Consider the following 54,456-nt stretch of genomic DNA (forward strand, 5'->3'; position numbering starts at 1 on the left):
GGAATGTCTTTTACGTCCGGAAGATAGGCGACGTCGCCAAAGCGGAAGCCGAGCGCGTCGATATCGCCGTGGTTGACCTCGATCGGCAGGAAGGGGATAGCCCCCCCCGCCCCGTCGACCGTCCCGGCATTTCCGTCACGGATACGCAGTTCCTTGAGGATCGGCGGGTAGCTGGAGCCCGGCGGCGTGCGGAACCCGTAGTCGAACAGCTCGTGCGCGCGCTTCGACGTCGGCACATCCATGAACACGGGGATCAGCCGGCGATGGGTAATCGCAAGCGGCCTGACGTCGTCGATCCCATGCAGGTGGTCGGCATGGGGATGGGTCAGCAGCAGCGCGTCGATATCGGTCACGCCGGCGGACAGGAGCTGCTCGCGCAGGTCAGGTCCGGCGTCGACCAGAACGGTCGTGGTGCCGCCGGGCCCGTGACGACGCACCAGCATGGCGCAGCGCCGCCGGCGGTTCCTCGGCTCGGCCGGATCGCAATCGCCCCAGAGGCCGCCGACGCGAGGCACGCCCGCCGACGATCCGCAGCCCAGGATGGTGAACTCAAGCTCGCCCGTCTCCGTCATGCAGTGGCCTGCCGCGGCACCTTGGAGAACAGGCGGAAGAAATTCTCCGTCGTCTGGCGCGCCATCTCGTCTTCGCTGACGCCGCGCGCCTCCGCCAACACCTTGTTGGTGTGCGCAACATAGGCCGGCTCGTTGCGCTTGCCGCGCCACGGCTGCGGCGCGAGATAAGGCGCGTCGGTCTCCACCAGCAGCCGGTCGGCGGGAAGCTCGGCGGCGATGGCCCTGAGCTCGTCCGAACGCTTGAAGGTCACGATGCCCGAGAAGGACACGTAAAGCCCGAGTTCGATGCCCGTCAGCGCCAGCTCCCGACCGGAGGAAAAGCAGTGCAGCAGGGCCGGAAACGCCCCCTTCCCTGTCTCCTCGGTCAGGATCCGGGCCATGTCCTCGTCAGCATCGCGCGAATGGATCACGAGGGGGAGACCGGTCTCGCGCGCAGCCGCGATGTGCCGGCGAAGCCCCTCGGCCTGCGCTTCGCGCGGGGCCTTGTCATAGAAATAGTCGAGCCCGGCCTCGCCGATGGCAACGACCTTTTCATGTTGTGCCAGCCGGACGAGCTCCTGCGTGGTCACGTCCGTTTCCTCGCCCGCGTTGTGCGGATGGGTGCCGACGGAACAGAACACGTTGTCGTAGCGTTCGGCGATGGCGCGGATCTGGTCGAAGCGGCGGACCCGCGTCGAAATGGTCACCATCAGCCCGACGCCGGCGGCCCCGGCGCGCGCGACGATCTCGTCGCGCTCCGCGTCGAAATCCGGAAAATCAAGATGACAATGGCTGTCGACGAGCATTACGCCTCTCCCGTCTCGGCCTTCTCCGCCTCGACATAGCGCGGGAAGACGCCCTCCGGCTTCGGCAGGATGGTGCCGGGCGAGAGCCGCGCATCCGCGCCGAGGCTGTCGAAGCCACGCGCGGCGGCGTCAAGCGCCAGAAGATCGAGCAGGCGCGCCGCGCTGGTGGGGATCACCGGCTGGGCGAGGATCGCCACCTGGCGGATCACCTCGGCCGTCACATAGAGCACCGTGCCCATGCGCTGCGGGTCCGTCTTCTTCAGTGCCCATGGCTCCTGGGCGGCGAAGTAGCGGTTGGCCTCGGCAACGCAGGCCCACACGGTTGCCAGCATCTGGTGGATGGCCTGGCGCGACATGGCCTGGCGGGCAGCCTCCAGCATCGCATCCGCCTGGGCAAGCATCGCCTCGTCCTCGGCCGAGAAGGCGCCGGGCTCGGGCAGCCTGCCCTCGCAGTTCTTGCCGATCATCGACAGCGAGCGCTGCGCCAGGTTTCCAAGATCATTGGCGAGGTCGGCATTGATACGGTTGACGATGGCGTCGTGGCTGTAGTTTCCATCCTGGCCGAAGGGAACCTCGCGCAGGAAGAAATACCGCACGGAATCAAGGCCGTAATGATCAACGAGGGCGAAGGGGTCGATGACGTTGCCAACCGACTTCGACATCTTCTCGCCGCGGTTGAACAGGAAGCCATGGGCATAGACGCGCCCCGGCACCGGCAGTCCGGCCGACATCAGGAAAGCGGGCCAGTAGACCGCGTGGAAGCGCACGATGTCCTTGCCGATCACATGCAGGTTTGCCGGCCAGTAATGCGCCCGCTCGGCGCTCGCGTCCGGAAAGCCGGTTGCCGTCAGATAGTTTGTGAGCGCGTCGACCCACACATACATGACGTGCCGGTCGTCGCCGGGAACGCGCACGCCCCAATCGAACGTGGTGCGCGAAACCGACAGGTCCTTGAGCCCGCCCCTGACGAAGCTGGCCACCTCGTTGCGGCGCTCGTCCGGGCCGATGAAGTCCGGGTTCGCCTCGTAATGGGCAAGCAGCTTGTCCTGATACTGCGACAGGCGGAAGAAATAGCTCTCCTCCTCGACCCACTCGACCGGCGATCCCTGAGGTCCGTAGCGCACGCCATCGGCGCGCAGCTCCGTCTCACCTTCCTGGTAGTAGGCCTCGTCGCGCACCGAGTACCAGCCGGAATAGCTGTCCTTGTAGATGTCGCCATTGGCTTCCATCCGACGCCAGATCTCCTGGCACGCGGCATGGTGGCGCGGCTCGCTGGTGCGGATGAAATCGTCATTGGAGCAGCCGAGCATCTCGACCATGGCGCGGAACCGGGCGGCGTTGCGCTCGGCCAGATCGGCGACGGGAATGCCTTCCTTGCGCGCGGTCTGCAGCATCTTCTGGCCGTGCTCGTCCGTGCCCGTGAGGAAGAACACGTCGCGACCGTCCAGCCTCTGGAAGCGGGCGATGGCATCGGTCGCGATTGCCTCATAGGCGTGGCCGATGTGGGGCACGCCATTGGGGTAGGAAATCGCGGTCGAGACGAAGAAGGAAGGGCGTTCGGTCATGGCCTGCAAGCGGTTCCGCTCATAAGGGGTGGGATCGGAGACGGGTTCGGACGCGTCGGGCTTCAGTCCCGTGCCGCCTCCGCAAGATCACGAAGGGCGTTCAGCACAACCTGCTTCCGGTCGAGATTGAAGGCTTCTGCCTCGCGCGCGGCGCGGCTCGTCTTTTCCCATACCTCGCTCAGCCTGACAAGGCGCTGAAGGGGCACGCCCTCCCCGCCGCGCAGCCCCGTATGGAGATGATCGGCGACGAGGTCCTGGAAAAGCTGCCAGCCGTCCTCCGCGCCCGGTCGCGCGACCGTTTCGGCGAACGTGTGAGCGGCGTCCACCTCGAGACGCGGCAGGCGCGCGACCAACGCGGAAAATCCGTCGGCGATGTCGATCGCCTCGCCCTCGGCAAGCTTGATCGCCTTGCGCAGGCTGCCCTGTGCCAGCTCCGCCGCACGCAGCGAAAGCCGCGATCCCGGCTCGGCGACGCCAAGCGCGCCAAGCCCCTCGACAACCTCGGCCTCGCTCATCTCGTGAACCGGCAGCGTGCGGCAGCGCGAACGGATCGTCGGCAGCAGGCGGCCCGGGGAATGGGCGATGACGAAGAAAAGCGAGTTGCGCGGCGGCTCCTCGAGGATCTTCAAAAGAGCGTTGGCGGCATTGGCGTTCATGTCGTCGGCGGCGTCGACGATACAGATGCGCCACGAGCCTTCGCTGCCGGTCGATCCGAAGAAGGGCACCGTGCGGCGGATCTCGTCGACGGTCAGGTCCTGCTTGATCTTGTCCTTCGACTTGCGTTTGGGATCATAGGGGCGCTTGAGGTGCAAGAGGCCGGGGTGAGCACCGGATGCGATCTTGCGAAACTCAGGGCTTGTCTCAGGCACCTCAAGGTTCGTGGCCTCCCTCACGGCCGGCGCCGAAGCGTCGGGATGAACGAGCGCGAACCGCGCGAAGCGGAAGGCGAGCGTCGCCTTGCCGATGCCCTTGGGCCCGGCAAGGATCCAGGCGTGGTGCATCCGCCCGGAGCGGTAGGCCTCAAGCAGTTCGCGCTCGGCGCGGGCATGGCCGATCAGCCGCCCCTGCGCGCGTGGCAGCGGCACGCCCTCGATGGCGTCTGCCTCGGTGACGAGCGGATCGTAGGCATCGCTCATCGCGCGTCACCGCCGCTTGCCGCGACCACCGCCGCGGCGGCGACGCGTAGGTCGTCCCCAAGCAAGCGGGCGCAGACCGCCTGCCAGACGGCGGCTTCCACCGCATCGGGCGGCAACGCGCCGTCGACGACGACAAAGCGGTCGGGGTTGGCCTCGGCGAGTTCCAGGAACAGCGCCCGGCGGCGCTCGTGGGTCGTCACCGCCTCGGTTTCGAAACGGTCCGGCGTCTGCGCGCCCGCGCCCTCGCTGCGCGACGACACCCGCGCGAGGCCGATCTCGGCCGGCACGTCGACGAGCACGGTCAGATCGGGCCGGTGGCCGGCGACGGCGATGCGCTCCAGCCGGTCGAGAAAGGCGGGATCGACGCCGGCCTCGCCCTGGTAGACGCGGGTGGAGTCTGAAAACCTGTCGCACAGCACCCAGTCGCCGCGTTGCAGCGCCGGGTGAATGGTCGTGTCGACATGGTCGGCCCGGGCAGCGGCAAACATCACCGCCTCCATCTGTGCTCCCAGCGGCTTGACCTTGCCTGACAGCAGCAGGCGGCGAATGAGCTCCGCCGATGGCGAGCCGCCGGGCTCGCGGGTGACGACCGCCTCGATGCCGAGCACCTGGAGGCGCGCCTTCAGGCGGGTGATCTGCGTCGTCTTGCCAGCCCCCTCGCCGCCTTCGAAGGTGACAAAGCGGCCGCGCGCGGGCAAGCCTTGCGTCTCGTGGGCGCTGGTCGGCCCGAGCGGGTCACCCTGCTGCCTTGCGTTTCTATCCGCCATCGAGCCACCATCCGAACAGGGTTTCGCGAAGCACGTCGGTCGCGCGGCTGGTCACCGTACCGGCCGGCACCGCATCGCGCGCGTGCAGGCCGGCGCGGTAGACGATCGTGCCATCGCGCAGGACCCGCAGTTCACCGACCTCCTGGCCCTTGGCCACGGGGGCCTGCAACGGGCCGGAATAGACCACGCGCAGCCGGTAGTCGCGCTTGTCGCCGCGCGGCAGCAGGAGCTGGACCGGCTCGCGGCTTTCAAGCGCGGTCGAGGACAGCGTGCCGCCAAAGACGCGGGCCTCGGCGATGACCTCGTCCGCGCCGTAGAGAACCACTTCCTCATAGTCCCGCTCGAGACTGTCGAAGAGATCGGCCAGCGCCTTTTCCAGTGCATCCGGCTCGCGCTGGCCCGCGACGATGCCGACCAGCCGTCGGCCCTTGCGCTCCATGGTGCCGACGGCATTGTATCCGGCGCGCGCGCTCTGGCCGGCGATGAAGCCGTCGAGATCGGCGATGGCGCCGATCAGCGGGTTCTTGTTGCGCTGGAAAATTCCGTTCCACGTGAAGTCGGGCAGGGAAAAGAGCGGCAGGCGGTCCGGGTGGCGCTCGAGAAGATAGGACGCAAGACGCGCCATGTCGCGGGCCGTCGTGTGCGCCGAAGCGTCGACATGGCCGGTCGGCCCGCTGAAGTGGCTTTGGGTCATGCCGATACGCTCGGCAAAGGCGTTCATGCGCGCGGCGAAAGCCTCCTCGCTGCCGGCCAGCCCTTCCGCCAGCACGATGGCGGCGTCATTGGCGCTTTGCACGATCAGCCCCTTGAGCAGATCCTCGACCGACACCTCACTGTTGAGTGCGGCGAACATCGTCGTGACACGGGCCGGCGCGCCACCCGTGCGCCAGGCGTGCTCGCTCACCTTGAATTTGGTCGCAAGATCGATGTCGCCGTCCTTCAACGCATCGAAGGCGACGGCGGCGGTGACGAGCTTCGCCGTGGAGCCAGGCGCATAGCTCACCGTCGCATTGGTGCTGGAAAGGAGCGTGCCCGTGCTCAGGTCGAGGAGCAGCGATGCCGTCGCATCATCGTCCGCGCCCTTGCCTTGCGTGCCCTGGGCGAACGCCGGAGCGCCGAGAAGCGCGAGGCATGCGGCTGCCGCGAACAGCATCCGCCTCGCTCGGGGGCGCGCGCATCTCGCGTCAAACCATCGCGATCGCATGAAAAGTCCCATCGCAAAAAAAGACGTCCCGGACCATCGGGCCGGGACGTCGAACATAACGGCTTCGTCTGGTCGCGCCTACCGCGTTTTGGCCATGTCGCCGAGCGGACGGCCGCCGCCGATGTTCTCGAAGGCGGCATAGGCCCCGGCGATGCGCGAGGCGGCCATGTAGGAGGAGACCGCCGAACCGGGCCGGAAAGCACCCGCGGGATTGCCGACCGGAGCCAAACGTCCCGTCGGCTGATAACGAACCGCCGGCTCGGACTTGTAGCCAAGCGCGGGAACCTCGTCCGCCGTCTGCTCGACCGGTGCCGAGAAGCCGCCGTTGAGCGAGGCAACCTGAACCGCGGCCGGACCGGCGTCGAAGGCATCGGCCGGATCGAAGGCGGCGGTGACCGTGCGGCCGAAATCCTGGCTGGAGGCAAGCAGCGCCTGATAGGGGCGCGTGCGCGGAACCGGTGCGGGGCCGGCGGAGACCGGTGCGGGAGGCGTTGCCTGCGCCAGCTGGGTGCCCGGCATGGTCGCGCCCGGCGAGACGGCACCCGGTCCGCTGTAGGAGGCCATCAGGAAATCCTGATCCTTGCCGTCGAGACGCGCCCGGCCGACATACTCGACCTTGACCTTGGCGACGCCCTTGCCCTTGAAATCGAGCATGGTTGCCACGCGCTCGGACAGGTCGATGGTGCGATTGCCGTGGAAGGGGCCGCGATCGTTGACACGCACGATCATCGAGCGGCCGTTCTTCACGTTGGTGACACGCGCATAGGAAGGAAGCGGCATCGTCGTGTGCGCCGCCGTCAGCGCATTGCGGTCGAAGATCTCGCCATTGGCTGTCTTTCGGCCGTGGAAGGTCGGCCCGTACCAGGACGCATAACCGACCGACGTGTAATTGGGGTCTTCCTTCGGCTTGTACCACTTGCCGGCAACCTTGTAGGGCTTGCCGACCATGTAGCGGCCGCCGCCCTTGGGCACGGGCTTGCCGTCCTTGACCATGCGCGGGCTCGCCGCGACGCCGTATTTCTCTTCCGAGAACTTCACCTTCTTGCCCGGCGCGCTGCCGCACGCCGCGAGCGCGATGCACAACGTGGAAAGCGCGGCAGCCGTCATCAGGCGCCGGGCGGAACTTCCACGCGTCTCCGGGGATGAAGAATGAGAGAGCGATCCGAGGCCGGAAAACTCCGGGGCCCGATCGGTCGTGGGGTCGTTCGTCAAGTTCCGGCGCTGGGTCGCCGGGGCCTTGCAGATCGTCATGATGCCGCCCTACTCGATACTTGAACCGGCAAACTGCCTGGGGACCCCGAAAACCGGCGCGAGTGCACCTGCTTCTTCGGATCGCCTGCCACATCCATTCGGACGGGAAAGCGCGACCACGGAAAACCTGGCGAGACCCTCGCCCATTGATTCTTCCGCCTCGCGCCGCAGCGTACCGGTCGGACTCATGTTTCCTGCGATGCCGCCCCCCAATGGCGCATCGCAACACAAGTAACACGGCGTCTCTTACCTCAAGGTGAACGAAGGGTCGACGGCAAACGGTTTAAATATGGCAACTTGTCCCCACTCCATGCCCGATTTTTCGCAGGTGTCGCAAGGAGGTCGCACTTTTCATGCAGCCCGCCGGGTCTGCGGGCCGCGATGCCCTCATCGACCGATGCGCGCGCGCCCCTCGAGACCATCGTCTCGCATCCAGTAGAGCGAAGCCCCCTCGCCTTTCGACAGCGTGAAGCAGAATCGCTTGCCGTCGTACCAGGTCTGCCACTTCTGGCAGAGACGGTTGCCCTTCACCCACCAGCGCCCCTCGTCCTTGGGCTGCATGAAGCGGCCGAGCCCGACCGCATCGCCGGAGCCGTCGACGCGTCCGTCGGCCCGGTAATAGAGCGGGAACTCGCCGCCGAGCGGGGTCTTCAGATAGATGCGCTTGCCGGCGACCGTTTTCAGGATCTCGCGTTCCGAAAGCTGCGCGCGCGCCTGGGCCGGCGCGATGCCGCCCCCTGCCCCGGCCAGCAGCGCAGCGGCCAGCACGGCAATCGCTGCAGCCGTGCGCGCACGCCCGTCACGGACTGTCTTTCCAGCATATGGCGTCATCTTCACCTCCTACGGACTGCGGCCGGGACCTTCACGCCGAACGACGCGAAGCAACGGCGCTTGCCCCCTCAAGTCCTTCCTACGGGCCGGCGGTGCGCGCGGATCAGCCAACCTTCGGCGCGGTCGTCAGGGCGCGGGGCGGATCGTTGAGCGAATTGAGATTTTTCCGTCATCGGCGGTTGTGTGATGCGTGTCACATCGCCGGGCCGGTGCACGGCCTAGTTTCAAACCCGTGGCGCGTGCCCCCGCGCCCAACGCCGCCAGACGGCGCAACCGCCGATCCGGTCCCTGCCTCGACCTTCCGGATCGGCGGTTTTTCTTTTCCCCCTCCCCGCACCGCCCGCAACGACGTGCCCGATGCGAAGGCTCCGGTCTTGACATTCATCCGCAGCGGCGCGAAACGAAGCCCAACGGAGGGGTGGCCGAGTGGTTTAAGGCAGCGGTCTTGAAAACTTGTGCCGCTGCTGCTGGCTGAACGTAAACAGTGAATAAACCCAATCGCTTGCGTTGGGTCTTGGTCTCGCGGGGTGTTGTGGTATAGCGCAATACTAGCCGTTGGGCGAAATGGATGGGTGGCCGAGAGGTTTAAGGCTCTAGTCTTGAAAACTAGCGTGCGGGGAACCGTACCGTGGGTTCGAATCCCACCCCATCCGCCACTAACTGCTTATAGTATTTGGAAAAATAGATATGGGTGGTTGGCTGGAAAATCTACCTGACGCAACAATTCCTGCGTGGCTGGGCTTCATCCTTTCGATGTCGCTTGCAATTATCAAAGTTTGGGAGCTTTGGCAGGGACGCTTCAAGGTTGATGTCTCAGGCAGCTTTACGAGCGCCTACGACATCGGAAACACTATCTATATTCGAAACCTGTCCCCCTACGCCGTCATCCTCACCCACTGGGAAATCTATTACGCGCGGCGCTTCTGGCCTTTCTCGCAAAGGGAAGTAGCTGCTGACAGGGATTTCGATGCTGGCGACACGACAATTGAAAAGGCATCGTCGTATTCGTTGACCTTCGCAAACGAGGAATACTTCTCAACCTCGCACAAGCGGCTTAACGGACGATCATTGTACGTCAAACTGCACTTTGCTGGTCGCAAACCCGTACGAAGGCGAATCTATCCGTTTTAGGATGTCCTCTCCTAACCGCGAGCAGCGAGGTCATCGCGAGCGCTCCCAGACCCGGTTGCGCTCCCAAATGCTGAACAGGGCTTGCTCGTGCCATGCACGAAGCGCGCGGATAACCCCGCCTTCGCCCGTTTCGCCGAGCATATCGGTACGGTCGAGCGCCCCGGCTTCGACTTGCGCCCGTGTTTCGTCCTCGAAGCTGCCAAACGAGCCGTACCATTGCTCAATGGGGGACATGACCGGGGCGCGTGCTTCTTCCAGCTTGCGGACTCGTGCGAAAAGTGAGCGCGGCACCGACAATGTCGTCAGTCCTTCCGCCCGGACATGGCATGCCCGAGAGCAAGGGCGCGGCGCAGATTCGCGTCACGATAGGCTTGCTCGAATTCCAGCCGCTCAAGTCTGCGCTTCTCAACGGCTTTGATGTCGGCAGGCGTTGGCGGGGTTTGCTCAGGGCCATTGTGGTTATCAAGGTCATCGTTCTTCACTGCAAAATCCCCATGCCAGCATACATTTTGCGCTCTCGGCGCAGTTCAAACTCGGCCTCGGTCATGGTCACGATCTCAATCGGACCTTCCATGAAGTCGGCCATCTCAACGGCCCAGCGGATCGCATCTTGATATTTGTCGATGGTCTGCGTGAGCAGCAGATGGCGAACGGGCTTGCCGTTCATGTCCTTGCCTACGAGCGTCACATCGGCCCGCGTGTCTTCGGGCAAGGGGTCGTAGGCGTAGACGGTGTTGCGTCTGGTCGGAATGATGGTCATCAGGCCTGCTTCGCCTCCAGAATGATGATGCGTTGTTCAAGGTCTTCGGTCGCTTTGATGCCCGAAACGGCCTGCAAGCAGGCAATCAGCGTTTTCCCTGTCTCCGGGTCCACCTTACCTTCGGCGACTGCTTGAAGGATTTGGGTCGCCTGCTCGGACAAGGGACGCTCGGGGTCCAGCTCAAACTGAACCCTCTCGGCGGCGGCGCGAAGCGGTGGAGCAATGCGCGCCAGCGCGATGTTCGCTGCCTGCATGTCACCTTCTAGAGCCTTGTCGATGACCACGCGGGCAATGTCAGCCGCTTCGTCGGCAAAGGCGGCTTGTAGCTTCTGCCGTTTGTCCACAATGCCCTTCGGACGCCCCTTCGGGTTCGGGCTTTTCATGCCGGGGGTCCACTTCGCAGGCTTGGCCTCGAACCCCTGCATCCAATCCGGTTGCGATACATCCGCCATGCAGTGCTGCTCCATGAACTAATCAGAGTGCGATCAGCCGTCCTTGAGGATGAAGGCTTGCTCGGCAGCGTTCTTCGCTTCACGCAATGCCTTGACCTTGTAGGGCTGGGTGCCGACCGCCTTTTCCATCGCCTTGAACACCAGCCCGCCGCGATCCTCGATCATCACCTTTGCAGCCTGCATTGCCTTGAGCCGCTTGGCGACCTGCGGATTGTGGCGCTCGTGATAGATTCGGGTGAACGTCTTCTGCATGTCAGCGCCGATGCCGGACAAAAATGGCGGAGCTCCGAGGATCGCCGTAGACGTCACGTGATCACCCTCAGCGATAGCCTGCTGGATGACCTTCATTCGCTCTGCGGTGGGCAAGCCCTTCATATGGGCGCGAACCTCCGCTGCGATGCTTCCCGCTGCTTTGCTCTCGACCGGCTTCGTCAATTCGCCTTCGAGATGCGCGATGCCCTTTTCCAAGTTGGTGCGGGTCGCGTCGAAGGTGCGGGTAATGCGCGCCATCACCTTGTCAGCCAACTCCTGGGTGTGGATGACCTGCATGGCTTCATTCCAAGTCGGGTTGGTCTTCGCCTTCTCCCGCGCGGTGTGGACCTGCCGCAGCCCTTCATAGGCTTCGGAAAAAGCCGTCATGGTCGGCGCGAGGATTGGCGCAGTGTCGGAGTCGTATCCCTCGATCTGCATCACGTTGTCGGGATGCAGGGCAGGCGTAATCTGGGTTGAGATTTCAGTGCTCATTTTGGCCTCTTGAACGCTGATGTGGCGTGTTATGTGCTGCAAATTACCTGTTCTGGCTTTGTTCATGCAAGGGAAATGTTATTGATATCAATGTGTTAGGTCTACTTGGTGAGCCAACCCGCACCAAACTGCATATTTGGCGAAGGTCGTTTCATTCGCAAAAGTCGTTGCCGGGGTCGGATGACCTGTCGTGTAACAGCAGCGTCAACTTGGACAAAACATGAACTGAGGCTGCGAAATGGACGAGATGACCACATACACCCGCCGAGAGAATGCCCGTCGCGCCGGGGTAGCTGCTGGGGTGCCTTCGGAACGCATCAAGATCACGGTGCATAAAGAGAATGGCGAAGTTCGCTTTGGCTGGAAGGAGAAGGAAACCAGCAGCGGCGATATGGGGCCGCTACAGCCGCAACACGGTGCCCCAGCTACCCCATTGCGGCGAGTACCCCCGAAACGCGCCCCACGCGGCGGCGCAGCGAGAGCAGTACCCCGAAGCGCCCCAAGGCTGGCGGCAAGTGCGCAGCCATATGGGACTACCTCGATGAACACCCGACAACCACGGCAAAGGAAGTGCGGGAGGCTGCGGCTGGACATGGATGGAACGTCAACAACGCAGTTTGCGAACTGTATGCGTGGCGGAGGTTCACCGGCCAGAGCGAGCGGGCGAAGCGTCCCGCATAACTTCCCTTGCGCTGGCTGCACCCGACTGACGTGAACGACGTGGAAGGCGTGGAAGGCGTTAAGAAACAAATGAGCCCCCGTCCATAACCAAAACCGAACTACAGCAAGGGGGTGCATTAATGTCTTAATTTTATTTATGCTGTGTAGCACACCCTTGCTTTTGCTGAGTTTTTCAGGTCTCGGTGCGTAAAGAGAGCGCTCTTACTTTACCGGGTGCCTGTCAATCACTTCAGCCCGGCATCCGCACGATACGGAACGCCTTCCCGTGGAATCTGTAGTCCTCGACCAGCTTATGCCCTTTCACTTCCACGATGTACCCGCTGTCGAGCAGACTTCGAAGTGCGTCGTCCACTGCCTTGACCTTTCCGAACCTGTGGTTAGCAAAGGCCGGAAGGCTCGACGCCCGGACCTGTAGGTAGGCGCGAGTGACGATGCCGATCTCTCGCATTCCACTCGGCACCTTGTAGCTGGGCGGCACGGGGTTGAGCAGATATTCTTTCATGAAGGCGATGAGCTTGCGCTCCCGCGCGTCGTCGTCAGTCCCGATGTCCCCACTGCGCTTGCGTGACTGGAACAGAGCAATGTCCTGCCGCACGAGATTGAGCGCCCATGCGACGTGCTCGATCCGCACGACTGGGTTGAAGCAATGGTCGGCGACCGCGAGCAGGGATGCCACCTTCAACGCCTTCAGGTGGGCGCGGCTCCAGACCTGCCGCTCCGACTCGTCGTCTGTCGCGTTAAGGTCGTCGATGCAGTCCAACTCGAACGACTCGAGTTTGTACTGAGCATCTTCGTTCGGAACTGCTGTGCAAGTGGCGGGGATGTTGATCGGGGACTGAAAGCTGACCATGTGACTGACGAGCGTTCGCCATGCCGCCAAGTCTTCCGGATCCAGTTCCGCGTCACGGTCCCGGTTCGGCGGCGGGCGGTCACCTTCGTAGGTGACGCAAAGGAACCGCGACAGGAAGCCGTCAGCCATCATGTCAGGCGTGAGGCACTCAAGAAAAGTGCTGGGCGTCGTCTCCCCAAGAAAAGACAGCGCAGGCCAATCTACGCCGCTCAATCTGTTGTCGGCGTTGCTATAGCTCTTTCCCTCAAAGTACTGTTTCCCGTAGGCGTTCGTCATTACCGTCCGCAGGTTCTGCATCGGCGTGTCAATCGGGTTGGACATGCGCTTGAGCTTGCGCCCAAACTCACCTTGCAGCGCGAGGAACCCCGGCTCCCTCAGCAACTCCTTGTGCAGCGCCTCGCCGCTCACGAAGTCCTGTGCACGCACGAAGCGGTCGGCCAGCGGGACGGAAGCGAGCTTGAGCATGAGCGGAATGGAATCGTGGGTGCTGTCCTTTCCGATGCCGCTGCGCGCGACAAGGATGAGATACAGCGCCAAATCCTTGCCGGAGTAGGTTCGATATGCGCGCCCGCAGACCCCAGCCAGCAGTCCCAGGGTGGCGGCAATCGCTACCTCCCGGACAGGCGAGTAGCTACGATCGAAGATGAATTGGGCAAAGCGACCGGCGCGACCGGGCGGCCACGGGAGCGCAGCGCCCGCAGCCTCAGCTACAGCGGCTTTTCGCCCCCAACCGCCGCGGTCCCCTTGAGCACCCGGCGATTGTGGCTGTGCGGGCGGTTTTTGCCGCTGTGCTGCACGAACCTCATTGAGGACGGCTTGTGGGTCTGCACCGCATTCGAGCGCACGATCCATGATGTACCAGTCGTCCTCATCGCCTTCGAACCTATCAAGGTGCATTTTGTCGGTGCCGCTTGGCGCAGCATGTCCTACTGTTTCCAAGCTGAAACTTAGGGTTTCCATGTTGGGTCTCCTTGGCGGCGGGATGGTGGCACATCCTGCCGCTTTTTCTTGAGCTGGCTGCGACTGGGCTAGACGATGCGCCCGCGCTGAGCGCGAACCCTGCGAGCGCATTCCGTTTTCATCTGGCCCGGCAGCATTTTCCATGTTTGGTGCGGGTTAGGCTGCGACGTAGTCTTCGGGCTGGTCGCTGGTGCTTTGGCGTGCACCCGAGGCAAGCCACGCGAGCACATCACGCTCCGCATACCAGACACGCCGCGTGCCTTCGGGTTTGAAATAGCGTGGACCTGTGCCGCGAAGGGCATGACCTTCGAGGGTGTCGACCGACAGGCCTGAAAATTCAGAAAATTCCTTGCGGCTGATAGGTCGCCCTTTGGGCGTATAGCCAAACAGATCGCAAAGGTCTTCAAGGGTGTATTCGGAGAGGGTCATGGGTTGCGCTTCCGACTGCGCTCACCCGTTTCCGGACGAGGCGTTGTCCCGCTGAACCACCCATGTGGTCATTTCAGTCCCCGGCAGCCCAACCCATGATGCTGCAACCGGATGCGCTCATTCGAGCGTCCCGCCCCGTGCGGCACGTGGCGGATAGCGAGGTAATGTTGATACCGTACATTACACGCTGTAGCTCGCGCAAGCCCTTATTACACTTGGATTATTTTTGGGCATGCCCGTTTTTCTAATGGCCCAGCAGCGTCTGCATTCGCCCCTGTAGCGCTTCTACGAGAGCTTCGCGCCCCTCGCGATTGTTATGATAGCGAACATAACGCAGGTGGCGAAGATCGAATGGAATGTCGTGCTCGCTCTGCGTAATAAGGATCACCTCTCGCCCAAGCGTGTGAGCGATACCCGCCTCGTAGAACACGTTCGGGTTCCGGTTAGAGCAATCGCAAATCACGATACGGGACCTATCGATTAGGGCGACCACGTCCTGAATGATCGCAGCATTTTCCCAAATGTCGTCGGCGCGTCTGCATCGCAATCCAACATTCTCGGCAGCTTGGCGGATAGCGTCATAAACAGGATTGAACCCTGCATCGAATGGCATCATTGCGGAAGCAAGTGTTGGTTCGATACTCTCGTGCTCAGGGATTTGGAACACCGACGGGCGCTGGCGGCGTGGCTGCACGTTGCGAAGTAGGAAGCGATAAAGGTCTATGTCCTTCACCGCCCAATGATTCCGAGAGAACTCGAAATCGTGCGGCATGTCCAATTGCGCGCGATTTGCATACATCATGCTATTCTGAAGCGGGGGAACATCTGCATCGGAGCTTATTTCAAGTGCAATGTCTCTCCCAGTGATCCGCGCCCGGTTAATCTGGCCAACATATGCGATTTCGGTCGTTATTCCTTCTTCGCAAAACAGACACGGCAGAGCAGTCAGTTTATCAAGCAACGGATCTCCATTAAGGCGAAACTGCTCAATGATGTGATCGTCCGTATACTCAAAGACCCTGCCGATTGGGACAGTTGCGCGACCAGAAGTCCATTCAGTATTGAACATCAATAAATTGAACATGATTCCCTCCGAGCGTGCTCAACCGTTTCTACTGTAGCGGGTGAACCGTGTCACGCGCGGAGCGGTACCACATTGCCGCCGTTCGCTTTCGCGGCCTGCTCCCCAATCCAGTCGGCGATGCGCTGCGTCTCCGGATATAGATAGCCAAGGCGCGACGTTTCCAGATAGTGGCGGGCAGTGACGCTACCGTTTGGCAGGTGCCCGGTGAGCAGTTCCACCTTGTAGAAGTCTATGCCGCAATTGGCGATGCCGATGGTCGTGTGCGTCCTGCGTAGATCATGCGCGGTCACTTTGGTTCCGGCAACCTTGCTGACCTTTTCCAGCAACTCGCGTGGGCTGATGATGTGCCCGGACTTGCTCCAGGTCGTGAAGACCCAAGGCGAACCTTCCACGCGCAGCCGCGTCTTGAGCAGTTCGACGGCCAGCGAGGACAACGGGAACCAGAATGGATGATGGTTCTTTGGGTCAGGCAGATGCCACCAGCAGTTAGCCGGGTCGTCCTCAATATGGACGCGATCCCACGTCAGCGTCGCTGCCTCGTTCAGGCGGCACCCTGTCAGAAGGAGGAACATCACAAGGTCAATCCCGGCAAGGCTGTCACGAGTGTATGCTTCCGCCCGCCATTCATTCAGCGCTGACCACACTGCGCCAACCCTGTTGTCCGGAATTCGGGACGTGCGCGGTTGCAACTGGACCCAATCGTCTTTCAGGGCATTGACGGGGTTGTTCAGAATAAGCGGAGTGCCGTCGGCGCGCTTATAGCGGCGCATCGCGAAGTTGATGAGCGCACGAAGAACGGACATGCACTGCGCCGCCTGACCGGGTGCCGGTGCCTTGCCGCGCAAGCCCTTCGTCAGCATTTCGCGATAGCGCTTCCGAACGTCATCTTCGCTGATGGAGGCGATGGGCTTGTCCTGCCATGCCGCAAATGTGGTCGTCACATGCCTGTCGATCTCGCCCTTGCTGCTTTCCTTGAGCTTGCCGGGCCGGTTCATATATTCGGTCGCAACGGTGCGAAGGGTGACGGCAGCAGCTTCCTCTGCCTTCTTTGCATCCCGAGGATCAATGCCGTCGCGCATCTGCTGAAGGATGCTCTGGGCCTTCTTACGGGCTTGGTCCTCTGTGAAAAGGCCATAGGGGCCGATGGTGACAATTACGGGCTTGCCCCGTACTCGCCCTTGCGCAACGAACACCTTCTTGCCGCTCGACATGATGCGCAGACCGTAGCCCTTAACCGCCTCATCCCAGTGAATCTTGTACCCCTCAGCCGGTGGCTGAACTTTGTCGATGTATCCCTTCGTCAACTTTGCCATGTCGTGCTCCTGATGCTGTTCATAGCGCATTTCTAGCGCGCTACAGCGGGTTACGACATGCTACGACGAGTGTGCAAGGGCATCAAGATACTGATTCATAAGGCATTTTCGTGTTGTTGCGGGCTGCTGCGTGCAACTGCGGGCCAAGCATGGTAAAACTTGAAAACCGCCGTGCGGGCAACCGTACCGTGGGTTCGAATCCCACCCCCTCCGCCACTTGCACCCGCGAAAGCGTTCTCCCGATCCGGCCGCGGCCGGATTTTTCCGTTGTTTTCAAGGGTTATGCGGGATGGGCTGAACACTGACCCTGCCGCCAATAGGCCTGAAAGTGTTCTCTCGGGGCCGATATTCTCCGGACCTGTTGACTGCGCCGCTTCGGTGAACAGCCTGTAATCATCTGACTATAAACGATTTTATTTCGCGCCAGCGCGGACTCCGATCCCGGTTCCCTTCGCTTCCTATGGCCCCTCACGTCGAACTTTTCCGGTCTCGCCGTTACGATGCATCGGCGTATGTCGCTGTGAAGATCGTTTCGGACAGCCATTTCTTGAACGACGGGTTGTCGGAGAACTGCTTGAACAACTCGGTATGGTCGGAGAGCAGCTCGATCACTGCGCGTTCAAGTGCCTTGTCGTGCTCGATCCGGGCGTTCTGCTTGTCCGAGTTTTTCATGGCGTTCTGATACGCCCTGTCCGCCGAGACTTTCGCGGGCAGTTCCTCTGCAATCACCTTCCCGATCTTGTCCTTGTCCTTCCACTCGATATTGCCGAACATCTCGTTGAAAATCTTTAGAATATTGCTCAGGAGATCAAGCTCTGGATCGGGCCGGCCGCCGCCCCCCGTGGTCGGCACGGGCTCGATTTCTGCGTCTGCGTCGGGCAACACGATGGCCATGGTTGCCTGAGCTTCGACCCGATAGCTGTCCATGTCGATTGCCTCGAGAATACCCTTTGACAGGTCCGGCTCCTCCGGGGCCGGCAGCTTCGGCGTCAGGAAATTCAGGAAGATCGACAGCTTCTCCCAATCGGCATTGCTGAAGGGAAGGATCGCAGCCAGGAAGCCGTATGTCCTGGTGAACGCCTTCGCCTTGCCCTTGAAGTCGACCTGTCCGTCCTCGTCGAGGTCTGCCTTGTATACGGCCACGCAAGCGTCGAGAATCGGGTCGAGCTTGTCCCGGTCCGCGCCGCCGAGGTAGAGCGCCACCAAGTCCTCCACCTGTTCCCAAGAATAGACCTGGTAGCCGTCCAGTGAGGCCTTCAAATCGTGCAGCTTGTTAGGATCGGTCTCTTCGCTGAGAATCGTGGTCCGATAGTACGGCTCGAAGGATGCCTTGATGGCGTCGAAGTCGTTCATGAAGTCGAGAACAAAGGTGTCGTGCTTCTGCGGATGTGCCCGGTTCAGCCGCGACAGGGTTTGCACCGCCTTCACGCCGGACAGCGTCTTGTCCACGTACATCGTGTGCAGCAGCGGCTCGTCATAGCCGGTCTGAAACTTGTCCGCGACAATCAGGAAGCGATACGGATCCTTTTGAATCAGCTCCTCGATCTGGCTGCTCGGAAAGCCGTTCATCGTCGCTTCCGTGACCTTCTGGCCGCCATACTCATGTTCGCCCGAGAAGGCGACGATGGCTTGGTACGGGCTCTTGCGTTCCTTCAGATAGGCCTGGAAGGCGTGGAAGTACTGGATCGCGCGCTGAATCCCGTTGGTGATGACCATCGCCCGGGCCGCACCGCCGATCTTGCGGTGCGCGATGACCTGGTCGTGGAAGTGATCGACCATGATCTCGGCCTTCTTCCGGATCGCATGGTCATGGGATTCCACATACTTGCGCAGCTTTTTCTGCGCCCGCTTCGTGTCGAACTTGGGATCGTCCTCAACCGTCTTCATGAGCCGGTAGTAGCTGTCGACCGGCGTGTAGTGCTTCAGCACGTCGAGGATGAAGCCCTCCTGAATCGCCTGCTTCATCGTGTAGCTGTGGAAAGGCACGTGCTTGACCTTGTCGCCCTGCGGGACCGGAGCGCCGAATACCTCCAGGGTCTTGTTCTTTGGCGTGGCGGTGAACGCGAAATAGCTGGCGTTCGACAGCACCTTCCGAGCTTCCATCAGCCGGTTGATGGCATCCTCGACCGTCTCGTCCTCCTCCTCGGCGCCATTCGCCGCGAGCGCGATGTTCATCTTCGCGGCAGTGCGGCCGCCCTGGCTGGAATGGGCCTCGTCGATGATGATGGCGAAGGTTCGCCCACGGTGCTCGTCGCCGATCTCGTCGAGGATGAAGGGGAACTTCTGCACCGTCGTGATGATGATTTTCTTGCCGGCCTTCAGGAAGGCGCGCAGGTCGCCAGACTTTTCGGCGTGGCCCACGACGGATGACACCTGCGCGAACTGTTTGATCGTATCGCGGATCTGTTTGTCCAGAACGCGCCGGTCGGTGACCACGATGACGGAGTCGAAGGTCATCGTTCCGGCCGTCTCCAGGCCGATCAACTGGTGGGCGAGCCAAGCAATCGAGTTGCTCTTGCCCGAACCGGCCGAGTGCTGGATCAGGTACCGCTTTCCGGCCCCTACGGCTTCGGCATCGGCCAGCAGCTTGCGCACCACGTCAAGCTGGTGAAACCGCGGGAAGACCTGCTTCGGCGGCTTCTTCTTGCCGCGCTCGTCGACCTCCTCGACCACCTGCGCATAGTTCTCAAGGATGTCGGTGAGGTTTCGCTTCGTCAGGTACTCCTTCCACAGGTAGTCGGTCTTCAGCCCATGAGGGTTCGGCGGATTGCCCGCGCCGTCGTTCCAGCCCTTGTTGAACGGCAGGAACCAGGACGCCTTGCCCTTCAGCTGGGTGCACATCCGCACCTCGTGATCGTCCACGGCGAAGTGGACGACGCAGCGGCCGAACTGGAACAGTAACTCCTTCGGACTGCGGTCGCGCTTGTATTGCTCGATCGCGTCCTCGACCGTCTGCTTGGTCAGGCTGTTCTTCAGCTCGAAGGTGGCAACCGGCAGACCATTGATGAAGACGGCCACGTCGAGCGACAGCTTGGTGGCGTCCTTCGAATAGTGCAGCTGGCGGGTGACGCTGAAGATATTCGCGGCGAACAACGCCTCGGCCTTGGCGTTGCCCGGGGTCGGCGTGCCGAAGAACAGCTCCACTGAGCCGGGGCCGTGCTTCACGCCGTTGCGCAGGACGTCGATGACGCCGCGCTTGGCGATCTCGCCCTGAAGCCGGTGCAGGAACTGCAGCCGCTTCGGTCCATCCTCGCCGATGCCGAGCGCCTCGACAGCCTCGGGCTGTGTCGCGTTGAGGAAGTCGGACAGCTTCGTCAGGTCAACGGCGTGGTCCCGGTCGAAATCCTTCGAAGCCCCGGCAACGTAACCCGCCTCGTCAATGAGCGAGCGGACGATGAGGGCTTCGAGGCCTTTCTCGCTGGTGTCCGTCGTCATCAGCTCGCCTGCAATGCACCGGCATCGATCCAGCCCTTCTTCTGAAGGACCTCCGCCGCCAGTGCGACCTGCCGCGGCGAGAACTGTTTCTTGCGATCATTCCACCCGTAAACCTTGGAGACCGCCTCATTGATCGAGTTCGGCGACTCGTGCGTGATCACCCAGTGCACCGTTGACAGAAGCTCAAGGCCGAATGGCGTCTCGAAGCCTTCCACCAGGTTGGCCACCTTGTCGAAACGGGCGCGTGTGTCGGGATGCTCTCCGAGGAATTCGTCGGCGTCCTGCACAGCTCCCGGCACAAGCTCGAGCTGCTTGTTGGGCGCATCGCCGCCGTCGCGGTATCCGGAGACGAAATACCCTTCGATCTCGCGCAGGACGTGGGTCAGGTTTTCCGAATACGGGCCGTATGGGCCCTTCACTACCCGGAGCCGCTCCATCGACGGCTCGCCGCTGACCTTCATGAAATACATGAGCTTGTGCACTTCGAGCAGCGTCACGAACGGGTCCAGCAGCCCGCTGAGGTAACGGTCCATCAGGCCGACCAGCGCCGCACGGCCGGGGGTCATGTTCGGCGCCGTCTGCCGCCTTGCCATCCGGGCCGGTTCCGGTGCGCCATTCGGCTGGAAGATGATGACTTGCAGGTCGTTGAAGCCGCGCAGCGCCTCCTCGATCCTTGGCCGGACCTCATTCCAGTCGAGACCGCCCAGCCCACTGCCAAGCGGGGGGATAGCGATTGACCGAATCTTCTTCTCTCGAATGACGCGCTGCAGATCCTTCAGCCCCGCGTCTATGTCCTCCATACGGCTCTTGCCGCGCCAGTGGCGCTTGGTCGGGAAATTGATGATGTATCGCGGGCTGGTCAGCTGTCCGGTCTCGAAGACGAACATATGGCCGGGCCGGACTTCATCACGCTTGCAGGCTTGCTCGTAGGCGCGGAAATTCTCCGGGAACGCGTTCTTGAACTGAAGCGCGATCCCTCGGCCCATCACGCCAACGCAGTTCACCGTATTCACCAGGGCATCGGCATCAGCGGCCAGAATATCGCCAGTCTTGTATTCAAACATCGCGGCCTCCCTCCCCATCAATAGTACCAATCCGGCTTGATTTCGACATGCGGCTTATGCTCCGCCGCCTGCAACGCCGCTCTGACTTGCCCGTAGACCTGCTGCGACCTTACCCCGATCCGGGTCACAAGCTGCCATGGAAAAGACGTCTCAATGAGAAATTCCGCCTGCTTGCCTTCCTTGACCGAGCGCGAGATGCCGTTCCCCGCCCAGCGGTTCGTCTGGACCGCGTCCCAGTTGATCGCATCAAGCTGCCCGAGGTCGGCCCGGTCCTCGAAGTAATAGGCCCCGGCGTTCGACAGGGTGAAGGCCCAGCGGGAGCGGTTGCGTTCCGCCCAGGCGACGCTGTCGCGCAGGTCGGCCTCCAGATGGACGATCGGTCCCTGGCCGCCGCGATAGGCAAGCTCGGCATGGTTCGCGCAATGGATCAGATAGAGCATGATCGAGCGCGGGCAGAAGTAGAAGGGCACGCAGCCGCCGACCCGCAGGCCGGGATGGCTGGAAAGCTCGAGCTCGTTCAGCCGCCGTTCCTTGATGCTGGTCATCCCGATGGTGGTGCCCATGGCGGGGGCGGCCGCCGTGCGCCGGACGATCTCGGCATCGCACAGCAGACCGCCCTCGGCGATGATCGAGGGCAGCCGGTCAACGTGCACGATGTGATAGATTTTCGGGGCGGCGGGCGGCGGCATGGTCAGTCCTCGGCCTCCGCCAGGTCGTCCGTGTCCTCGGTCTCCAGGTCGTCCGGCGCGTCGTCCTTGTCGATGTCCGCCTCGTCGTCAGGCGCCGCGATCTCGATGTGGCGCACGTCCAGCTTGCCGGTGACGACATCGGCAATCAGCCGCTCGCGGTATTCGCGGATGAGGGTGATTTCGCGACCTGTGCGCTCCAAGACAGCATTTAAGTCCGTGAACTCGTTTCTGAAGTGTTGTGCGATTTCGACTTGTTCCCCCGGCGGCGGCAGAGGCGCGTAGAGATTCGCAATATCGTCAACTGCGAGACCCGGTTGCGCCGCTGACTCGGAATACTGGTTCAGGTCCATGACCCGCAACAATTCCACGAACCAATCGAGATCGTGAGGGGGCTCGAGTGTCGTCACAATCGCATGCTCAGAAGCCCAGAGGGTTCCCGACACGCGGTGGACGTTTCCACAAAGGGCGCCTTGTCTCCCGATCAGCGCGAACGTTCCGTCATGTGTGAAACGGTCGGTGTATCCGCGCAGTCCGTTTCCCCCGTAGACCGGATAGGTTCCAGTTTCGTCGATGCTCTCCGCAGTAATAGAATCCCCGCTCTTCATGCGGGAAAACCGTTTGAGTTTCAGAATCTTCCAATGCGCCGGAACCTCGGGCATCCAGTCGATGCCGGTGGGCTTCTTCGGGGCGGTGGGGTTCAGGCCGCGGGTGACGGCGCGGTTGATGATCGCCTGCTTCTGCTCGTTCAACAGGCCGATCAGCCGCCGCTTGTTGCGGATCAGGCGGGCCGTCAGACGGCCATGGGCATCAAGGAAATCCGCGATCCGCGCCTGCTCCCCGGTCGGAGGGAAGGCAGACGGCATCTGCTTGAACTCGCCCCAATAGAGCCGGTTGCGGTCCGAGACGATGCCGCGTGAAAACTTGTTCACCTCGCGCATATAGGCGGGCGTGCGGAACAGATAGGTGTAGTAGCGCGGATCGACCTCGGGGAACGGCCGCGCGACGACATAGGCGGGGCTGATCAGGCCGTCCTCCGGCGCGACACCCACCGCGCCCTGCCACATGCGCATCATGTTGTAGGCGATGTCGCCCCGGACAGCGCGCTTGTACTTGCTGCGGTCCGCCATCTGCTGTTTCCGGGCGCCGTTCTCCATGTCACGGACCCGCACGCCCGTGCGCAGCGAAACCTCCAGGATCGGCAGATCCTCGAAGCCGGTCTCGACGCGCTCGGCAAACAGGCGGCCGTTGCGGCGCACGTCCCAATGGGACGGGATCGCGCCGAGCCAGGGCAACCCGCTGTCGCGATAGGAGGCATAGGGGGCAAGCCCCCCGCGTTCCGCCGACGGTGCCACGGTAAGCGCGCGCGCCGTCATGCGCCCCGGCCTCCGACCAGCACGTCCTCCAGCAGGCCCTCCGTCTCCTGCTCCAGCGCGCGGATATCCGCCTCGATCTGGTCGAGCTCTCGCAGCGGCTGCGGCTTGTAGAAATGCCGCGTGAAGCTGATCTCGTAGCCGATCACCGTCTTCGAGGCGTCGATCCATGCGTCGGGCGCATGGGGCAGCACCTCGCGCCGGACGAAGGCCTCGATCCCGCCGTCCTCAAGGAACGGCACCTGTTCGGTGTCCCGCAGCTCCGAATCCGGCTCGTATTCCACCACCACCTGCTTGCCGTCGATGGTGGTGCGATAGCTGCCGTGAAGCGCGTCGTGGTCGATGTCCGCGCCGGCCTTCGGCTTCGTGACTTTCCGGATGACCGGCGCGGCTTCCGCCGCCTTCACCCCCAACGCCGACATCAACAGCTTCTGGCGCTTGGCGGTCATCCGGATGCCAAGCCCGGCGGCCGCCGCCTCGACCTGCGCGGCGAAGCGGTTGAAGTCGAGATGCGGGCCGGCGCCCGCATGTTCGGCGACCGCCTCGACAGCGCGCGCCAGATCGGCCTCGCCCACATCGGCGCAGGACTTGCGGAAGCGGCGCAGCGCGACGTCCGACAGTTCGACCTTCAGGCGCAACGGGCGTTCGATGGTGGCCTTCCAGTAGCCGAACGCCGCGTTGGGGAAAATTTTCGACGTCTCGTCCTCACGGCCCTGCATGAAGGCGTCGGTGATCCGGCGAAGATCGTCGGGCCCCAGTTCACAGTTCTTCTTGCCCAGGTTCTTGCGCAATGGCCTGAACCAGGACGTGGCGTCGATGAGTTGCACCTTGCCGCGGCGGTGTTCCGCCTTGCGGTTGCTCAGCACCCAGATGTAGGTCGCAATCCCGGTATTGTAGAAGATGTTCAGCGGCAGGGCGACGATGGCCTCCAGCCAGTCATTCTCGATCACCCAGCGCCGAACGTTGCTCTCGCCCGATCCGGCGTCGCCGGTGAAAAGCGACGATCCGTTGTGGACTTCGGCGATGCGGCTGCCGAGGGGCGAGGCCGTCTTCATCTTGCTGAGCATGTTGGCCAGAAACACCATCTGGCCGTCGCTGGAGCGGGTTATCAGGCTGAATTCCGGGTCGCCGCCATGTTCGATCAGGAAGCGAGGATCGCGAATGTCCTTCTTCCCGCCCATGCGTTCGAGGTCGGTCTTCCACGATTTGCCGTAGGGCGGGTTCGACAGCATGAAGTCGAACTCGTGGGACGGGAAAGCGTCCGACGAGAGCGTGGAGCCGAATTTCATGTTCTCGGCTTCGAGCCCTTCGCCCTTCAGGATCAAGTCGGCCTTGCTGATGGCGAAGGTCTCGGGGTTGACCTCTTGGCCATAGAGATGGACCGAGACCTCCTTGCCGTGCTCGGTCGCGAGCCTGGTGAACGTCTCTTCCGCCACGGTCAGCATGCCGCCGGTACCACATGCCCCGTCATAGACGAGATAGGTGCCCGACTGGATGTCGTCGGCGATCGGCATGAAGATGAGATGGGACATGAGCTCCACCACGTCGCGCGGGGTGAAGTGCTCGCCGGCTTCCTCGTTGTTCTCTTCGTTGAAGCGCCGGATCAGCTCCTCGAAGATCGTACCCATGGAGTGGTTGTCGAGGCCCGGCAGGCGCACGGTGCCATCGGCATGCAGCACAGGCTTCGGGCTGAGGTTGACCGATGGATCGAGGAATTTCTCGAGCAGGAAACCGAGCGCGTCAGCTTCGACCAGGGTCGGTATCTGATTGCGGAACTTGAACTTGTCCAGCACCTCCTGGACGTTCGGTGAGAAGCCATCGAGGTAAGCTTCGAAATCCGCCTTCAACTGCTGGCGCCGCGCGCGGGATGTGAGGTCGCGCAGGCGGAACTGCGAGGTGTTGTAGAACGCTTCTCCAGAGGCTTGGCATAACGCGGCGTGCTGATTGGCAACGCCAGCCTTGTCGAGCTGCGTCTTCATTGCGAGCACGGCGTCCTTGGTCGGCTCCAGCACCGCATCAAGACGCCGAATCACCGTCATCGGCAGAATGACATCCCGATACTTTCCCCGGACATAGACGTCGCGCAGGATATCGTCGGCGATGTTCCAGATGAAATTGCTGATGTTCAGTTCACTCAATGCCCGCCCCCGGAATTATCTTGCGCAGCCTGCTTCTGCTGATCGATCCATGCGTCCAGATCGGCCCTCTTGAAGCGCCACGAGCCTGCAACCTTGAAGCCGGGCAGTTCACCCCTCTTGGCCAGGCGGTAGACCGTCTTTTCATCGACGTTCAGGTAGCCAGCGACGTCGCGAACAGTCATCGCGGGTTCGGGCTGCATAACCATCCCTGTCCTCTCGAAGATTTCGGGGATCCTAGCAGGGTAAGCCGGGGCAAGCCAGTCCATCAGTGCCCATTCTGGTCACTGCTTGTTATCAAGGGCCCCTTGCGCTTGCCACTCCAATGGGAACGGCTCTATCAACCGCGCCAGCGTCACCTCCGGCCCCTGCCGCCCGTCGAGAATGGCCTCCACGATGTCTGGCGCAAGCAGCGTCAGTCGTAGAAGCCGGGTGACGTACGACACCGCGATTCCTTCACGCTCAGCCAATTCAGCGATGGTGGTGACCTCACCCGACTCGAGCATCCGCTTCCATCGGAAGGCCCGGGCCAGCGCCTTGACGAGGGCATTGTCGGGGCGGCGCTGAGTCGGGACGTCTGCAGGCAGCTGCATCTCCTTCCGTCCGCCGCGCTTGATGATGCGGAATGGAACGTGGATGGTGACGGTGTCGGGGATCGGCGTGGCGCGGGTCATGCGGCAGCTCCAATGTCGGTGGTGATTTCGCGCGCCAGTGTCGCCAGCCCGTCCATGCGCAGGCGGACGTTCAGCCCTTCGGTGCCGATCTCGACCCGCTCGACCAGCAGCCCGACGATGCGCGCCTGCTCGGCCGGGAAGAGTTCGTCCCAAAGGGGATCGAGCCGGGTCTGCGCCTCGCGGGCGTCGGTCTCGGTGATCTCGCCATCCTCCGCCCGCGCCGCCTTCCATGTCCCCGCCACGATCTCCGGCTGGCGGAACACGGCGCGTAGCTGGTCGACGACGGCGGCCTCGATCTCGCCCGCGGGCACGCGGCCGATGGAGCACGCCCCGGCGCCATGCTTCAGCACCGTCTGGCTGACGTAGTAACGGTACAGCCGCCCGCCCTTGCGGGTGTGCGTCGGCGAGAAGGCTGCGCCGTCGGGACCGTAGAGCAGCCCCTTCAGCAGCGCGGGCGTGGCGGCACGGGTGCGGGCAGCGCGCTTGCGGGGGCTTTCGGTCAGGATGGTGTGGACGCGATCCCACGTTTCCTGATCGATGATGGCGTCGTGCTCGCCGGGATAGCTGTCGCCCTTGTGGACCGCCTCACCGATGTAGGCGCGGTTGCTGAGCATCCGGTAGATGTATTTCTTGTCGATCCGATTGCCGCGCGGGGTGCGGAGGCCGCGCGTGCCGACCTCCCGCGCCAGTTCCGTGCAGGAGCCGATCTCGAGGAAGCGGGCGAAGAGCCAGCGCACATGCGTGGCGGCTTCTTCGTCGACAACCAGCTTCCGGTTCTCGACGCGGTAGCCGTAGGGCGGCACCCCGCCCATCCACATGCCCTTCTTCCGGCTGGCGGCGACCTTGTCGCGGATGCGTTCGGCCGTCACCTCCCGCTCGAACTGCGCGAACGAGAGCAGGATGTTCAGCGTCAGCCGGCCCATGGAGGTGGTGGTGTTGAAGGATTGCGTCACCGAGACGAAGGTAACTCCGTTCCTGTCGAACACCTCGACCAGCTTCGCGAAGTCGGCGAGTGAGCGGCTGAGCCGGTCGATCTTGTAGACCACGACCACATCGACCAGCCCGTCCTCGATGTCCTCCAGCAGCCGCTTCAGGCCTGGCCGGTCCAGCGTGCCGCCCGAGATCCCCCCGTCGTCATACTGATCGCGGACCAGCACCAAGCCTTCAGATCGCTGACTGGCGATATACGCCTCGCAGGCCTCGCGCTGGGCGTGGAGCGAATTGAACTCCTGCTCCAACCCTTCCTCGGAAGATTTCCGGGTGTAGACGGCACACCTCAGCTTGCGGACGACCTTCGATCTAGCCGGCGGCTTCGTCATGTCCGCCCCCTGTGGTTCTTCAGCCCGAAGAAGGTCCACCCGTTCCAACGCGTGCCGGTGATCGCGCGCGCGATGGCCGACAGCGACTTGTACGGCCGCCCCTGCCATTCGAAGCCATCGGCGGTGACGGTGACGATCTGCTCGACGCCCTGCCATTCTCGCAGCAGCCGCGTGCCAATGATCGGGCGGTCGCGGTCGGCGCGGATCCTGCGTTTCGTCGTGTCGCCGCCGTCCAGTTCCTCGCCCAGCCGCTCCAAGCGCCGGATCGTTTCGGGCTTCAGCCCGCCGTAGGCGAGTTCCTGGATGCGGTAAGCCAGGCGGGACTCGAGGTAGCGGCGGTTGAATGGTGGCGGCTCGCTGTCGAACAGGTCGCGCCACTGTTGCTTCAGGTCGGGTGTCGGCGTGCTCTTGAGCGCGGCCAGGCGCGCGGGGATGGGATCGGGCTTGTTCATGCATTTCTCCGGCGAGTTGGAGTTGCATGACGGCATCGGTCGGGCGGATAGTGTAGGCAACGTTCTCCAGTATCGTCAGATACTTCGCCCGTCTCCCGCATCCGCAACCGAAGCAGCCCGAGTGCCAGCAGGCCGCACAGCTCGGCGCGGCGCTCGGCGGCGGTCATCTGGTCGGGCGGGAGCGGATTGGGTCGTTTCATGTCTTGGTAGCCGTGATCGGTGGTGCTGTTACCGATCAAAAGCCACCCGGCCGCCCGGGACGGGACATCTCAGAAGAACGGAATGCAGAAATGCGAACAGGGAGAGAACATCAGGGGTTGCCGATCACGGATATGTCCATGATTATCGTGGGTTGAATCAATCGAGAGCAGTTGTTCATTGAGGTGAGTTCATGGCGCGGAGGAAGAGCGAATTCGGACCGAACCTCGGGAGTATCCTTCAGGGCGCCCCAGCTGCGCTGGTCCGGCAGTTTCTCGCCAGCTTCAAACGGCCCGACGACACTCTTCTCGCTCCGCCGGAAATCATTGATGGCACGACCGATGATCAAGGCAAGGCCGCGCTGAGTGCGTACCTGCGTTCGGAGGACAAGGAAATCATCGGGCTACTTGAGGGCATCGCTGGCGCTCTGCTCGACATGGGCCAGGACAAGGGAGCGACCTCACTCGACACGGTTGCGGGGCAACGGCTGCAGAATGTCGACTACGACCATTATGAGTCCCAGCCTGACCTGCTGTGCAAGAGCATCTGGATGCGCACGGTCTTCCCGATGCACTTTCACGACGCCCAGAGCTTCTATGCCGCGCGGCGCTATCGAGAACGGCGGACGTACTACACATGCTGCGAGGTGGACTTCGACCACGATTCTGTTGCCGACGCAGAGGGAATCCCTGACGAGAAGCTCTGTGACGCTGTTCAGGAAGCTCTGGGACTGAAGGGCAAGGTCACCGCGTCCGTCCTCGAATTGCCCGAGACCGCCAACTACCCGCCGTCCTTCATGGTCGCCCTGCGCCATCCCGGGCCCCTGTCAAGTATCGACAATCATCGCGAGGAAGGGGGCTGGACCGTCCACTACTACAGGCCATCACACGAGGCTGTCCTGATCTACACGCCCAAGCTGAAGAAAATCGAGGTCGCATCAGCCAGCGGCGAGGTTCGCGAAAAAACCTCGAAAGTCTTCGCGGAGGTCGTTCTAGGGCGCCCGCCTTCGGCCAAGCCGCTGACCCGCCGAGAGTTTAACCTCGAACGCTTCAGGTCCTCCTTCGATCTGGATCGCCCGGATTTCGACGATGTCGAGATCACGCTGGCGGCGGTAGTCGAGGCCGAGGTGCGCCTCGGCTCGTGGGGCCGGCGGCTGAACATCAAGGTGACCATAGAAGACACGATGGAGGACGTTGTCCGGAAATACGTCGCCAATTCAGCCACCCTGATCCGGAGTTTCGGCTTCACAAAAATCGCCATCGCAATTGGTTACACCCGTCGATCAGACGGCAAGAAGGGAACCTTCCGGGTCTCGATCTCGAATGGCAGCAGTTCGGACGTGCAGAGCATGCGCGATCCGTTCCTTCGGGACCTTGGGTTCCGACTGCTCGAACACTGGGGTCTTACGCAGAACCTGCGGACGCTCACCGATCAGGAACGGGCGCAGTGGTTCGGCTTTCTTCTGTCGCTGTACGACCTGCCCGGCGACACTGTTGCAGGTGCATTCTTCAACTCCGCGGGCGTCGATCCAGCCCGCTTGGTGAGTGCGAGATTGATTGCCCGCAAAGGGCGGCAGGTGATTGGGCTCGCCGAGGATGACGATGAGGTTGTCGAAGTTGAGCAGGAAACGGGTCCGGAGCCGGGGACGGTTCGACAAACCGGTTCCTTTGGGGAGGCGGACGGATTGCGTCTCGACACCAATGCGATCGAGTACGGGATCGATCGAGCATGGCTCGCCGAAACCATCCACCAGGCGATAGCTGGCTCTCTCGGTATCAGGAACATCGAAACCATCAACGAGTTCCTCGTCTCGCTTGGGCCGATTGCACTGGGTGAGCGAAAGGTCCCGCTTTACCTGGCGCGCCGCCTTGCCGATCTGAAAGCCCGCGAGAATGTCGAGAATGCGCTTCGGTCGCGACATACGGCGGGTCCTGGTCTCGTACTCGCCGTGTCCAATGATCCACCACGATTCCTCGGGCCGAACGTCGTGATCGCGCTACGCGACCTGTTGCTTCAGGACGGAAGCCTCGGCGATCTGGACCAGGAGGAAATGGCTCGGCGATTCGAGGCGAACCGAACGCTGGCGTCCTCCGCGCAAGTCGCCCAAGTTGTACGACACACGCCTCGCTCTGCGACGCTCATCATCCCGGGTCTCGATCCGCTAACGCTTGACGGCGCGGGCCAGATCCAACTCTTCGAAAGCCTTGTTGAAGCGGCGACCGATGGCACAGGCCAGCGGCTGACCAAGGTCCTGATGGACGGGATGGGGTCTGACAATCCCAGACAGCTGTTCTCTTCCGGCGCATGGGCGAAGGCGCATCCGACTTACATCCGGCACGGCTCGAGCAATCGCTATTGGCGTCTCGGCGAGGCGACCGACACCGCGTGATCTAGAGTTCATCTAGGGTTTCGGGCGGGACGGTCTAACAAACCGCTGATTATTGGAAGGGCTCCACATCAGAGGAGCACTTTCATGCCGACTCCCTTCCCCTCGCGCCAGGCAGCCCAGACGAGCTGGTCCGGCGCCGCGAAGACCAAGCCCACCACCTCAAACTCGGAATGGCGCTGCACGCGCTGTGAGAAGCTGCTCGGCGTCTGCCGGGACGGCCGCATGCACCTGCGCTTCGCGCGGGGGCACGAGTATCTCGTGGGCTTTCCGGTTCAGGCCACCTGCCGGGGCTGCGCCACGCTGAATAACGCAACGGCACCCGCGCGCTGACGCGCGCATTCACCCAACCCCCTGAAATCGCAGAGACGCGCGACGTCCTGACCTGGCCACGAGAAGGCGCCGGACGCCTGGCCGCAAGGCAGGCGTCCGATGTCCTTCGCGTGGCACGAGATCCGTGATCACCTCATGCAATCTTCCTCCAATCTTCACTTCCAGCGCAGTTTCGACGCCATCCGGCGCACGCAGGCCGCCCTTGCAGCGTTCCGGGATCCGGCGGCCCTGCTGGACGGGCTGCACCGCACCCCCGGCGATCAGGGCCAGAAGAACCTGATCCTCGCCGCTCTCGTGAGGGCAGCGCAGGGCGACGGGCCCGCGTCCGACAGCGCCCTGACAATGCTGTTGCTGGCGCTCTGGCCCGGCCTCGACGCCATCCGGCGCCGGTCGCTCTGGCGCAGGCTCGGCACCGCTGACGAGGTCGCGTCCGACGTGCTGGCGCGCACTACCGAGGCGGTCCGCGGCCTCGACCTCGGGCGCGTCAACTGGATCGCGGCCACGGTGCTCCGCAACGTCGAGCGCGACATGATCCGCGTGCGCCAGCGCGACACGGCGCGCGAACATCTCGCCAGCGGCGCCGACCCCGACGAGGTGGCGGACAGCGGCGACAGCGGAATCGGCGCGGATGGGTACGCCCGGCTGAACGGCGCCGTGCGGAAGCTGCTCGGCGACGACGCCGTGCTGGTGATCCGCGTGGCGATCGAGGGTTTTTCCCAAGCCGAGGCGGGAGCTGACCTGGGGCTGACCGAGGCCGCCGCCCGCAAGCGGTACCAGCGCGCGATGCGCCGGCTGCACGACGCCCTCGAGGAAATCCCCTGAACCGATGTCCCGATCCGGTCCCGCCGGTGGCTTTTTCCATTCGAGCGCCCCGAGCGCCTTCCCTCAAACCGAAAGCAGACACGCATGAACCGCACTGCCGATCTGTCGCTCGAGGATTTCAGGCGTCTTCCGGGGCTCTATCGCCGCTGGGAGCTGACCGAGGTCTGCGAGCCCAACCGCAACTATCAGATCGAGGACGCCGGCGCCCATGCCGACGGGACGCCGCTGCTGGCGATCTACGTCGCCGAGCCCGCGCCCGACGTCCGCGAGGCCGCGTGATGCGCCTCCTCGATCACATCATCTCACGGAGAACCGCCATGCCGGACCAGTCGGACGCCATCACCCGTCTTCGCAAGGTGAACTACGCCCTCGAAGATCTCCCCGAAACCATCTCCCTCCCGCAGCGTCCCGGAGACGAACCGCGCGAGCCGCTGCCGGTCGTCGAGGCGACCGTCGACGAGATCGCCTTCGCGATCGTGGAAGCGGAGCGCGAGAGCACGGCCGCCTACCGCCGCGCCGACGCGCTGAAGCGCCTCTACAAGCTCGCCCGCGAGGCGGGGTGCATCGGCGCAGATCGCGCCGCCACGGCGGTGATGAAGAAGGAGGGCCAGTGATGGCCCTTCCCATCATCGGCGCCGATGAGCGGCTCGCGCAACGCAAGGGCATCAAGGGCGTCATCTTCGGGCGGTCCGGCATCGGCAAGACCAGCCTGCTCTGGACGCTGAACGCCTCGACCACGCTCTTCCTCGATCTCGAGGCTGGGGATCTGGCGGTCGAGGGGCTGGAGATCGACACGCTCCGGCCCCGCACCTGGAAGGAATGTCGCGACTTCGCGGTGTTCATCGGCGGGCCGAACCCGGCGCTGCGCGAGGACCAGCCCTACAGCCAGGCGCATTTCGACGAGGTCTGCGGCCGCTACGGCGATCCCACGGTGATCGGGAAATACGAGACCGTCTTCATCGACTCGATCACCGTCGCGGGACGGCTCTGCTTCCAGTGGTGCCGTGGGCAGCCCGAAGCGTTCTCCGAGAAGACCGGCAAGCCCGACATCCGCGGCGCCTACGGGCTGCATGGCCGTGAGATGATCGGCTGGCTGACCCACCTGCAGCACACGCGCGGCAAGCACGTCTGGTTCGTCGGCATCCTTGACGAGCGGCTCGACGACTTCAACCGCAAGGTCTTCCAGCCGCAGATCGACGGCTCGAAGACCGGGCTCGAGCTGCCGGGGATCGTCGATCAGGTCATCACCATGGCCGACATCCCGGACCAGGGCGGCCAGCCGCAGCGCGCCTTCGTCTGCCAGACGCTGAACCCCTGGGGTTATCCGGCCAAGGACCGTTCCGGCCGCCTCGACAGGGTCGAGGCCCCGCATCTCGGCCGGCTGATGGAGAAGATCCAGCGTCCCGCGGCGCCAGCCTCCGAACGCCTGACATGGCCGCCGGTGACCCCGGCCGATCCCGCGCCCGCGCAGGAGCCCGGCCATGGCTGAGCGCCTCTCGCCACGCCCGGTGTCCCGATCCGGTCGCTGGGGTGGCTTTTCCCCTCTGACGCCACTGCGCGTCCCATCCTCCAACTGAAAGGAGCCGCGCAATGTCCGGACCCTGGAACGACTTCAACTCCGCCCAATCCAACACCAACGTCATCCCGAAGGGCACGCTCGCCAAGGTGCGGGCCTCACTGCGCCCCGGCGGCTACGACGACCCCTCGCAAGGCTGGACCGGCGGCTGGGCGCGCCGCGCCGCCACCGGCGCCGTCTATCTCGACGTCGAATACACGGTGCTCGAAGGGCCCTATGCCCGGCGCAAAATCTGGTCGCTGATCGGCCTCTACAGCCCCAAGGGTCCAGACTGGGCCAACATGGGGCGCGGCCTGATCCGCGGCATCCTCAACTCGGCGCGCGGCGTGTCGGACAAGGACAACTCGCCGGAGGCGCAGGCCCGCCGCCGCATCAACGGGTTCGGCGATCTCGACGGCGTCGAATTCATCGCCCGCATCGACATCGGCACCGACACCAACGGCGAGGACAAGAACGAGATCCGCAATGCCGTCACGCCCGACCATCGCGACTACGCCGCGCTGATGGGCACGGTCGCGCCGCAGTCCTCTGCTGCCCCGGCGCAGGGCCACGCCCCGCAGCAGCCCACCACGTCCACCCAGCCCAGCCAGCCCGCGTCCGCCCCCGGCGCCGCCGGTCGGCCGAGCTGGGCGCAGTAAGGGGAGACCGGCCATGCGCCTGCGCCCCCGCCAGAAGACCTTCGTCGAGCGCAGCGTGGCTGCGCTCGCTTCCCGCGGCAACACGCTGGGCGTGGCGCCCACTGGCGCGGGCAAGACCATCATGCTCTCGGCGGTCACCGGCGAGATGATCGGCGCCATGTCAAAGAATTCGGGGGCCAAGGCCTGCGTGCTGGCCCATCGCGACGAGCTGACGGCGCAGAACCGCGCCAAGTTTCAGCGCGTGGTGCCAGGCGTCGCTACCTCTGTCATCGACGCAACGGAGAAGTCCTGGGGCGGTCAGGTCGCCTTCGCCATGGTGCCGACGCTGGCGCGCGCCTCGAACCTCGCCGACATGCCGCGCCTCGACCTGCTGGTCGTCGACGAGGCGCACCATGCCGTCGCCGACAGCTACCGCCGCATCATTGACCGGGTGCGCGAGGCCAATCCCGACGCCCGGATCTTCGGGGTCACGGCGACGCCGAACCGGGGCGACAGGAAGGGCCTGCGCGAGGTTTTCGACAACGTCGCCGATCAGGTGCGGCTGGGCGAATTGATCGCCTCGGGCCACCTGGTGCCGCCGCGCACCTTCGTCATCGATGTCGGTGTCCAGGACGAATTGCGGTCCGTCCGCAAGACCATGTCGGATTTCGACATGGCGGAGGTGGCGGGCATCATGGACCGCGCGCCCGTCACCGACGAGGTGATCCGCCACTGGAAGGAAAAGGCGGGCGACCGGCAGACCGTGGTGTTCTGCTCCACCGTCGCGCATGCCGAACACGTCACCGACGCCTTCAGGGCGGCGGGCGTTTCCGCCGCGCTGATCCATGGCGATCTGGCGGCCGAAACGCGCAAGGCAATCCTCGCCGACTACGCCGCGGGCGACATCCGCGTCGTGGTCAACGTGGCGGTTCTGACCGAGGGCTGGGACCATCCGCCCACCTCCTGCGTCGTGCTGCTGCGGCCCAGCTCCTACAAGTCCACGATGATCCAGATGGTCGGGCGCGGGCTGCGCACCGTCGACCCCGAGGAACACCCAGGCATCGTGAAAACCGATTGCGTCGTGCTGGACTTCGGCACCTCCAGCCTGATCCACGGCACGCTGGAACAGGACGTCGATCTCGACGGCAAGACCGAGATCGGCGAGGCGCCGACGAAGACCTGTCCTGCCTGCGAGGCGGAGATCCCGCTGGCCGCCACCGAATGCCCGCTCTGCGGCGAGGCGTTCCCGCGCGAGGATCTGGATGCGGGCGAAGGCGGGGACGCCGCGCCGCTCTCGGGCTTCATGATGACCGAGATCGACCTGCTGAAGCGCTCCAGCTTCGCGTGGGTCGACCTCTACGGCACGGACGACGCGCTGATGGCCACGGGCTTCGCAGCCTGGGGCGGCATCTTCTGGCTGGACGGGGTCTGGTACGCCATCGGCGGCGCGAAGGGCGAACGCCCCCACCTGTTGGGCGTCGGCGAGCGCACCGTCTGCCTCGCGCAGGCCGACGACTGGCTGAACACGCACGAGACCGACGAGAGCGCCTTCAAGACCCGCTCCTGGCTGCGCCAGCCGCCGACCGAGAAGCAGCTGCAGTACCTGCCGCCCGAGTGCCGCCACGACTTCGGCCTGACGCGCTACCGCGCCTCCGCGCTGATGACCTTCGGCTTCAACAAGCGCGCCATCCGCCAGCTGATCGACACGGCGGCCTCTCCCGAACGGAGGGCGGCATGACCCATGGCACCCTCAACCCCCATCACGGCCGAGGACCGGCGGCGACTCTGGCATCCGCGTGGGACGCTTTGTGCTGTCTGCCGGCAACCCACCCGTGGTTTTGGCTGGTTCGATCCGCACCGGTCGAAGCGGCCCCGGCCATCGGTCTGGTTCTGCTCGATGCCCTGCCAGTCCTTCTGGACGCGCTTCGCGCGGGAGCGTTTCGCCATGGTTGACCTGACCGAGGAGGAGCGCGCCGCGATCACCGCCACCATGAAGCGCGTCGCACTGCTGATGGACGAGATCGGCTGGACTACACCGCTCGCCGATCTGACCGAGGCGCAGGTGCGCGCGCTGATCGAGGAGGCCGTCGAGGGCTTCCGCGAGGCCATGTCCGACATCGCCCGGGCGCAGACGCCGGAGGTGCCGTTTTGACCCTCGATTACAATCACCGGCCGACTTTCGCAGAGCGGGTCAATGCCGCCGTTGACCGGGCGCTCACCGCCGATCAGGCGACGCGGCCGCCCCGCGACTATCTCGGCGGATCGCGCCTCGGCCATGCCTGCGAGAGGGCGCTGCAGTTCGAGTTCACTGCGACGCCGAAGGACGAGGGCCAGGACTTCAGCGGTCAGTCGCTGCGCATCTTCGCCATCGGCCATGCGCTCGAGGATCTGGCCGTGGCCTGGCTGCGCTGCGCGGGCATCGACCTCTACACCCGCAAGGGCAACCGGCCAGATGGCGGCCAGTTCGGCTTCTCCGTCGCGGGCGGACGCATCCGCGGTCATGTCGACGGCATCATCGCCGCAGGCCCCGAGGGCTTCGGTCTGGCCGTTCCCGCCCTCTGGGAATGCAAGACGATGAACGCGAAGAACTGGCGCGCCTGCGTCAAGGACGGCGTGACCAAGTCGAAGCCGGTCTACGCCGCCCAGATCGCGCTCTACCAGGCCTACATGGAAGGGACCGTCCCCGGCATCTCGGCCGCGCCCGCGCTCTTCACCGCGATCAACAAGGACACGGCTGAGATGCACCACGAACTGGTGCCCTTCGATGCCGATCTCGCGCAGCGCATGTCCGACCGGGGCGTGCGGATCCTGCAGGCGACCGACGCAGGCGAGCTTCTGCCGCGCGTCGCCACCACGCCCGACTTCTTCGAATGCCGCTTCTGCCCGTGGTCCGAGCGCTGCTGGGGGCTGCCGACATGAGCGACGACGGCATCCTGCACTTCAACCCGTGGATGGACTTCAACGACGGGCCGCCGTCCGAGAACCCCTTCGGCTGCGACCCCGACCCCGAGCAGATCGCCCTCTTCCTCGACACCGTGTTCAGCTGGTGCGAGGGGCTGATCCCGCTCCGCGGCTTCGTCGACAAGGGTCAGGGCCGGGACGGCAAGCCGCACAACATCTGGATCCCGGCCGACGACACTGCGCCCGAGAAACTCGCAACCTTCGCCGGATGGGCGAACCGCGAAGGTGCCGCCGTCTACGTCATTCCCGGCACGGTCGAGGAACAGGGCCAGGCCCGCGCCGCCGATGTGCTGCAGATGCAGGCCATCGTCGTCGATCTCGACGCAGGCGACATCCCGGCCAAGCTGGACCATGTCACCCGCCACCTCGGCACGCCCACGCTCATCATCGAAAGCGGCGGGCGCACGCCCGAGGGTGCTGCGAAGCTGCATGTCTGGTGGCGGCTCACCGAGCCCGCCGAGGGCGATGACCTGGCAACCCTCTGCCGCCTGCGCGGCGAGATTGCCGTTAAGGTCGGCGGCGACACGCATTTCCGCTCGGCGCACCAGCCGATCCGGGTGCCTGGCACGGTCTATCACAAGCACGGTCATCAACGCCTCGTGCAGATCCGCGAACATCGAGACGTCGAGGTGGACCTGGCGGATTTCGCCGAGAAGGTCGCTGAGATGCCGCCGCTGCCCGGTGTGGGCTTCGCCAGCGACGTTGCCGCGCCGACCGCGAAGCCCGGCATCGACGCGGTGCTCACCACGCCGGTGCGCGAAGGCGCGGTCGACGACTGGTCCCGTTTCCAGGGGGCCAGCGCCGCCATCGGCCATTACGTGCGCCTGGTGCACGAGGGCCGCCTCGACCCCTTCGCAGGCTGGGAGGCGATCTGCGGTTACAACGCCGCCATGCTGCGCCCGTCCTGGCCGCTCGATCGGCTGATGGCCGAGTCCGAACGCCTCTGGGCGCTGCATGTGAAGCGCAACGGCCCGCCGCTCCTGCGCGCAGCCCATGCCGATGCCCCGACCATCCCGTTGCCGACTTTCAGCCTCGGCGCTCTGCTCGACGACACCAGCCCGATGCCCGAGGACATCATCGGTCCCCGCGTACTGACCCCGGGCGGGCTCCTGGTGCTGGGCGGTGCGCCCAAGGTCGGCAAGAGCGACTTCCTGATCTGCTGGCTCGTGCACATGGCCGCTGGCGTGCCGTTCCTCGGCTTCACGCCGCCGCGGCCGCTGCGCGTGTTCTACCTGCAGGCCGAGATCCAGTATCACTACCTGCGCGAGCGCATGCAGCAGATCGCTCTGCCCGCCGCCGTGATCGCCGCCGCGCGCGACACCTTCATCGCCACGCCGAAGCTGAAGCTGCTGCTCGACGCGGAGGGCGTCGCCCGCGTTGCCGAGGCGATCCGGGCCGCATTCTCCGACGCGTCGCCCGACATCATCGTCATCGACCCGATCCGCAATCTCTTCGACGGCGGACCTGAGGGGGGCGGCGAGAACGACAACACCGCCATGATGTTCTTCCTGAAGGACCGGGTGGAGCTTCTCCGCGAGGCGGTCAATCCGGACGCGGGCGTCATCCTCGCTCACCACACCCGCAAGGCCAGCAAGCACCAGGTCAAGGACGATCCTTTCCTTGCCCTCTCCGGCGCCAGCGCGCTGCGGGGCTTCTACACCTCGGGACTGCTCATGCATCGGCCAGACGAGGACAGTTCCGTCCGCAGGCTGGAAATCGAGCTGCGAAACGGCCCCGCGCTGCCGGGCAAGCTGATCGACAAGGTGAAGGGCGAATGGGTCGAGCTGAACCCGCTGAACGAGCGCCTGGTGCGCAAGGAGGTCGGGGCCAAACTCGATGCCGAGCGGCTGCGCAAGCACGACGTCATCCTCGGCATGCTGCTGGATGAGGCGGCGGGCGAGCGCCTCTACACCGCCATGCAGTTCGCCGAGACCTTCGAGAACCGGAGCGGTCTGGGAAGCAAGCACACGATCCGCGAGCGCCTCAGCGTGCTGGCGACCAAGGGCTTCGTGAAGTTCCTGCGCGACCCCTCGGGGTTCGGCTTCCCCGTCACCCGGTCCCGGTTCGGCTACCTCTGCGTCGAGGGCATGCAGTTCGGCGCGCCCGTCGAGGAGGTCGATCCGGACACCGGCGAGGTCACCGCAACCGCCCGCCAGGTCCTGCCCAGCCACTTCAAATGCCCCCAATCCGGGCTCTGCCTGCAGGTCGAAAACCCCGCCGTCTGGGTCTACCCGGAGGGGCTCGAGGACGACCTAACTCATATGAGTGAGGCCTGACTCATATGACAGCGCCAAATGTGCACTCAACGAAATCAACGGGTTACGGGCAAACAAGAGTTAGCTCCCTGACTCATGCCCGAAGACTTCATGAAGTCTTATTCCGCAACGATTTCAGCCACTTGAACGCCTCGGAACAGTTAGGTGTCAAACCCCCATACTACGTATGGGAGGGCTACCCCACAGGGTTGGCCACTCCTCCCATACGTCCGGGTCAGCCGCGCGCGCCGCCGTGACGGTGTGTTGTGCTTTCCGATCCGACGACGCCGGCCCCGTACCGCCAAGCACCAGACCGCCGTCGTCTTCCACCACCACAGGCCACCGGCAAAGGAGACCCATCATGGCTCAGCCGACTCTGATCCCGAATTGCGACGGCGCAAGGTTTGAATCGCTGCCGCTCGACACACCCCGCAACCGCTGCATCCTCGCGCTCGACCTCGGCACCTCGACCGGCTGGGCGATCCGCGGCCATGACGGCCTGATTACCAGCGGAACCGTCTCGCTGCGCCCGCGCCGCTTCGATGGTGGCGGCATGCGCTACCTGCGCTTCATCAACTGGCTGACCGAGATCGACCGGCTGTCCGGGCCCGTCGCCGCCATCTGGTTCGAGGAAGTCCGCCGCCACGCAGGCACCGACGCGAGCCACATCTACGGCGGGCTCATGGCCACGCTGACCGCATGGGCGGAACTGCGCGGCGTGCCCTACGAGGGCGTGCCGGTCGGCACGATCAAGCGCCACGCCACCAGCAAGGGCAACGCCGACAAGGCCGCCATGGTCGCCGCCGTCCGCGCCCGCGGCTTCAGCCCGGCCGACGACAACGAGGCCGACGCCATCGCGATCCTGCTCTGGGCGATCGAGACGAAGGGAGGTGTCGCATGAGATGGCATCCCCACGGTTACGGCGGTCGCCGCCGGGATCCCGAGCAGGTCAAGCGCGAGGGCTGGCACGAACAGGGCGTCCTCGCGGTCTCCGCCGATGACGACCGCCTCACCTGGCCCGAGCGTGAACTGGTCCGCCAGCTTGGCGAGAAGCTCTACGGCCCGCGCCAGTCCGACAGGGAGGCGCGCCATGGCTGATCGCGAATGGACCGCCGAGTGCGTCGCCGATCATTTCGAGGAGGCGTTCCGCACCCTGCGCAAGCTGCCGCCGGTGAAGGCTCAGGGCTACTTCAACACCTGGCCCGACATCGTGCGGACGAGCCGCGAGATCGCGGCGATGGAGCCGCAGCCGATGCGGGTCTGGCCCTCGGCCGCCGCGATCACCCGGCTCGAGCAGACCTTCGACTGGGTGCTCTGGATCGAGGAGGCGGAGCGCAAGCTGGTCTGGTCGCGAGCGGCCCGTGTGCCGTGGAAGCAGATCAGCGGGGAACTCGGCTGCGACCGCACGACGGCGTGGCGGCGCTGGCAGCTGGCGCTGACCAAGATCGCTGCGCGCCTGAATGCGCAGTGACTCCAATGTGTTGCAACACTTTTTCCTTCGACATCTGCAACAGATCCATGTTATTCCGAAGGCAAGATGGGGAGAGTGCGCTGGAAGGCTCGCTCTCCCCTTTGCGTTGATGGGGGCTTCTGGACCCCGGCATCCAGCGAGGGTCCGGCCGGGGTCCAGCCCACGGCAGTTTCCGGTTCCTTCCTGGCGATATTCGTATGCTGGCGGGCGAAGCGCGGGACATCGCCAGCGACAGGGCCGGATTTTTGGGAAGCCACCCGGAAACCGGAGCCACGCGCGCGCCGCGCAAACACCAATGAACGCTGGCCTTCCGACCGGACACCGCTGGTGCCCGCTGGACCCCGCTTGGAGTCCAGCCCGGCATCCGGAGTCCGGAAGCCACCGGCATCCACCCGACCGAGGAATCTTGCCCACCATGACGCTGAGCTTCGCCCCGGACGCGATCGAGACGTGGCCGCTGTCGCGCCTCCAGCCCTACGCGAAGAACGCGAAGGCGCATGGCGCGGATCAGGTCGCGAAGATCGCCGCCAGCATGGCCGAGTTCGGCTGGACCGTGCCCTGCCTCGTCGGCGAGGACGGCGAACTGATAGCAGGCCACGGGCGCGTGCTGGCCGCGACGCAGCTCGGGCTGACCGAGGCGCCGGTGATCGTGCTCGGGCACCTGACCGAAGCGCAGCGCCGGGCGTACCGGATTGCGGACAACAAGCTGACGGAACTCGGCACCTGGGACGAGGCGCTGCTGTCGGCGGAACTGAACGACCTGCTGGCCGAAGACTTCGACCTGTCGCTGGTCGGGTTTTCCGATGGCGAACTCGACAAGCTGCTGGCCTTCGATCTCGACGGTGGCGGCGAGGAAGAGGGCGCCGGGGGCTCCGTGCCGCCGGTGACCATCCCCGAACCCCCACGCAATCCGGCGTCGCGGACGGGCGATCTCTGGATCCTCGGCGATCACCGGCTGCTCTGCGGCGACAGCACCAGCGCGGCCGATGTGCGCCGCCTGATGAACGGTGAGCGCGCGATCCTTTTCGCGACCGATCCACCGTATCTCGTCGACTACGACGGCTCGAACCATCCGACCCGCAACAAGGACTGGTCGGCGTCCTACGGCACGACTTGGGACGACAGTTCGCAGGGCGCGGAACTCTATGACGGGTTCATCGCTGCAGCCGTGGCGGAAGCCATCGCCGAGGATGCTGCCTGGTACTGCTGGCACGCCTCGCGCCGCCAGGCGATGCTGGAAGCCTGCTGGGAGAAGGCAGGCGCCTTTGTGCATCAGCAAATCATCTGGGTGAAAGACCGGGGCGTCCTGACCCGGTCGCATTACCTCTGGAAGCACGAGCCCTGTTTCATGGGCTGGCGTCGCCCGAACCGCCCGCCGAAGGTGGCCGAGGAAACGCTGCCATCGACATGGGCGCTTCCCAGCTTCGCCAAGGATGACCGGCCTGACCATCCGACGCCGAAGCCGCTCGACGCCTTCGGGATCCCGATGCGCCAGCATGTGGCGCGGGGCGGCCTCTGCTATGAGCCGTTCTCCGGCTCCGGGTCGCAGATCATGGCGGGCGAGGCCAATGGCCGCCGCGTCTTCGCAATGGAGATCAGCGCGGCGTATGTCGATGTCGCCGTGGAGCGTTGGCAGGCCGAAACCGACAAGGACGCGATCCTCGACGGCGACGGCCGGACCTTCGCGCAGGTGAAGGCGGAGCGGCTGGGCGACGTCACCGATACGCCGGACACGGACGCCGAACCCGAACCCGCGCGAAAGCGCCAGACCGCCGCGTGACATGCATGACCTGGCTCTACCTTCCTCCGGAGACGCTTCCGGAGCCGGAGACGCATGTCTGTTCGGCCTCTCCCTCTGCTCCGGCGCGGGCGGTATCGACCTCGGGCTCACCATCGCCATCCCCGGATATCGTGCTGTGGGCCATGTCGAACGGGAAACCTTCGCCGCAGCCACTCTCGTGGCGCGGATGGAAGACGCGTCCCTGGATCAGGCTGTTGTCTGGGACGATGTTGCAACTTTCGACGGCCGCCCGTGGCGCGGCGCGGTGGACATCGTCACTGCGGGCTATCCGTGCCAGCCGTTCTCCGTCGCGGGCAAACGCCGGGGCGCCGACGACCCGCGCCACCTCTGGCCGCATGTCGCCCGCATCATCGGCGAGGTCGAACCGCCCTTCGTCTTCCTCGAGAATGTCGCCCATCATCTCCGCCTCGGCTTCCCCGAAGTCGCCGCAGGACTGGTCGGCATGGGCTACCGCCTTGCGGCAGGCCTCTTCACGGCGGCGGAAGTCGGCGCGCCCCACAAGCGCGAGCGGCTCTTCATCCTCGCCATCCGCGAAGGGGACGAGCTGGCCGACCCCGCGCGCCTGCTCTGGCACCCGGTCGAGTGGCGGGAACCGGACGGAACTGCTGCGGCTCTGGCCGACGCCAAGGGCCAGCGCCAACGAGAACAGGCAGACAATACCGACGCCGTCGCAGAAAGCGGGCCAGCACGGCATGAACCTGGCGACCACGGCTGCGATGTGGCCCACGCCGCAGACCGACAGTTTCCGCAGCCGGGGCGGCGAACGACGAGACGAGAAGGGTCTGGACCGCATGGCGCGGGACTGGCCGACGCCGATGGCGAACGACGGCTGCAAGCCGAGCGCGGGCAACCGCAAGACGGCCGATCTGACCCATGCGGTGGGATTGTGGATGACGCCGACGGCGCGGGATCACAAGGACGGGGCGACGACACTCGCGAACACGCCGGTGAACGGCCTGCTTGGCCGCCAGGTCCTGGTGACGCCGATGGCTGGGAGCGATACCTCCGAGCCGCGCCGGACCTTGAACCCGCTGTTCGTCGAGGCACTGATGGGTTGGCCCACCGGGTGGACCGGCTTCGCCTCTGTGGCAACGGCGTGGTCCCCTTGGTTGCGGCGCATGCGCTGCGAACTCTCGCGGCTGAACTGCTGGCCGATGGATGAGGCAGCGGCATGAAGCAGACCCGCCTCATGTCGCTGGTCGAGTCCGTCGCCAACGTGATCGTCGGCTACGGCGTCGCGGTCGTGACGCAGATCCTGATCTTCCCGATCTTCGGGCTGCACACGACGCTGGCGCAGAACCTGAAGATGGGCGCCATTTTCACCGTCGTCTCGATCGCCCGTTCCTTCGCCTTGCGGCGGGTGTTCGAGGCGATCCGGATGCGGAGCGCCAAATGATCGACCGCCGCCCCGTAGGGACGGCGGTCATCAGCTTGTCGGGGTCCGGCGCGTCAGGCGGCGGGGAGTTTGTACACGCGCCCCCGATCCTCGACCTTCTCCGAGGTCACCTCGAGCCCGAGCTTCTTCTTCAGCGCCCCCGCCATCGCGCCGCGCACCGTGTGCGACTGCCAGCCCGTCGCGGCCATGATCTCCTCGATGGTCGCGCCGTCCGGTGCGCGCAGCATGGCGATCAGCGTGGCCTGCTTGGTGCCCTCGCGCGGTGTGCGCGTCTTGGGCGCGGTTTCGGCTACGGTGGGGGTGTCCGGCGCGGCCTCCTCGGTAGGCGCGTCCGTCGCGCCCGCAGGCGCGGGGTTCGCGTCCTCGGTCTCGATCCCGATGGCGGCAAGGCCCGCGTCGGTGGCAACCAGCGTGACGCCGTGGCCGTCTCCGGTCTCGCGCCACATAAGCTCGCCCTTGCGCGTGTCGGCGTCGACCTCCTGCAGGAAGTTCTTCGCGAGCATCGCGCCGACCACCTTGGCAGCGGCGCCGCCGCGCAGGCTCTCGGGCAGCGGCAGTGCGATGCGGTCCTCGCGCTGTGCGGCGGCGCTGAGGATGATGGCTTGGGTGTCAGAAAGCTTGGTCATGGGATCGTCTCCGTATTCGGGCCCGCGTCATGCGGCGCCTCCTACGACCCCGAGCCGCGCAGGGCGCGCGGCGGGAGTTCCGGCAGTGCCGGAGATCAGCGGGCGTGCTCGCCCTTGCCGAAGGCGCTGTCGGTGATGCGCTTCAGGAGGCTGGCGTAGTGTTCGAGGGTGCCGACATGGCCCCAGTTGATCTCGTCGGGGTGGGCGTTGAAGTGGTCGTCGCTCAGCGTCTGCAGCCGGGCGAGCATCTCGTCGATCTCGGCCTTCTTGCCGATGAAGGCCGCGAGCGCGGCTTCCTTATTCCGGCGCGCCTTCTCGGCGCGGAGTTCGTGGCGCGGGGTGGTGATCGGGTTCAGGCGCGTGGTCATCGTGATGGCTCCTTGGTGAGTTGCATCGTCCTTCTGAACGGACGTTCGCTCCGGTCGCGCTGCTTATCAACTCGATAAGAACATGATTTCGATAGATAATCGGAGCCGTCGATGCAGGGCATGAGCGAGCGCCAGTACGCCGCGCATGTCGGGCTGTCGCGGGGCGCGATCCAGAAGGCCAAGGCCGCCGAGCGGCTGGTCCTCTATCCCGACGGCAGCATCAACGCGGCCGCCAGCGACGCCAGACGTGCCGAGACGACCGACCCGTCCAAGACCCGCAAGCCGCCCACGCCGAAGCTGAAGCCCGTCCCCGAGGCGGCCGTGGCCGCTGTTGGCGACACGCTGCGTGAACAGGGGCTGGCAGTCCCGGCCGTCGGCGGCGGCACGACCTTCCTGCAGGCGAAGACCGCGAACGAGGTGCTGAAAGCGCAGGAGCGGCGCATCCGGCTCCAGAAGCTGAAGGGGGAGTTGATCGAGCGGGCCCGCGCGCTGGCGCTGGTGTTCCGGCTGGCGCGGGAGGAACGGGACGCGTGGGTGAACTGGCCTGCACGCGCGGCGGCGCTGATGGCGGCCGAACTGTCAGCCTCGTGCGCCGACGTGACCGGCCAGCAGATCACCGTGGAGCCAGCCGCGATGCAGAAGGTCCTGGAGAAACATGTACGCGCCCACCTCGACGAACTCGCCGAGGTCCGGCCCGACTTCCGGTGACGATGATGGCCTGATCGACTTCGACGGCGCGGGCGAGATCCTCCGCGCCTGGGGCAACGGGTTGCGGCCCGACCCGGACCTGACCGTTTCGGAATGGGCGGACCGGCACCGGATGCTCTCGGGGCGGGCTTCAGCCGAACCGGGGCGGTATCGCACCGTGCGCACGCCCTACATGCGCGAGATCATGGACCGGCTGTCGCCGGGGGATCCCACGCAGCGGATCGTGTTCATGAAGGCGGCGCAGGTCGGCGCGACCGAGGCGGGCAACAACTGGATCGGGTTCGCGATCCACCAGGCGCCGGGTCCGATGCTGGCGGTCCAGCCGACCGTGGAACTGGCCAAGCGCAACTCGCGCCAGCGCATCGACCCGCTGATCGATGAAAGCCCAGAGCTGCGGGAGCGGGTGAAGCCCGCGCGATCCCGCGATGCGGGCAACACGATGCTCTCGAAGGAGTTCGCGGGCGGCATCCTGATCATGACGGGCGCGAACTCGGCGGTCGGGCTTCGGTCCACCCCGGCGCGCTACATCTTCCTCGACGAGGTCGACGCCTATCCCGCCTCGGCCGACGAGGAAGGCGATCCGGTCACGCTCGCCGAGGCGCGCTCCCTGACCTTCGCCCACCGGCGCAAGGTGCTGCTGGTCTCGACGCCCACGATCCGGGGGCTGTCGCGCATCGAGCGCGAGTACGAGGCCAGCGACCAGCGTCGGTTCTTCGTGCCGTGCCCACAATGCGGCCACGCACAATGGCTGAAGTTCGACCGGCTGCGCTGGCAAAAGGGCCGCCCGGAGACGGCCGAGTATCACTGCGAGGGCTGCGACGCGGCAATCGCGGAACACCACAAGACGGCGATGCTGGAGGGCGGCGAATGGCGGGCGACCGCCACGGCCGCCGATCCGACCACGGTCGGGTATCACCTTTCGGCGCTCTATTCGCCGATCGGCTGGCTGAGCTGGGAGCGGATCGTGCGGTCATGGGAAGCAGCCCAAGGGTCGGACGAGGCGATCAAGGCGTTCCGCAACACGATCCTCGGCGAGACATGGGTCGAGACCGGGGAAGCGCCCGACTGGCAGCGGCTCTACGACCGGCGCGAACGCTGGAAATCCGGCACGGTGCCAGCAGGCGGGTTGTTCCTGACAGCCGGAGCCGACGTGCAGAAGGACCGGATCGAGGTCGATGTCTGGGCCTGGGGTCGCGGCTTGGAAAGCTGGCTCGTCGATCACGTCGTCATCGAGGGCGGGCCCGACCGGCACGACGCCTGGTCGGAGCTGACCGCGCTGCTGGACAGGTCCTGGCCGCATGAACGCCGCGCGCATCTCAGGATCGCGCGGCTCGCCATCGACACCGGCTACGAGGCCCCGGCGGTCTATTCCTGGTCGCGGGCGCAAGGCTTCGCGCAGGTGTCGCCGGTCAAGGGCGTCGAGGGGTTCAACCGCTCGAGCCCGGTGTCGGGGCCGACCTTTGTCGACGCGACCGAGGGCGGCAAACGCCTGCGGCGCGGGGCGCGGCTCTGGACCGTGGCGGTCTCGACCTTCAAGGCCGAAACCTACCGCTTCCTGCGGCTGGCACGCCCGACCGAGGAGGAGATGGCCGACGGGGCGGCGTTCCCGCCCGGCTCGGTGCACCTGCCGCACTGGGTCGAGAACGAATGGCTGAAGCAGTTCGTGGCCGAGCAGCTGGTGACGGTGCGCACCAAGCGCGGCTTCGCCCGGCTGGAATGGCAGAAGCTGCGCGAGCGCAACGAGGCGCTGGATTGCCGGGTCTACGCCCGCGCAGCCGCCTGGATCGCGGGCGCGGACCGCTGGCCCGACGAGAAATGGCGCGACCTCGAGGATCAGCTCGGGGCCGCCCCCACCGACACCGATCCCGCCGGGCAGATCAACCGGCCGGGACAGGCCCCGCAGGGCAAGCGCCGCTCCGACTGGCTCGGGCGGCGGGAGGGATGGTTCTGAACATGATCGACTGGACGGAAACCGAGCTTTCGGCGCTGCGCCGGGCCTATGCCAGCGGCACGACGCGCGTCAGCTATGACGGCAAGTCGGTGGATTACGGCTCGGCCGAGGATCTGCTCGCCCGCATCCGGACCATCGAGCGCGCCATCGCGGGCTTCAGCCGCCCGCTGCCCGTGGCGGGGCTCGCTGGCTTCTCGCGCGGGGATCGCTGATGTCGGCGACCTGGTTCGACCACGCCATCGCCACGGTGGCGCCGCGCATGGCGGCTCGGCGCGTGATGGCGCGTCAGGCATTCGAGACGCTGACGCGTGGCTATGACGGCGCGGCGCGCGGGCGACGGACGGACGGCTGGCGCGCGCCGGGATCCTCGGCCGACACCGAAATCGGCGTCGCCGGGGCGCTGCTGCGCGACCGCATGCGCGATCTGGTGCGCAACAACCCGCATGCGGCCAAGGCCGTGGCGGTGCTGGTCAACAACATCATCGGCGCGGGCATCATGCCCCGCGCCGCTAGCGGCGACGACAAGCTGGACCGGAAGGTCGATGCGCTCTTCGAACGCTGGACGGCGGACTGCGACGCCGATGGCCAGCTTGACTTCTATGGCCTGCAGACGCTGATCTGCCGGGAGATGGTCGAGGCGGGCGAGGTTCTGGTGCGCCGCCGCCTGCGGCGCGCGAGCGACGGCCTGCCGGTGCCGCTGCAATTGCAGGTGCTGGAAGCCGACTTCCTCGACGCCACCAAGTCCGGAGCCCTCGGCGCAGGGCGCCTCGTGCAGGGGATCGAGTTCGACCCGGTCGGGAAGCGCCGGGCTTACTGGCTGCATGCCGAGCATCCGGGCGACGCCTACGGGGCCTTGCAGAACGGGTTGCAGAGCCGCCCGGTCCCCGCGACCGAGATCGCCCATGTCTACGAGAAGCAGCGCACGCAAGCGCGCGGCGTCCCCTGGGGCGCGCCGGTGATCCGGTCGTTGCGTGATCTCGACGACTATGAAGTGGCCGAACTGGTTCGCAAGAAGACCGAGGCCTGCGTCACCGCCATCGTCTTCGGCGACGACGAGGCGCAACAGGGCATCGCGCCCTCCGTGGTCGATGCCGACGGCAACCGGGTGGAACAGTTCGAGCCGGGGCTGATCGCCTATGCCCGCGGCGGCAAGGACATCCGCTTCAACCAGCCCTCGGCGACGGGCGGCTACGGCGAATACAAGCGCGCGAGCCTGCACACGATCTCGGCAGGCTTCCGCGTGCCCTACGAGCTGCTGACGGGGGACCTGTCCCAAGTGAACTACTCCTCGATCCGGGCGGGTCTCGTGGAGTTCCGCCGCCAGATCGACGCCGTCCAATGGCAGCTGTTCATCCCGATGTTCTGCGCCCCGGTGTGGCGGTGGTTCACGGAAGCCGCATGGGCGGCGGGGCAGATCCCGTCGCCGATCGTGCCTGTGGAATGGTCGCCGCCGAAGTTCGAGGCGGTCGATCCGCAGAAGGACGCGATGGCGAACCTGCTGTCCATCCGCTCGGGCACCATGACGCTGGCCGAGGTGATCGCCCGGCAGGGCCGCAACCCCGACGCCGTGCTGGCCGAGATCGCGGCGACCAACGCCAAGCTCGACGCGCTGGGGTTGGTCCTCGACAGCGACCCTCGCCGCGTCACCAAGACCGGCAGCGCACAATCCAAAGACGGGGCCAGCGATCCGGCGAACGATCCGGCCGCCGACGAACCAGACGCCGACGACCCGACCGCCGACGCGGATACAGACCCGGCGCAGGCCGACCAACAGGACTGACCTTCATGGACACGATGATCGAACTGCCGGCCATGCGCCGGTCGGCGGAGCTTGCGCCGAACACGGCCGATGCCGACAACCGCACCGTCGAGGTGGTCTGGTCGGCCGGGGCTCGCGTCCGCCGTGCCACCTTCTTCGGCGAGCCTTATGACGAGGAACTCAGCCTCGACCCGGCCCATGTCCGGCTCGACCGGCTGAACGCGGGCGCGCCGTTCCTGAAGGTGCACGAGCTCGACACGCTCGACGCGGTGATCGGCTCGGTCGTGCCGGGCTCGGCCCGGATCGAGAACGGTCGCGGCATCGCCTTGGTCCGGATCAGCGAGCGTGCCGATGTCGAGCCGATCTGGCGCGACATCCAGGCGGGGCACATCCGCGCCGTCTCCATCGGCTACCAGGTCCACCGGTTTGATATCTCGAAGCCTGATGGCGCCCGCGAGCTCTGGCGCGCGGTGGACTGGACGCCCTTCGAGGTCTCCGCCGTCGCGGTCGGAGCCGACCCAGCAGCGGGCTTCCGCGCCCAGCACCCCCTTCACGACTGCGTCCTCCACCGCCGGGACGCCCCTTCCACCACGAAAGGACCGATCCCGATGACGGACACGACCCAGACCCCGGCGAGCGACGCCGCAACCCCCGCCAACACCCAGCCGACCGCGCCGGTCGAAACCGAGGACACCCCCATGACCGAGCCGAAACCGGCTGCGCCCGACCCGAAGGTCGCGGCCAGCGAGACGCGCAGCCAGAAGACGCAGGTAACTCCCGCGCCCGATACCGAAGTGGTCGCCACCCGCGCCCGCGAGGCCGAGCGCGACCGCGTCTCCACCATTTACGATCTGGCCGGGCGGCTGAACCTCGAGCGCGGCTTCGCCGAGGATCTGGTCAAGCGCGGCGTCAGCGTCGACGAATCCCGCCGCCTGATCCTCGACCAGGTCGCCGCGAAATCCGACGAGACCCGGACCTTCCCGCACGTCTCCGTCCCGCTCGGCGGCCGGGACGAGCGCATCACCCGGCGCGACGCGGTGGCGAACGCGCTGCTGCACCGCTACAGCCCGACGCTGTTCCAGCTGGAGGACGCCGCCCGCCAGTATCGCGGCATGACGCTGCTGGAACTCGCCCGCGAAAGCCTCGGCAATGCCGGGGTCAACACGCGGGGCCTGTCGCGTGACGAGGTGGCGACGCGCGCCCTGCATTCGACCTCGGACTTCCCCGAGATCCTGTCGGCGGTCACCAACAAGACCCTGCGGCAGGCCTACGAGGCCTATCCCCGCACCTTCATGCTGTTCTGCCGCCAGGTGCTCGCCACCGACTTCAAGGCGATGCACCGGGTGCAGCTCGGCGAAGCCCCGCAGCTGCTGGAGGTCGGCGAGAGCGGTGAGTTCAAGCGCGGGACGCTGGGGGAGAGCAAGGAGAGCTACAAGGTCAAGACTTATGGCCGGGTGGTCGCGATCACCCGCCAGACCCTGATCAACGACGATCTGGACGCCTTCACCCGGATCCCGGCGATGTACGGCAACTCCATCGCCCAGCTGGAGTCGGACGTGGTCTGGGGCATCATCACCGCCAACCCGGCGATGGCCGACGGCAATGCGCTCTTCCACACCACCCACAAGAACCTGGCAGGCACCGGCGCGGCGCTCGATGTCAGCAGCGTCGGAGCGGCGCGCGCGGCGATGGCCAAGCAGACCGGCCTCGACAAGAAGACGGTGCTGAACGTCCGGCCTGCCTTCCTGATCGTGCCGGCCTCACTGGAACTGAAAGCCGAACAGCTGGTGGCCCAGAACCTCGTGCCCGCCGCGACGTCCAGCGTGGTGCCGCAGTCGATCAGGACGCTGGCGCCGATCAGCGAGCCCCGGCTCGACGCCGCCAGCGAGACCGCCTGGTATCTGGCGGCCAGCCCGAACCAGATCGACACCATCGAGTACGCCTATCTCGAGGGCCAGCAGGGCGCCTATATCGAGACGCGCAACGGCTTCGACGTCGACGGGGTCGAGATCAAGTGCCGCCTCGACTTCGGAGCCAAGGCCATCGACTGGCGCGGCCTCTACAAGAACCCGGGCGCGTAAGGCGCGCTTCCTGAACCCTGACACACGGGCGGTCCTGACGGGCCGCCCTTCGTCTTTCCACGAGGATCCCCATCATGAAAACCTACGTCCAGCCCGGCAACACCATCACCCTGACCGCGCCCTATGCCGTCGCCTCCGGCGATGGCCTGCTCGTCGGCTCCATCTTCGGCATCGCCGCGGGTGCCGCCGCCATTGGCGAGCCCGTCGAGACCGCGCTCGTCGGCGTGTTCGACATCACCAAGGTCGGCTCCCAGGCGTGGACGGTTGGCGCCAAGGTCTATTGGGACGACACCAACAAGCGCACCACGACCGTCGCGACCGACAACACCCTCATCGGCGCGGCCGTCGAGGCGGTGGCGAGCGGCGCCGGCGACACCATCGGCCGGGTGCGCCTGAACGCGACGTTCTGATGTCGGCCTTCGCCGCCGCCATCGGCGCGCTCTTCGCCGATCCGAACATCGGCCGGGACGCGGTCTACATCGCCGACGGCGGTACACCCGTGCTGGTGCGTGCCGTCGCCCGTCGCGCCGACGCGGTCACCGACTTCGGCGACGCGCGGCTCTGGTCCGAAACCACCCGGATCGACCTGCGCGTGGCCGAGGTGGCGAACCCGCGTCCCGGCGACCGCATCGAGATCGACGGCGACGCCTTCCTCATACAGGGCGAGCCGGTCCGCGACCGCGAGCGGCTGGTCTGGACCGTCGACCTGAGGCCCGCGTGAAACTGAAGCTCGACATCGATCCCGACATCGTCGCGATGATGGCGGCCGAGGTCGCGGCGGGTGAACGGGCCGTCACCGCCGCCATTCGCGAGGCCGGGACTGGGCTGAAGACGGCGTGGCGGTTGCAGATCACCGGCGCGGGGCTTGGTACACGGCTCGCCAACTCGATCCGGAGCCAGAACTTCCCGAGGTCGGGCGAGAGCCTTGAGGCTGCGGCGCTGGTCTGGTCGAAGGCGCCGGTAATCGTCGGTGCGCATGACACCGGGCCGCTGATCCGATCGAAGAACGGGTTCTGGCTGGCGATCCCGCTGCCCGCGGCGGGCAAATCCCTGCGCGGCGGCCGGATCACCCCCGGTGAATGGGAGCGGCGACGCGGCCTCCGCCTGCGTTTCGTCTATCGCCGGACGGGCCCCAGCCTGCTGGTCGCCGAGGGGCGGCTGAACACGAAAGGCCAGGCGGTGGTGTCGCGGTCGAAGACCGGGCGCGGAAAGGTCACTGCGCCGATCTTCCTGCTGGTGCCGCAGGTCAAGCTGCCGAAGCGGCTGGATCTGGCGCGGGATGCAGACCGGGCGTTGGACAGCGTGCCGGGGCTGATCGTGGCGAACTGGGTGGGGGGTAGGTTGTGATCGCATCGATGCGCAATCTTGCTCGGCAGCCACGAAACCGACGGCTCGGGTTACCCCGCGCAGCACGACAGCTTCGCGACATCCTTGTCGAAGGTCTGCGCGGCGAGCTTCAGCCCCTCTACCGTGGTCAGATAGGGGAAGATCGTCTCGCCGAGCGCCTTTGTCGTCATGCCGAACTTGAGCGCCATGGCGAGCGTCTGGACACTGTCGGCTCCCTCCGGCGCCATGATCACGCCGCCCAGGAGGCGGTCGGTCGCCCGGTCCGCGACGAGCTTGATCAGGCCGCGCGTGTCGCGGGCGGCGAGCGCGCGGGGCACGTTGTCGAGCGTCAGCACACTGGTCTTGACGTCATGACCCGCGGCGCGCGCCTGCGCCTCGGTCAGCCCGACGCCGGCGACCTGCGGATCGGTGAACACCACCCACGGCATCGCGGCGTTGTCGTAGCGCTCCGCCCCGCCCAGAACGGCGTTGCGGGACGCGAGCTTGGCGCCATAGGCGGCCATGTAGACGAACTGGTCGCGGTCGGTCACATCGCCCGCCGCGAAGATGCCGGCCTTCGTGGTCTGCATGTCGTCGCCCACCCGGATCGCGCCACGCGCGTCGGTCTCGACGCCCATCTCCGCGAGGCCCAGCCCCTCGGTGTTGGCTGCGCGTCCCGTCGTCAGGACGAGGCGGTCGGCCGTCAGATCGCGGTCTGCGCCGTCCACCGTCACCGTCAGGACCGCACGGGCCCCGTCGCGCCGTGCGGCGTCGTAGGTCGCGCCATCGACAACCGCGACGCCCTCGGCGCGCAGCGTCTCCGTCAGCGCCCGGGACACCTCCGGCTCTGTGCGCGGCAGCAGGCGCGAGCGGCAGACAATGGTGACGCGGGTGCCCATCCGCGCCATCATCTGCGCCAGCTCCACGCCGATGTAGCCGCCGCCGAGGAAGATCAGGCTTTCGGGCAACCGGTCCAGCTCCAGCAGCGACGTGCTGTCGAGCGTTGGTGCGTCCTGGATCCCAGGGATGTCGGGCACGGCGGGTCGGCCACCGGTCGCGACGATCACCTTGGGAGCCGTGATCCTGCGCCCGCCGACCTCGACCCCGCCGAGGACGAGACGCGCCGGACCCTCGTCGAGATAGGTCACACTGCCGTAGCCCGGCAGCAGATCGGCGTACTTCTTCTGGCGCAGTGTCGCGACAAGATCGTCCTTGGCCGCAATCAGCGCCGACCAGTCGGCGACCTGCGCCTCGCTGTTCAGGCCCGGGAACCGATGTGCTGTCTGCGCACCGTGCAGGGCTTCCGCGGCCCGGATCATCGTCTTGGAGGGCACACAGCCCACGTTCACGCAGGTCCCGCCGATGGTGCCATGGCCGATCAGCGCGACGCGCTTGCCTCCCTCGGCGGCGGTGATCGCGGCGGAGAACCCGGCCGATCCGGCGCCGATCACGGCAAGGTCGAAATCGCCCTTGGGCGCGCAGCAATCGTCTTTCATCAAGTCATCCATCCGTTCGAGTGGTCTGGCGCCGCTGCCGTCTCCAGACCGCGTACACGGTCAGCGCGACGAAAAAGGCGAGCGCGGGCAGCAGAACGTAGTCGAGCCAACCCAGCCAGGCCGACAGGCCCACGGCACCCAGAAGCACCACCAGCACCGGAGTGAAGCAGCAGAGCGCCGCGATGACGGTGCCGACGATCCCTGTCGCGATCAGCTTGCGGTCGGACTGCTCGGTCATCTCGTCAGCCCGCGACACGCGCCGGGTAGCCTGCATTGGCCGACGCGGTCGCGATGGCGTCGGCGCTCGTCGCGGCGGTGTCGAAGATCACCGTGGCGGTGCGGGCATCGAAGTCGATCTCGACGGCGCGCACGCCCGCGACGCCCTCCATCGCACGCTTCACGGTGACTGGGCAGAGCGCGCAGGTCATGTTGTCCACCGCGAAGGTGACGGTCTGCTCGGCGGCGACGGTCTGCGCGGCAACAGGGATGGCGGTGATCGGCACAACGGCGGTCAGGCCGAACAAGGCGAGTGCAAGGATCTTCTTCATGTGGATGTCCTTTCGGGGTCAGTAGAGAAGCGGGGCCCACCAGTCGATGGTGAGGGCTGCGAGAACGAGGATCAGGGAGGCCCAGAGAGCCGACTTGGTGATGCGCGCCGATGCTGGCCTTGCG

General features: G+C 65.4%; 59 protein-coding genes, 1 tRNA gene and 1 pseudogene (2 of these 61 cut by a window edge). 29 read left to right on the forward strand and 32 right to left on the reverse strand.

The features are described from left to right. The 8 genes from ACN0WF_RS13375 to ACN0WF_RS13410 all read right to left on the reverse strand — a co-directional run. Nucleotides 1-572: the 5' portion of an MBL fold metallo-hydrolase gene (locus tag ACN0WF_RS13375; RefSeq protein ID WP_417773326.1), read on the reverse strand. It extends 250 nt beyond the left edge of the window; 572 of the gene's 822 nt are visible here — the first part of the coding sequence; the start codon lies at nucleotides 570-572; its stop codon lies off the left edge, out of view. After that, nucleotides 569-1,357, reverse strand: coding sequence for a TatD family hydrolase (locus ACN0WF_RS13380; protein ID WP_417773327.1), 789 nt, complete (start codon nucleotides 1,355-1,357; stop codon nucleotides 569-571). Before ACN0WF_RS13380 ends, ACN0WF_RS13375 begins: the two co-directional genes overlap by 4 nt. Then, nucleotides 1,357-2,922 (reverse strand): methionine--tRNA ligase, encoded by a 1,566-nt coding sequence (metG, locus tag ACN0WF_RS13385; RefSeq protein ID WP_417773328.1) that lies wholly within the window; start codon nucleotides 2,920-2,922, stop codon nucleotides 1,357-1,359. The genes ACN0WF_RS13380 and metG overlap by 1 nt, the downstream gene beginning before the upstream one ends. Nucleotides 2,923-2,984: 62 nt before the next feature. Next, nucleotides 2,985-4,058, reverse strand: coding sequence for a DNA polymerase III subunit delta' (locus tag ACN0WF_RS13390; RefSeq protein ID WP_417773329.1), 1,074 nt, complete (start codon nucleotides 4,056-4,058; stop codon nucleotides 2,985-2,987). Beyond that, nucleotides 4,055-4,825, reverse strand: coding sequence for a dTMP kinase (gene tmk, locus ACN0WF_RS13395; protein ID WP_417773330.1), 771 nt, complete (start codon nucleotides 4,823-4,825; stop codon nucleotides 4,055-4,057). The genes ACN0WF_RS13390 and tmk overlap by 4 nt, the downstream gene beginning before the upstream one ends. Beyond that, nucleotides 4,815-5,978 (reverse strand): D-alanyl-D-alanine carboxypeptidase family protein, encoded by a 1,164-nt coding sequence (locus ACN0WF_RS13400; RefSeq protein ID WP_417773331.1) that lies wholly within the window; start codon nucleotides 5,976-5,978, stop codon nucleotides 4,815-4,817. Before ACN0WF_RS13400 ends, tmk begins: the two co-directional genes overlap by 11 nt. Nucleotides 5,979-6,107: 129 nt before the next feature. After that, a complete protein-coding gene (locus tag ACN0WF_RS13405) occupies nucleotides 6,108-7,136 on the reverse strand; it encodes a septal ring lytic transglycosylase RlpA family protein (RefSeq protein ID WP_417773332.1) in 1,029 nt (342 codons plus the stop codon). 531 nt (nucleotides 7,137-7,667) lie between these two features. Then, on the reverse strand, nucleotides 7,668-8,111 hold the full coding sequence (locus tag ACN0WF_RS13410; RefSeq protein WP_417773333.1) for a hypothetical protein: 444 nt from the start codon (nucleotides 8,109-8,111) through the stop codon (nucleotides 7,668-7,670). 566 nt (nucleotides 8,112-8,677) lie between these two features. On the opposite strand from ACN0WF_RS13410, the gene ACN0WF_RS13415 reads away from it, so the two are divergent. Both ACN0WF_RS13415 and ACN0WF_RS13420 read left to right on the forward strand, forming a co-directional pair. Then, a tRNA-Ser gene (locus tag ACN0WF_RS13415) sits at nucleotides 8,678-8,767 on the forward strand. A gap of 31 nt (nucleotides 8,768-8,798) precedes the next feature. Next, the gene (locus ACN0WF_RS13420; protein WP_417427045.1) at nucleotides 8,799-9,242 is read left to right on the forward strand and encodes a hypothetical protein; all 444 of its coding nucleotides are present in this window, start codon (nucleotides 8,799-8,801) and stop codon (nucleotides 9,240-9,242) included. 30 nt (nucleotides 9,243-9,272) lie between these two features. On the opposite strand, the gene ACN0WF_RS13425 is transcribed toward ACN0WF_RS13420, so the two are convergent. The 10 genes from ACN0WF_RS13425 to ACN0WF_RS13470 all read right to left on the reverse strand — a co-directional run bounded on the left by ACN0WF_RS13425 (nucleotide 9,273) and on the right by ACN0WF_RS13470 (nucleotide 19,659). Then, nucleotides 9,273-9,539, reverse strand: a complete 267-nt coding sequence (locus ACN0WF_RS13425) for a hypothetical protein (protein WP_417773334.1) — start codon at nucleotides 9,537-9,539, stop codon at nucleotides 9,273-9,275. Between the two features lie 5 nt (nucleotides 9,540-9,544). Then, nucleotides 9,545-9,724 carry a hypothetical protein gene (locus ACN0WF_RS13430; protein ID WP_417427043.1) on the reverse strand — a complete coding sequence of 60 codons (180 nt, stop codon included), beginning with the start codon at nucleotides 9,722-9,724 and terminating at the stop codon, nucleotides 9,545-9,547. Continuing rightward, a complete protein-coding gene (locus ACN0WF_RS13435; RefSeq protein ID WP_417427042.1) occupies nucleotides 9,721-10,002 on the reverse strand; it encodes a hypothetical protein in 282 nt (93 codons plus the stop codon). The genes ACN0WF_RS13430 and ACN0WF_RS13435 overlap by 4 nt, the downstream gene beginning before the upstream one ends. Further along, nucleotides 10,002-10,454, reverse strand: a complete 453-nt coding sequence (locus tag ACN0WF_RS13440; protein WP_417427041.1) for a DUF5681 domain-containing protein — start codon at nucleotides 10,452-10,454, stop codon at nucleotides 10,002-10,004. The genes ACN0WF_RS13435 and ACN0WF_RS13440 overlap by 1 nt, the downstream gene beginning before the upstream one ends. A gap of 33 nt (nucleotides 10,455-10,487) precedes the next feature. Further along, nucleotides 10,488-11,198 carry a hypothetical protein gene (locus ACN0WF_RS13445; RefSeq protein WP_417427040.1) on the reverse strand — a complete coding sequence of 237 codons (711 nt, stop codon included), beginning with the start codon at nucleotides 11,196-11,198 and terminating at the stop codon, nucleotides 10,488-10,490. A 910-nt stretch (nucleotides 11,199-12,108) separates the two neighbouring features. Beyond that, nucleotides 12,109-13,689, reverse strand: coding sequence for a DUF3987 domain-containing protein (locus ACN0WF_RS13450; protein WP_417427039.1), 1,581 nt, complete (start codon nucleotides 13,687-13,689; stop codon nucleotides 12,109-12,111). A 156-nt stretch (nucleotides 13,690-13,845) separates the two neighbouring features. After that, a complete protein-coding gene (locus ACN0WF_RS13455; protein WP_417427038.1) occupies nucleotides 13,846-14,118 on the reverse strand; it encodes a helix-turn-helix transcriptional regulator in 273 nt (90 codons plus the stop codon). A gap of 244 nt (nucleotides 14,119-14,362) precedes the next feature. Further along, the gene (locus tag ACN0WF_RS13460; protein ID WP_417427037.1) at nucleotides 14,363-15,202 is read right to left on the reverse strand and encodes a hypothetical protein; all 840 of its coding nucleotides are present in this window, start codon (nucleotides 15,200-15,202) and stop codon (nucleotides 14,363-14,365) included. A gap of 50 nt (nucleotides 15,203-15,252) precedes the next feature. After that, complete coding sequence (locus tag ACN0WF_RS13465) at nucleotides 15,253-16,515, reverse strand: tyrosine-type recombinase/integrase (protein ID WP_417427036.1); 1,263 nt, start codon at nucleotides 16,513-16,515, stop codon at nucleotides 15,253-15,255. Nucleotides 16,516-17,010: 495 nt separating this feature from the next. Beyond that, complete coding sequence (locus tag ACN0WF_RS13470) at nucleotides 17,011-19,659, reverse strand: type I restriction endonuclease subunit R (protein WP_417773335.1); 2,649 nt, start codon at nucleotides 19,657-19,659, stop codon at nucleotides 17,011-17,013. Between the two features lie 12 nt (nucleotides 19,660-19,671). Between ACN0WF_RS13470 and ACN0WF_RS13475 the strand changes: the two genes are divergently transcribed. Further along, nucleotides 19,672-19,995, forward strand: coding sequence for a hypothetical protein (locus ACN0WF_RS13475; protein ID WP_417773336.1), 324 nt, complete (start codon nucleotides 19,672-19,674; stop codon nucleotides 19,993-19,995). On the opposite strand, the gene ACN0WF_RS13480 is transcribed toward ACN0WF_RS13475, so the two are convergent. The 8 genes from ACN0WF_RS13480 to ACN0WF_RS13515 are packed head-to-tail and all read right to left on the reverse strand — an operon-like array spanning nucleotide 19,950 to nucleotide 27,653. Next, nucleotides 19,950-21,014 carry a macro domain-containing protein gene (locus ACN0WF_RS13480; RefSeq protein ID WP_417427034.1) on the reverse strand — a complete coding sequence of 355 codons (1,065 nt, stop codon included), beginning with the start codon at nucleotides 21,012-21,014 and terminating at the stop codon, nucleotides 19,950-19,952. The genes ACN0WF_RS13475 and ACN0WF_RS13480 overlap by 46 nt on opposite strands. A 17-nt stretch (nucleotides 21,015-21,031) precedes the next feature. Further along, on the reverse strand, nucleotides 21,032-21,703 hold the full coding sequence (locus tag ACN0WF_RS13485; RefSeq protein ID WP_272857890.1) for a DUF4433 domain-containing protein: 672 nt from the start codon (nucleotides 21,701-21,703) through the stop codon (nucleotides 21,032-21,034). Nucleotides 21,704-21,705: 2 nt separating this feature from the next. Then, on the reverse strand, nucleotides 21,706-23,076 hold the full coding sequence (locus ACN0WF_RS13490; RefSeq protein WP_272857889.1) for a restriction endonuclease subunit S: 1,371 nt from the start codon (nucleotides 23,074-23,076) through the stop codon (nucleotides 21,706-21,708). Beyond that, the gene (locus ACN0WF_RS13495; protein WP_272857888.1) at nucleotides 23,073-25,211 is read right to left on the reverse strand and encodes a type I restriction-modification system subunit M; all 2,139 of its coding nucleotides are present in this window, start codon (nucleotides 25,209-25,211) and stop codon (nucleotides 23,073-23,075) included. The genes ACN0WF_RS13490 and ACN0WF_RS13495 overlap by 4 nt, the downstream gene beginning before the upstream one ends. Beyond that, nucleotides 25,208-25,477, reverse strand: coding sequence for a helix-turn-helix domain-containing protein (locus ACN0WF_RS13500; RefSeq protein WP_263566754.1), 270 nt, complete (start codon nucleotides 25,475-25,477; stop codon nucleotides 25,208-25,210). Before ACN0WF_RS13500 ends, ACN0WF_RS13495 begins: the two co-directional genes overlap by 4 nt. A 15-nt stretch (nucleotides 25,478-25,492) precedes the next feature. After that, nucleotides 25,493-25,882 (reverse strand): hypothetical protein, encoded by a 390-nt coding sequence (locus ACN0WF_RS13505; protein WP_263566753.1) that lies wholly within the window; start codon nucleotides 25,880-25,882, stop codon nucleotides 25,493-25,495. Next, a complete protein-coding gene (locus ACN0WF_RS13510; RefSeq protein ID WP_417773337.1) occupies nucleotides 25,879-27,201 on the reverse strand; it encodes a recombinase family protein in 1,323 nt (440 codons plus the stop codon). The genes ACN0WF_RS13505 and ACN0WF_RS13510 overlap by 4 nt, the downstream gene beginning before the upstream one ends. Next, a complete protein-coding gene (locus ACN0WF_RS13515) occupies nucleotides 27,198-27,653 on the reverse strand; it encodes a DUF2924 domain-containing protein (RefSeq protein ID WP_272857886.1) in 456 nt (151 codons plus the stop codon). The genes ACN0WF_RS13510 and ACN0WF_RS13515 overlap by 4 nt, the downstream gene beginning before the upstream one ends. 391 nt (nucleotides 27,654-28,044) lie before the next feature. On the opposite strand from ACN0WF_RS13515, the gene ACN0WF_RS13520 reads away from it, so the two are divergent. The 18 genes and pseudogenes from ACN0WF_RS13520 (at nucleotide 28,045) to ACN0WF_RS13605 (ending at nucleotide 43,469) form a co-directional block, all read left to right on the forward strand. Then, on the forward strand, nucleotides 28,045-30,240 hold the full coding sequence (locus ACN0WF_RS13520; protein WP_123644160.1) for a hypothetical protein: 2,196 nt from the start codon (nucleotides 28,045-28,047) through the stop codon (nucleotides 30,238-30,240). A gap of 84 nt (nucleotides 30,241-30,324) precedes the next feature. Next, nucleotides 30,325-30,570, forward strand: coding sequence for a hypothetical protein (locus ACN0WF_RS13525; protein WP_123644161.1), 246 nt, complete (start codon nucleotides 30,325-30,327; stop codon nucleotides 30,568-30,570). Nucleotides 30,571-30,669: 99 nt separating this feature from the next. Then, a complete protein-coding gene (locus ACN0WF_RS13530; protein WP_123644162.1) occupies nucleotides 30,670-31,392 on the forward strand; it encodes an RNA polymerase sigma factor in 723 nt (240 codons plus the stop codon). Nucleotides 31,393-31,476: 84 nt separating this feature from the next. After that, the gene (locus ACN0WF_RS13535; protein ID WP_018303655.1) at nucleotides 31,477-31,671 is read left to right on the forward strand and encodes a hypothetical protein; all 195 of its coding nucleotides are present in this window, start codon (nucleotides 31,477-31,479) and stop codon (nucleotides 31,669-31,671) included. Between the two features lie 38 nt (nucleotides 31,672-31,709). Beyond that, nucleotides 31,710-32,006: a hypothetical protein gene (locus ACN0WF_RS13540; protein WP_123644163.1), complete on the forward strand. Its 297-nt coding sequence runs from the start codon at nucleotides 31,710-31,712 to the stop codon at nucleotides 32,004-32,006. Then, nucleotides 32,006-32,881 (forward strand): ATP-binding protein, encoded by an 876-nt coding sequence (locus ACN0WF_RS13545; protein ID WP_272857884.1) that lies wholly within the window; start codon nucleotides 32,006-32,008, stop codon nucleotides 32,879-32,881. The genes ACN0WF_RS13540 and ACN0WF_RS13545 overlap by 1 nt, the downstream gene beginning before the upstream one ends. Before the next feature lie 101 nt (nucleotides 32,882-32,982). After that, nucleotides 32,983-33,606, forward strand: coding sequence for a hypothetical protein (locus tag ACN0WF_RS13550; protein ID WP_123644165.1), 624 nt, complete (start codon nucleotides 32,983-32,985; stop codon nucleotides 33,604-33,606). 13 nt (nucleotides 33,607-33,619) lie between these two features. Next, entirely contained in the window at nucleotides 33,620-35,323 is a 1,704-nt protein-coding gene (locus ACN0WF_RS13555) for a DEAD/DEAH box helicase (RefSeq protein ID WP_417773338.1), read from the forward strand. Nucleotides 35,324-35,530: 207 nt separating this feature from the next. Then, nucleotides 35,531-35,737: a DUF6511 domain-containing protein gene (locus ACN0WF_RS13560; RefSeq protein WP_123644183.1), complete on the forward strand. Its 207-nt coding sequence runs from the start codon at nucleotides 35,531-35,533 to the stop codon at nucleotides 35,735-35,737. Next, entirely contained in the window at nucleotides 35,734-36,504 is a 771-nt protein-coding gene (locus ACN0WF_RS13565; RefSeq protein WP_417773339.1) for a hypothetical protein, read from the forward strand. Before ACN0WF_RS13560 ends, ACN0WF_RS13565 begins: the two co-directional genes overlap by 4 nt. Further along, a complete protein-coding gene (locus ACN0WF_RS13570) occupies nucleotides 36,501-38,822 on the forward strand; it encodes an AAA family ATPase (protein WP_417773340.1) in 2,322 nt (773 codons plus the stop codon). The genes ACN0WF_RS13565 and ACN0WF_RS13570 overlap by 4 nt, the downstream gene beginning before the upstream one ends. 340 nt (nucleotides 38,823-39,162) lie before the next feature. Then, entirely contained in the window at nucleotides 39,163-39,702 is a 540-nt protein-coding gene (locus ACN0WF_RS13575; RefSeq protein ID WP_417773341.1) for a hypothetical protein, read from the forward strand. Continuing rightward, complete coding sequence (locus ACN0WF_RS13580) at nucleotides 39,699-39,899, forward strand: hypothetical protein (protein WP_417773342.1); 201 nt, start codon at nucleotides 39,699-39,701, stop codon at nucleotides 39,897-39,899. Before ACN0WF_RS13575 ends, ACN0WF_RS13580 begins: the two co-directional genes overlap by 4 nt. Continuing rightward, nucleotides 39,892-40,272, forward strand: coding sequence for a DUF6362 family protein (locus ACN0WF_RS13585; RefSeq protein WP_100929097.1), 381 nt, complete (start codon nucleotides 39,892-39,894; stop codon nucleotides 40,270-40,272). Before ACN0WF_RS13580 ends, ACN0WF_RS13585 begins: the two co-directional genes overlap by 8 nt. A gap of 415 nt (nucleotides 40,273-40,687) precedes the next feature. Further along, nucleotides 40,688-42,052: a site-specific DNA-methyltransferase gene (locus tag ACN0WF_RS13590; RefSeq protein ID WP_093359550.1), complete on the forward strand. Its 1,365-nt coding sequence runs from the start codon at nucleotides 40,688-40,690 to the stop codon at nucleotides 42,050-42,052. A 1-nt stretch (nucleotide 42,053) separates the two neighbouring features. Next, a pseudogene (locus ACN0WF_RS13595) lies at nucleotides 42,054-42,563 on the forward strand (DNA cytosine methyltransferase); the annotation flags it as partial. A 202-nt stretch (nucleotides 42,564-42,765) separates the two neighbouring features. Continuing rightward, a complete protein-coding gene (locus ACN0WF_RS13600) occupies nucleotides 42,766-43,248 on the forward strand; it encodes a hypothetical protein (RefSeq protein WP_177208252.1) in 483 nt (160 codons plus the stop codon). After that, nucleotides 43,245-43,469 (forward strand): DUF7220 family protein, encoded by a 225-nt coding sequence (locus ACN0WF_RS13605; RefSeq protein WP_028720220.1) that lies wholly within the window; start codon nucleotides 43,245-43,247, stop codon nucleotides 43,467-43,469. The genes ACN0WF_RS13600 and ACN0WF_RS13605 overlap by 4 nt, the downstream gene beginning before the upstream one ends. Before the next feature lie 53 nt (nucleotides 43,470-43,522). Here ACN0WF_RS13605 and ACN0WF_RS13610 read toward each other — a convergent pair whose 3' ends face one another. After that, nucleotides 43,523-44,095, reverse strand: a complete 573-nt coding sequence (locus tag ACN0WF_RS13610) for a DUF3489 domain-containing protein (protein WP_028720221.1) — start codon at nucleotides 44,093-44,095, stop codon at nucleotides 43,523-43,525. A gap of 95 nt (nucleotides 44,096-44,190) precedes the next feature. Continuing rightward, entirely contained in the window at nucleotides 44,191-44,463 is a 273-nt protein-coding gene (locus tag ACN0WF_RS13615; protein ID WP_417773343.1) for a hypothetical protein, read from the reverse strand. 111 nt (nucleotides 44,464-44,574) lie between these two features. Here ACN0WF_RS13615 and ACN0WF_RS13620 point away from each other — a divergent pair, with 111 nt between their 5' ends. The 8 genes from ACN0WF_RS13620 to ACN0WF_RS13655 all read left to right on the forward strand — a co-directional run bounded on the left by ACN0WF_RS13620 (nucleotide 44,575) and on the right by ACN0WF_RS13655 (nucleotide 52,309). Next, nucleotides 44,575-45,171: a hypothetical protein gene (locus tag ACN0WF_RS13620; protein ID WP_028720223.1), complete on the forward strand. Its 597-nt coding sequence runs from the start codon at nucleotides 44,575-44,577 to the stop codon at nucleotides 45,169-45,171. Further along, on the forward strand, nucleotides 45,119-47,122 hold the full coding sequence (locus ACN0WF_RS13625; protein WP_083548831.1) for a phage terminase large subunit family protein: 2,004 nt from the start codon (nucleotides 45,119-45,121) through the stop codon (nucleotides 47,120-47,122). Before ACN0WF_RS13620 ends, ACN0WF_RS13625 begins: the two co-directional genes overlap by 53 nt. A 2-nt stretch (nucleotides 47,123-47,124) precedes the next feature. Next, on the forward strand, nucleotides 47,125-47,334 hold the full coding sequence (locus ACN0WF_RS13630) for a phage head-tail joining protein (protein ID WP_177208251.1): 210 nt from the start codon (nucleotides 47,125-47,127) through the stop codon (nucleotides 47,332-47,334). After that, nucleotides 47,334-48,902 carry a phage portal protein gene (locus ACN0WF_RS13635; RefSeq protein WP_123644170.1) on the forward strand — a complete coding sequence of 523 codons (1,569 nt, stop codon included), beginning with the start codon at nucleotides 47,334-47,336 and terminating at the stop codon, nucleotides 48,900-48,902. Before ACN0WF_RS13630 ends, ACN0WF_RS13635 begins: the two co-directional genes overlap by 1 nt. 5 nt (nucleotides 48,903-48,907) lie before the next feature. After that, nucleotides 48,908-50,962 carry a prohead protease/major capsid protein fusion protein gene (locus ACN0WF_RS13640; RefSeq protein WP_417773344.1) on the forward strand — a complete coding sequence of 685 codons (2,055 nt, stop codon included), beginning with the start codon at nucleotides 48,908-48,910 and terminating at the stop codon, nucleotides 50,960-50,962. A gap of 74 nt (nucleotides 50,963-51,036) precedes the next feature. Beyond that, a complete protein-coding gene (locus ACN0WF_RS13645; protein ID WP_062563543.1) occupies nucleotides 51,037-51,372 on the forward strand; it encodes a DUF2190 family protein in 336 nt (111 codons plus the stop codon). Then, entirely contained in the window at nucleotides 51,372-51,683 is a 312-nt protein-coding gene (locus ACN0WF_RS13650; protein ID WP_062563544.1) for a head-tail joining protein, read from the forward strand. Before ACN0WF_RS13645 ends, ACN0WF_RS13650 begins: the two co-directional genes overlap by 1 nt. Further along, entirely contained in the window at nucleotides 51,680-52,309 is a 630-nt protein-coding gene (locus tag ACN0WF_RS13655; RefSeq protein WP_062563545.1) for a DUF6441 family protein, read from the forward strand. The genes ACN0WF_RS13650 and ACN0WF_RS13655 overlap by 4 nt, the downstream gene beginning before the upstream one ends. A gap of 50 nt (nucleotides 52,310-52,359) precedes the next feature. On the opposite strand, the gene merA is transcribed toward ACN0WF_RS13655, so the two are convergent. The 4 genes in view from merA to ACN0WF_RS13675 are tightly spaced (at most 18 nt apart) and all read right to left on the reverse strand, a layout consistent with a single transcriptional unit that may run on beyond the window. Beyond that, nucleotides 52,360-53,784, reverse strand: coding sequence for a mercury(II) reductase (merA, locus tag ACN0WF_RS13660; protein ID WP_417773345.1), 1,425 nt, complete (start codon nucleotides 53,782-53,784; stop codon nucleotides 52,360-52,362). Nucleotides 53,785-53,788: 4 nt separating this feature from the next. Then, nucleotides 53,789-54,022 (reverse strand): mercury resistance system transport protein MerF, encoded by a 234-nt coding sequence (gene merF / locus ACN0WF_RS13665; protein ID WP_123644184.1) that lies wholly within the window; start codon nucleotides 54,020-54,022, stop codon nucleotides 53,789-53,791. 4 nt (nucleotides 54,023-54,026) lie between these two features. Beyond that, nucleotides 54,027-54,332: a heavy-metal-associated domain-containing protein gene (locus ACN0WF_RS13670; protein WP_062563548.1), complete on the reverse strand. Its 306-nt coding sequence runs from the start codon at nucleotides 54,330-54,332 to the stop codon at nucleotides 54,027-54,029. A gap of 18 nt (nucleotides 54,333-54,350) precedes the next feature. Then, nucleotides 54,351-54,456, reverse strand: the end of a protein-coding gene (locus ACN0WF_RS13675) for a mercuric transporter MerT family protein (protein ID WP_062563549.1). Its footprint extends 284 nt past the window's final position; only the last 106 of its 390 coding nucleotides appear in the window; its start codon lies beyond the right edge, outside the window — the gene reads right to left on this strand; it ends in the stop codon at nucleotides 54,351-54,353.

Origin of the sequence: Stappia sp., assembly GCF_048268045.1 — a bacterium.
GTDB lineage: Bacteria > Pseudomonadota > Alphaproteobacteria > Rhizobiales > Stappiaceae > Stappia.

Coding starts and splice junctions, on each gene's coding strand:
- ACN0WF_RS13590 (WP_093359550.1), top strand. CDS start 40,688: ATGACGCTGAGCTTCGCCCCGGACGCGATCGAGACGTGGCCGCTGTCG.
- ACN0WF_RS13570 (WP_417773340.1), top strand. CDS start 36,501: ATGAGCGACGACGGCATCCTGCACTTCAACCCGTGGATGGACTTCAAC.
- ACN0WF_RS13460 (WP_417427037.1), bottom strand. CDS start 15,202: ATGTTCAATTTATTGATGTTCAATACTGAATGGACTTCTGGTCGCGCA.
- ACN0WF_RS13640 (WP_417773344.1), top strand. CDS start 48,908: ATGGACACGATGATCGAACTGCCGGCCATGCGCCGGTCGGCGGAGCTT.
- ACN0WF_RS13540 (WP_123644163.1), top strand. CDS start 31,710: ATGCCGGACCAGTCGGACGCCATCACCCGTCTTCGCAAGGTGAACTAC.
- ACN0WF_RS13390 (WP_417773329.1), bottom strand. CDS start 4,058: ATGAGCGATGCCTACGATCCGCTCGTCACCGAGGCAGACGCCATCGAG.
- merF (WP_123644184.1), bottom strand. CDS start 54,022: ATGACCGAGCAGTCCGACCGCAAGCTGATCGCGACAGGGATCGTCGGC.
- tmk (WP_417773330.1), bottom strand. CDS start 4,825: ATGGCGGATAGAAACGCAAGGCAGCAGGGTGACCCGCTCGGGCCGACC.
- ACN0WF_RS13650 (WP_062563544.1), top strand. CDS start 51,372: ATGTCGGCCTTCGCCGCCGCCATCGGCGCGCTCTTCGCCGATCCGAAC.
- ACN0WF_RS13550 (WP_123644165.1), top strand. CDS start 32,983: ATGTCCGGACCCTGGAACGACTTCAACTCCGCCCAATCCAACACCAAC.
- ACN0WF_RS13580 (WP_417773342.1), top strand. CDS start 39,699: ATGAGATGGCATCCCCACGGTTACGGCGGTCGCCGCCGGGATCCCGAG.
- ACN0WF_RS13630 (WP_177208251.1), top strand. CDS start 47,125: ATGATCGACTGGACGGAAACCGAGCTTTCGGCGCTGCGCCGGGCCTAT.
- ACN0WF_RS13615 (WP_417773343.1), bottom strand. CDS start 44,463: ATGACCACGCGCCTGAACCCGATCACCACCCCGCGCCACGAACTCCGC.
- ACN0WF_RS13450 (WP_417427039.1), bottom strand. CDS start 13,689: ATGGAAACCCTAAGTTTCAGCTTGGAAACAGTAGGACATGCTGCGCCA.
- ACN0WF_RS13465 (WP_417427036.1), bottom strand. CDS start 16,515: ATGGCAAAGTTGACGAAGGGATACATCGACAAAGTTCAGCCACCGGCT.
- metG (WP_417773328.1), bottom strand. CDS start 2,922: ATGACCGAACGCCCTTCCTTCTTCGTCTCGACCGCGATTTCCTACCCC.
- ACN0WF_RS13440 (WP_417427041.1), bottom strand. CDS start 10,454: ATGGCGGATGTATCGCAACCGGATTGGATGCAGGGGTTCGAGGCCAAG.
- ACN0WF_RS13515 (WP_272857886.1), bottom strand. CDS start 27,653: ATGAACAAGCCCGATCCCATCCCCGCGCGCCTGGCCGCGCTCAAGAGC.
- ACN0WF_RS13670 (WP_062563548.1), bottom strand. CDS start 54,332: ATGAAGAAGATCCTTGCACTCGCCTTGTTCGGCCTGACCGCCGTTGTG.
- ACN0WF_RS13555 (WP_417773338.1), top strand. CDS start 33,620: ATGCGCCTGCGCCCCCGCCAGAAGACCTTCGTCGAGCGCAGCGTGGCT.
- ACN0WF_RS13445 (WP_417427040.1), bottom strand. CDS start 11,198: ATGAGCACTGAAATCTCAACCCAGATTACGCCTGCCCTGCATCCCGAC.
- ACN0WF_RS13620 (WP_028720223.1), top strand. CDS start 44,575: ATGCAGGGCATGAGCGAGCGCCAGTACGCCGCGCATGTCGGGCTGTCG.
- ACN0WF_RS13605 (WP_028720220.1), top strand. CDS start 43,245: ATGAAGCAGACCCGCCTCATGTCGCTGGTCGAGTCCGTCGCCAACGTG.
- ACN0WF_RS13505 (WP_263566753.1), bottom strand. CDS start 25,882: ATGACCCGCGCCACGCCGATCCCCGACACCGTCACCATCCACGTTCCA.
- ACN0WF_RS13530 (WP_123644162.1), top strand. CDS start 30,670: ATGTCCTTCGCGTGGCACGAGATCCGTGATCACCTCATGCAATCTTCC.
- merA (WP_417773345.1), bottom strand. CDS start 53,784: ATGAAAGACGATTGCTGCGCGCCCAAGGGCGATTTCGACCTTGCCGTG.
- ACN0WF_RS13585 (WP_100929097.1), top strand. CDS start 39,892: ATGGCTGATCGCGAATGGACCGCCGAGTGCGTCGCCGATCATTTCGAG.
- ACN0WF_RS13645 (WP_062563543.1), top strand. CDS start 51,037: ATGAAAACCTACGTCCAGCCCGGCAACACCATCACCCTGACCGCGCCC.
- ACN0WF_RS13435 (WP_417427042.1), bottom strand. CDS start 10,002: ATGACCATCATTCCGACCAGACGCAACACCGTCTACGCCTACGACCCC.
- ACN0WF_RS13560 (WP_123644183.1), top strand. CDS start 35,531: ATGGTTGACCTGACCGAGGAGGAGCGCGCCGCGATCACCGCCACCATG.
- ACN0WF_RS13625 (WP_083548831.1), top strand. CDS start 45,119: ATGTACGCGCCCACCTCGACGAACTCGCCGAGGTCCGGCCCGACTTCC.
- ACN0WF_RS13420 (WP_417427045.1), top strand. CDS start 8,799: ATGGGTGGTTGGCTGGAAAATCTACCTGACGCAACAATTCCTGCGTGG.
- ACN0WF_RS13485 (WP_272857890.1), bottom strand. CDS start 21,703: ATGCCGCCGCCCGCCGCCCCGAAAATCTATCACATCGTGCACGTTGAC.
- ACN0WF_RS13380 (WP_417773327.1), bottom strand. CDS start 1,357: ATGCTCGTCGACAGCCATTGTCATCTTGATTTTCCGGATTTCGACGCG.
- ACN0WF_RS13490 (WP_272857889.1), bottom strand. CDS start 23,076: ATGACGGCGCGCGCGCTTACCGTGGCACCGTCGGCGGAACGCGGGGGG.
- ACN0WF_RS13545 (WP_272857884.1), top strand. CDS start 32,006: ATGGCCCTTCCCATCATCGGCGCCGATGAGCGGCTCGCGCAACGCAAG.
- ACN0WF_RS13635 (WP_123644170.1), top strand. CDS start 47,334: ATGTCGGCGACCTGGTTCGACCACGCCATCGCCACGGTGGCGCCGCGC.
- ACN0WF_RS13600 (WP_177208252.1), top strand. CDS start 42,766: ATGAACCTGGCGACCACGGCTGCGATGTGGCCCACGCCGCAGACCGAC.
- ACN0WF_RS13520 (WP_123644160.1), top strand. CDS start 28,045: ATGGCGCGGAGGAAGAGCGAATTCGGACCGAACCTCGGGAGTATCCTT.
- ACN0WF_RS13535 (WP_018303655.1), top strand. CDS start 31,477: ATGAACCGCACTGCCGATCTGTCGCTCGAGGATTTCAGGCGTCTTCCG.
- ACN0WF_RS13510 (WP_417773337.1), bottom strand. CDS start 27,201: ATGACGAAGCCGCCGGCTAGATCGAAGGTCGTCCGCAAGCTGAGGTGT.
- ACN0WF_RS13610 (WP_028720221.1), bottom strand. CDS start 44,095: ATGACCAAGCTTTCTGACACCCAAGCCATCATCCTCAGCGCCGCCGCA.
- ACN0WF_RS13405 (WP_417773332.1), bottom strand. CDS start 7,136: ATGACGGCTGCCGCGCTTTCCACGTTGTGCATCGCGCTCGCGGCGTGC.
- ACN0WF_RS13500 (WP_263566754.1), bottom strand. CDS start 25,477: ATGGACTGGCTTGCCCCGGCTTACCCTGCTAGGATCCCCGAAATCTTC.
- ACN0WF_RS13575 (WP_417773341.1), top strand. CDS start 39,163: ATGGCTCAGCCGACTCTGATCCCGAATTGCGACGGCGCAAGGTTTGAA.
- ACN0WF_RS13525 (WP_123644161.1), top strand. CDS start 30,325: ATGCCGACTCCCTTCCCCTCGCGCCAGGCAGCCCAGACGAGCTGGTCC.
- ACN0WF_RS13480 (WP_417427034.1), bottom strand. CDS start 21,014: ATGTTTGAATACAAGACTGGCGATATTCTGGCCGCTGATGCCGATGCC.
- ACN0WF_RS13410 (WP_417773333.1), bottom strand. CDS start 8,111: ATGACGCCATATGCTGGAAAGACAGTCCGTGACGGGCGTGCGCGCACG.
- ACN0WF_RS13455 (WP_417427038.1), bottom strand. CDS start 14,118: ATGACCCTCTCCGAATACACCCTTGAAGACCTTTGCGATCTGTTTGGC.
- ACN0WF_RS13400 (WP_417773331.1), bottom strand. CDS start 5,978: ATGCTGTTCGCGGCAGCCGCATGCCTCGCGCTTCTCGGCGCTCCGGCG.